This is a genomic window from Streptomyces sp. NPDC127114 (genome assembly GCF_042677525.1).
In the GTDB taxonomy this organism is placed as follows: Bacteria; Actinomycetota; Actinomycetes; order Streptomycetales; family Streptomycetaceae; genus Streptomyces.
Map to the genome: position 1 here is coordinate 1 of NZ_JBHXTJ010000018.1, position 57671 is coordinate 57671.

Below are 57671 nucleotides of genomic sequence, written 5' to 3' on the forward strand. Positions count from 1 at the left end.
TTCCGGGTGCTCACCGGCGTCGCCTCGTCCGGCGCCGTAAACGCCGGAGCGGGGGGGGGGCCCCGAGGGGCGGCCCCCCCCGGGGGGGGGGGGGGTGGGGCGGGGGGGGGGGGGCCCCCCCTACGCCCGGCGGCCCCCCCCACGCCCGCGACGTCGAACGACGTCCGACATATCGAACCTTCCCCTTGAGGAGCCACAACGACATGACCATCGACAGGCGCACGGTGATGGCGGCGGGTGCCGCCGGAGTGGCAGCGGCCGCGCTGGGCACGACCCCGGCGTCCGCCGCCCCGGGAGGCGCGGAACGGCCGGGCGGAAGACCGGCGAAGGAACTGTTCGGCACCCTGCCCGACGGCACGCGCGTCCACCGCTGGACGGTGGCCGCGGGAGGCACCCGGCTGCGCGTGCTCTCGTACGGCGGCATCGTCCAGAGCCTCGACCTCCCCGACAGGCGCGGGCGGTACGCGAACGTGTCGCTCGGCTTCGACAACCTCGACGACTACGTGGCGGGCAGCCCGTACTTCGGCGCCGTCATCGGCCGCTACGGCAACCGCATAGCGGGCGGCACCTTCACACTCGACGGCAGAACGTACCGGCTCCCCGTCAACGACGACCCCAACAGCCTGCACGGCGGGGACAAGGGCTTCGACAAGCGGGTGTGGGACGTCGAGCCGTACGCGCGGGGGCGGGACACCGGCCTCACCCTGCGCTACGTCAGCGCGGACGGAGAGATGGGCTACCCGGGCACGCTGCACGTCCGCGTCGACTACGTCCTCACCCCGCGCGGCGACTTCCGCATCCAGTACGAGGCCACGACGGACAGGGCCACCGTCGTGAACCTCACCAACCACACCTACTTCAACCTCGCCGGCGAAGGCAGCGGCAGCATCCTCGACCACACCCTGAGGATCGCCGCTTCCCGCTACACCCCCGTCGACGCCACCCTCATACCCACCGGCGAACTCGCCGCGGTCGCGCACACCCCCTTCGACTTCCGCACCGGCAAGCCCATCGGCCGCGACATCCGCGACGCGCACCCACAGGTCGTCTTCGGCCGCGGCTACGACCACAACTTCGTGCTCGACAAGGGACTCACCGACGCCCCGCAGCATGTCGCGACCGTGACGGAGCCGGTCTCGGGCCGCGTGATGGAGATCGCGACGACCGAACCGGGCGTCCAGTTCTACAGCGGCAACTTCCTCGACGCCACGCTGACCGGCACCTCGGGGAAGGTCTACCGCCAGGGCGACGGCTTCTGCCTGGAGACCCAGCACTTCCCCGACTCGCCCAACCAGCCGTCCTTCCCGCCGACGGTGCTCCGCCCGGGCCGGACCTACCGCTCGACGACGGTCCACTCCTTCTCCGCCCGATGATGAGCGGGCTTCTCCGCCGGCGCGGCCGGCGGAGAAGCCCGCTCGCGGCGGGCCGGGACCGGAGTCGATGCCCGAGCGCGGTGGGGTGTCACTCGGCGGTTCCCGCCAGCAGGGAGTGGCCGAGCGGGGTGAGGCTGTGCAGGACCGCCGTCCCCGTGCGCACGGTGCCGATCAGCCCGGCGGTCCGCAGGACCCCCGCGTGGTGGCTGGCCGCCGCGAGGGAGACGGAGGCGCGCTCGGCGAGCGCCGTCGTGGTGGCGGGGGTGCGCAGGAGGGCCAGCACACGGGCCCGGGTGCGGCCCAGCAGCGCCGCCAGCGCCTCCGGCCGCCCCTCGGCGGCGGCGCTCCCGCCGGGCGCCTCGTACAGGGGATAGACGAGCACGGTCGCCGCCTCCGGGCGGTACATCACCAACGGGCCGGTCGCGAACCATGACGGGACCAGCAGCAGCCCCCGCCCGCACAGCGGGATGTCGTACGCCGACGCCGAGGGCAGGTGGAGCGTCGGGTGCTGCCACCGCCAGGTCGTGCCGAGCGTCGTCAGCAGGGCGTCGACGCCGCCGCGGAGCAGCATCTCCGACCGCAGCGCGCGATCGGCGAGGACGTCCTGGCGGATCCGCGGCCAGAGCGGTTCCACATGCCTGGCGAAGAAGTCCCGGGTGTCGTGGAGCAGGGCCCGGGTCGCGGCCGGGGAGCCCTCGACCAGCTCGCGCGCCCACCGGCCCGGCCTGACCAGACCACCGTTCCACCCCGCCGCCTCGGGGATGCCCAGATCGAGCGCCAGCCGCTCCGCCGGTGTCGCCGCGACCGCCTCCAGACCGCCGGCGAGGTCGTGGATCCCCGGCTGCAGCAGGAAGTCCGGTACGAAGCCGTCCTCCGCGACCAGCTCCGCGAGCGCACCGGCCCGGACACCCGGACCTCCGGGCACGGAGCGGTGCCACTCCAGGGCGGCGGACCGCGCACGACGCCCCTGCCCGAATCCCCGGCCCCCGCCCCTCCGCCCGCTCCGACGCAGACTCAGCCCCACGCCGAGTGCCGTCTCCGCCAGCGCGTTGGGCGCCGGAGCGAGCGTGATCCGGCACAGGTCGTCGGCGGTGAAGTGAAGACGGATCATGACGAGCGATTATCCGCCCGCCGGACCCTTTCGACGAGGGGCGAAAGGCAGTGCGCCGAGCGCGCGGACACCGCACGCTCCTCTCGTCCCCTTCACCTTGCCCAGAGCATCCCCATCGCCACGGAGGTCGCGCCGATGCGCCGCATTCCCGTCCGAACCGCCTGCCTCGCAGCGACCTTGCTGCTCACGCCCCTCGCCGGCACACCCGTCCCCGCCGCCGCGCGCGACCTGCCCGACCGCTACGTCGTCTCCCGCGAGGAGGGCGTGCTGCCCGAAGGGATCACGGTCACCCCGGACGGCACCCTGTACGTCTCCTCCGACGGCCTCGGCACCCTGTACCGCGGCCGGATCGGCACCCCGGACCTCGCGCCGTTCCCGGCGCGCGGGCTGGAAGACCGCCCCAGCACCCTGGGCGTCCACACCGACCGGCGCGGCCGTGTCCTGTCCGTCGGGGGCGCGACCCTCACCGTCCACGACCGCCACGGTCGGCTGCTCGCCCGCCGCACCGCCGAGGACGGGCCGCTCGGCGCGCCGCACCTCAACGACCTGGCCGTGACCGACGACGCGGTATACGTCACCGACTGGGCCAACCCCGTCATCCACCGGGCGGAGATCCACGGCTCGACCGTGGGACCGCTCGAACCCTGGCTCGACATCCGTGCCGCGTTCCCCCAGTTCCCGTCCCGGTACTGGCTGTTGAACGGCATCGTGGCCGACGCGACGGGCTCCACCCTCCTCGTGGCGTCGAACGGCACGGAGGCCGTCTGGCGGATCGGCACCGCCGACCGCGAGGTCAGCCGGCTCGACCTCGGCGACCAGTCCTTCGGCGCCGACGGCATGGTGCTGCGCGGCCGCACGCTGTACGCCGTGCTCAACTACGGTGCCCCGCACGGTGTCTACATCGCCCGGCTCGACCGGGAACTGCGGACGGGCACGGTCGTCCACCGCCTCACCGAGGAACCCTTCGACCTGCCCACCACGCTGGCGAAGCACGGCTGCCGCCTCTACGTGGTCAACAGCCAGCTCGACGAGCCCCCGGGCCGGCCGCCGTACACCGTGAGCGCGATCCCCGACCCCACCTGCTCAGACTCCCGGTGACCCCACCCGCCGGTGCCGGCCCGCACACCCGCCGTCTCGCAGGGGGGACTCAGACGTGGCCGAGGATCTTGTTCCCGGGCGCCTGGGGGTCGGTGGACGTGAAGAACTCCATCGCGGCCGTCAGCCACTCGTCGAGGGTGAGTTCGCCGTCGTCGTCCCGGTCGAGCGTACGGAAGATCTCCTCCGCCTGCGACTCCGGTACGCCGAGAGCCTGGTAGAGCCTGGTGAACTCGGCGACGTCGACCACGCCGTCGTCGTTCGTGTCGGCGAGGGCGAGGTCGGCCTCCACGGAGGGGCGGACCATGGCGGAGATCCGCTTCGGGTCGGGTGACTGGGCCAGCCCGGTGACGAAGTCGTCCCGGGAGATCCGTCCGGTGCCGTCCGTGGGGACGAGCCGGCTGAGAGAGATCCAGTAGTGGGCCTTGGAGTCGCGGAGGGCGCGGACCTTGTGCGAGTCGGAGGGTTCGCCGGTTCCGGCGATGAGCTGGTCGACGAGGGCGGTGAAGTCCCTTTCGGAGATGTAGCCGTCCCGGTCGGTGTCGAGGAGGTCGAAGCGGTGCCCGAACTTGCGGCTCAGCAGGTCTGCGGTCATGGGTGTGCTCCTTCGGAAGTGGTGGGTGCGGTGACGCACCGTGGTCTATCGGACGGGGCCGCGCCGAGCAGGGAGCACCACGGCCGAGTCACCTGCGTGGCGGTGGCGATTCACCGCAGTGCCGGTCCACCGCGGGGCCGATTCCGGCGGAGGCGGTCTACCGGTACGCACCGTCGAGCTGTTCACTGACGGAGCCATGCAGTCCCCGAGGACAGGAGGCCGCCATGCACGACGGAGACCCGCGAGAGGAGACGGACGTCCTGGTGGTCGGCGGGGGTCCGGCCGGGGCGACGGCGGCCGCTCTGCTGGCCCGCCAGGGGTTCGGCGTCACCCTGCTGGAGAAGGCCCGCTTTCCCCGCTACCACATCGGCGAGTCCCTCCTGCCGTCCCTGCTGCCCCTGTTGGACCTGCTGGGCGCGCGGGAAGCCGTCGAGCGGCGTGGTTTCGTACGCAAGACGGGCGCCTTCTACGACTGGGGCGGCCAGGAATGGGCCCTGCGGTTCGACGGGCTGGGGCCGGGCGCCCCGTACAGCTTCCAGGTCGTCCGCGGGGAGTTCGACCGGACGCTGCTCGACCACGCCCGTGACCAGGGCGTCCGGGTCCACGAGGAAACCGCCGTGCGGGCGGTCGAGTTCGACGACGACGAGGGGCGGGCGACGGCGGGGGAGTGGATATCGGCGGCCGGCCACCAGGGGGTGACCTCGTTCCGGTACCTGGTGGACGCCTCCGGCCGGGCCGGGCTGCTCACCGCCCGGCAGTTACGGACCCGCCGGTTCCACGACGCGTTCCGCAACGTGGCCACGTGGGGGTACTGGCGGGGCGCGAAGCCCGCGCCGGACGCCCCCGAGGGCGCCATCCGCCTCTACTCCCTGCCCGACCACGGCTGGTTCTGGGCCATCCCCCTGCACGACGGAACCGTCAGCGTCGGCCTGGTCACCGACAAGCACTCCTTCACCGAGGGCCGTCGGCTGCTCGGTGGCACGGACGCGTTCTACGCCGACCGCCTGGCCCGCACCCCGGCCCTGGCGGGCCTCCTCGCGGACGCCGACCGGGTCACCGGCCTGCGGGTGGAGAGCGACTACTCGTACGTGGCGGACAAGTTCTGCGGACCCGGCTGGTTCGCGGCCGGAGACGCGGCCTGCTTCCTCGACCCGCTGCTGTCCACCGGCGTCCACCTCGCCATGCACAGCGGCATGCTCGCCGCCGCGTCCATCGCCGCGACGCTCCGCCGGGACGTCGGCGAGTCCGAAGCGGCGTCCTTCTACCAGGGCGCCTACCGGCACGCCTACGAACGCCTGCTCGTCCTCGTCGGCGCCTTCTACGACATCCACCAGGGCCGCGACGACCACTTCCGCCGCGCCCAGCGGCTCAGCCACCGCGACCAGCGGCCGCTGCGACTGCACGAGTCCTTCCTCCACATCGTCACCGGGATGGAAGACCTCCACGACACCCAGGGCGACACGGTGGCCCGTCTGTTCGGCGCGCTGAAGGAACCCCTCGCGGGCCACGAGCGGGTGGGGCTCGGAGGCCACGGGGCGAGCGCGATGACACCGTGGCCCACGGAACCGGAACACGCGGTCGCCGGCCTCCGGCTGACCCTGGAACCCCACCTGGGCCTGAGCCGGGCCGACGCCTGACGCACCCTGCCGCGCCCGCTCGGACCGCGGGCCCGCGCATGGTTGACGCCTCGTCGACATCGCTTTCGCGATCAACTCGATCCGGCCAATTCTCCTCGCTTTCAGGGCGCTCCTCGGGCGGAAACCTCGCGTTGACCCCGCATGCGACTTTGCCCGCCTAACATTCTTCTTGACCTCCTCTTGGGTAAGTGTTGGTTCGGACTATGCGTCCGAACCCACCGAAAGGGAAGCGGAAGCCGCATGTCACGAGCTGCGACGACCCGGTGCGCGCTGACGCTCATCGCCGTCGTGCTGCTCGCCTCGGCGGTTCTCGCCACCACCGGCCCCTTCGCACACGCGTACACCCCGCGAACATCCGGCCGGGCCGATCGCCCGACGGCCGCCCTGGACCGCGAACCGGCGGCCGGACGAGGCGAATCGGTGACCAGCACCCCGCACACGCCCGAGTCGAGAGGCCCCAGAGCCCCGTCCCGCGCCGCCCTTCAGGTGTTCCGCTGCTGACCGTGGCAGAGCAGTCCCCCACACCTCTCCGTCACGCACCCGACGCGCACCCATCGCGCGCCAGGAGGAATCACCACGCCATGCAACCCCTCATCGACAACGCGCGCACCTTCGGACAGCGCCCAGAGGAGTTCACCGGCCTCGCCGCAGGCCAGTCCCCGGCGGTCCTGTTCATCACCTGCTCCGACTCCCGGGTCGTCCCGGCCCTGATCACCGGCGCCCGTCCCGGCGAGCTCTTCGAGCTGCGCACGGCCGGCAACATCGTTCCCCCGTACGCCTCAGGTGCCCCCACCGGTGAGGCGGCCACCATCGAATACGCCGTGGAGGTCCTCGGCGTCAGCGACATCGTGGTCTGCGGGCACTCCCACTGCGGCGCCGTGGGCGCGCTGGTACGCGGCGAGGACCTGACCGCCGTACCGGCCGTACGGGACTGGCTCGCGCACGCGGCGGACGAGCCCCGGTGCTCCGATCCGACCGACCCGACGGTGGCCGAGGCCGTACAGAACCACGTCCTGACCCAGCTGCTGCGACTGCGCTCGTACCCGTGCGTCGAGAGGCGGCTGGCGGAGGGCCGGCTCCGGCTGCACGGCTGGTACTACGAGGTGGGGACCGGCGCCGTGCGCGAACACCGCCCGGACACCGACTCGTTCGAGGCGCTGTGAGGAGCGCGACGGCCGGCGTGCGCCGCCGCTTCCCCCACCTGCGCCAGGACTTCCTCGCCTCCGTCGTCGTCTTCCTCGTCGCCGTACCGCTGTGCGTCGGCGTGGCGGTCGCCTCCGGCGTCCCGGCCGAACTCGGACTCGTCACCGGCATCATCGGCGGCCTCGTCACCGGCTTCATGGCCGGCAGCAGCCTTCAGGTGTCCGGGCCCGCCGCAGGCCTGACCGTGCTCGTCTTCGAGGCGGTCAGCGAGTTCGGGGTGGGTACGCTCGGCGTGATCGTGCTGGCCGCCGGTCTGCTCCAGCTCGCCATGGGCCTCCTCGGGATCGGCCGCTGGTTCAGGGCGATATCCGTCTCCGTCGTCGAGGGCATGCTCTGCGGCATCGGCCTGGTGATCATCGCCGGCCAGCTCTACGCGGCCGCCGGCCTCAAGGCCCCCAAGACCGGCATCGACAAGATCGTGGAACTCCCCCGGGCTTTCGCCGACGTGCTCGGGAGTGCCGAGGCCCTGGCCTCGCTCGCGATCGGTGCCGGCACGATCGCCGTCATCGTGCTGTGGAAGAAGCTGCCGAGGCGGGTGCGCTCCGTGCCGGGCGCCCTCGCCGCGGTGGTGCTGGCGACGGCCGCCTCGCTCGGCCTCGGCCTGCCCGTCGCCACGGTCGAGGTCGAGGGCCTGCTGGGCGTCGTCCAGCCGCCCGGCTCCCAGGCCTTCGCCCAGCTCGCCGACGCGGCCGTCTGGGGCACGATCATCGCCTTCGCGCTCATCGCGTCCGCGGAGAGTCTGTTCAGCGCGGCGGCCGTGGACCGGCTGCACGACGGTCCGCGCACCGAGTACGACAAGGAGCTGATCGCCCAGGGCACGGGCAACACCGTGTGCGGTCTCCTCGGCGCGCTGCCGATGACCGCGGTGATCGTACGCAGCTCCGCCAACGTCGAGGCAGGCGCCAGGACCAAGGCGTCGCGGGTCCTGCACGGCGTATGGCTGCTGCTGTTCGCCGCCGTGCTGCCGTTCGCCCTCGCCCTGATCCCGCTGCCCGCCCTCGCCGGCATCCTGGTGCACGCGGGCTGGAAGCTGATCCCGTTCCGCCGGCTCGCGGGGCTGTGGCGGGATCACAAGGGAGAGGCGGTGGTCCTGGTGGTCACGGCCGTGGCCATCGTCGTCGTGAACATGTTCGAGGGCGTCCTGATCGGTCTCGCCCTGGCGGTCGCCAAGACCGCGTGGGAGGCCTCGCACGTGAAGCTGGAGGTCATGGACGAGGGCACCGGCCCCGTCCAGGCGCACCTGGCGGGCAACGCCACCTTCCTCCGCCTGCCGAAGATCCTCGACAGCCTGGAGTCCCTTCCGCAGGACCGCCCGGTCGAACTCGACCTGTCGGGCCTTCACCACCTGGACCACGCCTGCCGTACGGCGCTGGAGGGCTGGGCCGAGAGGCACAGTGCGACCGGCACCGAGCCGGTGAAACTCACCATCGCCGCCTGAACGGACGGCGCCCGCCGATCCGCCTGCCGCCCGTCCGGGGCCTGCCACGACCCGGGACGGGCGGCGTACGCCGGTCAGCCGTTCTGCCGGTCAGCCGTTCATCCGATGAGGGCGACCGGTGCGTCCCAGGCGTTCCTGTCGACGGTGATGGTGTAACCGCCCCTGGTCTCCTTGCTGTTGGCCTTGTACTGGTGGCCCCGGCTGTGGTCGGTGTACAGCTTCGGATCCCAGGGCCAGTCCTTGGTCGTGGTCTCCTGGCCGTTCCACTGGGCGTACCAGAGGTTGCCCGGCAGGTCCGTGCGGTCCTTCGCGGTGGCGATCGCCTTGGCACTGGAGGTGCTGAAGCCGTAGAGGCCGGCGCGGTAGGTCTTGGCGCGCAGGGTCCTGGTGAAGGACCGTACGTAGTTCAGGGTCGCCTCGTTGCACGCCTTGTCGGCCGTGTCGTACGGCTCCATGTTGAGGTAGACCGGGCTGCCGGCCTTCAAGCCGAGCGCCGAAGCCTTGGCGACCGCGTCGTTGGCGTTGCTCGCGCCGACCGAGGCCGCGGTGGCCGCGGTGAACCTCTCCTTGTTCCCGCTCTTCTGGCAGGGCGGCTGGGCGCCGACGTAGAGCGGGATGACCCGCCAGCCGAGCCCGTCGACCGACTTCACCCACGACCTGGTCAGGTTGGGCTGGCCGCAGCCGCGGTTCCTGCCGCCGACGTAGACCGCGACACCGCCGTAGTAGCCGTCCTTCTTCCACGCCTTCATCGCGGCGAGCGAGGGCGCTGCGCAGGTGTCGAACGCCCGCCCGGTGTACGTCCTCTGGGCCGGCCATGCCGAGGCCGCCATCGACGTCTGCGCCGCGACCCCGGCAGCGACCACGACGGCGATCCCCGTCGTCGCCAGGGCTACGTAGCGGCCCTTTCTGGACAGCCGGTGCTTCGGCATTCCCACCCCATACGAAATCCGGCCCCGCCTCTCGCGGAGCCCACTCACCCTATCCGGCACCGGCGGGAACGCTTCCTCAGCCCGAGCCCGTCGGGGGTGGTACGGGCGGGAAGCGGGGAAGGGACGGTACGAGCCCGCGGTCGACGCGCCCGCGGGACGACGAGGGAGGACACATCCATGGCACAGGCCCACCGGCCGACCCGCACCGACTCCGGCGCCCCTTCCCCGGGAACGGCCCCGGCCACCCGGCAGAACCGGCTCCTCCGGCTGGGCACGCTGCCCGTCGCGGCGACGGCACTGACGGCGACCGTCGCGCTCTCCATGACCCTGGTCGCCTTCGGCAACATCACGGACTTCGGGACCAACCAGCAGTTCGTCCAGCACGTCCTGAGCATGGACACCACCTTCAAGGACCCTGACCTGATGTGGCGTGCGATCGAATCGCCCGCCCTCCAGAACGCCGCCTACGTCGCCGTCATCGCCTGGGAGACGCTGGCCGCGATGGTCCTCCTCGCCGCCACCTGGTTCTGGATCACGGGACTGCGCCGCGACGCGTACGACCGCGCCCGCGCGGCGAGCACGGCGGGGCTGGTGATGGTGCTGCTGCTCTTCGGGATGGGCTTCCTCGCGATCGGCGGCGAGTGGTTCGCCATGTGGCAGTCGTCCGACTGGAACGGTCTGGACGCCGCGGCCCGCAACGTCGCGCTGGCCGCCTTCACGCTCCTCGTGGTGCACCTGCCCGGAGCCCGCCGAACAGACGCCGAACGGACGACCTGACGCGCCCCGCGCGTGTTCGGACACGGACATTCCCTCGCGTGAACGACTCCCGACGGTGACGGGTCGGAGGAGGGGACGAGCAGAGCCGCCTTGAGCCCCGTCGTCACGCCGTGGCGCGGGACGCGTAGGCGCGGACGTCGGCATCCGGGTCGAGAGTGGCCGCGGCCAGGGCGGTCCGGGCCTCAGGGGCGGCGCGGTGTTGCAGGAGCGAGAGGGTGGCGGCCTTGCGGACATCCGCGTTGGGGTCGGCCAGGGCTCGGGTGAGGGCCGTGACGGCCTCGGTGGCCGGGGCCGCCCGCAGAGCGCTCGCGGCGCCGGCCCTGACCTGCCAGGCCGGATCGGCCAGGGCGGCCGCCGCCCGCGCCGCGTACGGCGGTGGGCAGCCGGTCGCGGCCAGCGCGCCGAACGCGGCGCCCCTGACGAGCGGGTCCGGGTCGGCCACCAGCCGGTCGAGGGTCGCGGGAGCCGCGGCGTGTACGGCCGCGAGACCGCGAGCCACCGCGACCCGCACCTCGCGGGCCGGGTCCTCGGCGGCCACCACCAGTTCGTCGACCGCGTCCACGGACACCAGGGCCCGCACGGCGGTGATGCGCACCTCGATGTCTTCGTCGACGAGCGCGGCCGCGTAGGCCGCGGCATCACCCAGCCGCAAGGCGCGCAACACGTCCAGCGCCGCCGCTCGGACGGCCGGGTCGGCGAAGACCGAAGCGGTCTTGAGCGCGGTGCCCAACTCCGCTTCGGCGGGCAGCACTTCGACCAGCTCGCGCAGCACCGACGCGGCGGCGGCCCGGACAGCAGGCGCGGTGTCCAGCAGGTGAGCGGCGAGGACGGGGCCGGCGCCCGCCGGCGCCGTCTCGCCGAGGGCGGCCACGGCCGCCGCCCGCACGGCCGGATCGGTGTCCGCGAGGTACGGCAGGAACGTCTCCAGCTCGGCGGACTCCTCGGTGAGGGAGAGGAGGCGGAGCAGCAGGTCCGGGCTGGGCGCGGTGACCTCTGCCGGGGCCGTGACGGGAGCCGCGGCGTCCCGCGCTGCCGTCGGTGGCGCAGGGGAGGCCGGCACCGCGGCCATGGTGTCGGGGGCAGCGGCCGGGGCCGAGGCGGCCGCCGTCCCGGCGTCCTCACCGGCCCTGGTCGGCGACGGACCCGCTGCCGGTCCGGCGTCCGGCGTGGTCGGCCGGGCGGCAGGGGCGGCTTCCCTCGGCCCGGCAGTGGCGACCGGTACCAGGGGGACCTCGCCCAGAAAGCGCTCGGGTCCGGGCGCGGGCGCGAACTCCGGGACCGGCACCACGTACGGCTCCACCGGCCGCGCGGTGAACTCCATCGTCCCCGAGGCGGACTTGCGCAGGTCGAGGTGGTGCAACCAGCCCGCGTCGTCCCGGCCCGGGTGGTCCAGTCGCTCGTGGTAGAGGCCCCACCGCGACTCGGTCCTGGCCAGGGAGGCCCGGGCGGCCATTTCCGCGCAGTCCCTGATGAAGGAGACCTCGGCGCACCGCATCAGTTCGTGCGGCGTGCGAGCCCCCATGCCCTCGATCTCGCGCGACATCCGGGTGAACGCCTCGACCGCCAGAGAGAGCTTCGCCCCCGTTTTGGGCGGTGCCACGTAGTCGTTGACGAACCGGCGCAGCTTGTACTCGACCTGCGGCTGCGGTGGTCCGTCGGGGTTGCGCAGCGGTCGGTAGACGAGTTCGTGGGCGGCGGCCAGTTGCTCGGCGGGCAACGCGCCCTCGAACGCGCGGTACTGCGCCGCGTCCTCACCGGCCAGATCGCCGAAGACGAACGCGCCGATCATGTAGTTGTGCGGTACGCAGGCCAGGTCGCCGGCCGCGTACAGCCGGGGCACCGTCGTACGGGCGTGTGCGTCCACCCGAACCCCGGAGGCGGAATGTCCACCGCAGAGCCCGATCTCCGAGATGTGCATCTCGATGTCGTGCGTGCGGTAGTCATGGCCGCGGTTCGCGTGGAAGGTGCCGCGGGTGGGCCGTTCCGTCGTGTGCAGGATCGACTCGACGGCGCCGACGGTCTCCTCGGGCAGATGGCTGAGCTTGAGGTACACCGGCCCCCGGTCGGAGGCGAGTTCGGCCGCGAACTCGGACATCATCTGCCCCGACCAGTAGTCCGACTCGACGAAGCGCTCGCCGTGCCGGTTCACCTGGTACCCGCCGAACGGGTTCGCGACGTAGGCGCACGCCGGTCCGTTGTAGTCCTTGATCAGCGGATTGATCTGGAAGCACTCGATCCCGGTGAGCGCGGCCCCCGCGTGGTAGGCCATGGCGTAGCCGTCGCCGGCGTTGGTCGGGTTCTCGTAGGTGCCGTACAGATAGCCCGAGGCGGGCAGGCCGAGCCGGCCGCACGCACCGGTGGCCAGGATGACCGCGCCCGCCCGGACGATCACGAAGTCGCCCGTACGCGTGTGGAATCCCGCCGCGCCTATCGCCCGTCCGTCGTCCGGGTGCGTGAGCACCCGGACCGGCATCACCCGGTTCTCGATCCGGATCCGCTCGCGCATCTCCCGCCGCCGCAGCTGCCGGTAGAGCACCTTCTTGACGTCCTTGCCCTCCGGCATCGGCAGCACGTACGAGCCGGAGCGGTGCACCTGGCGAACCGCGTAGTCGCCGTGCTCGTCCTTCTCGAACTTCACGCCGTACGACTCCAGGCGCTGGACCATCCCGAAGCCGCGGGTCGCGGTCTGCCGGACGGTGGACTGGTCGACGACGCCGTCGTTGGCGCGGGTGATCTCGGCGACGTAGTCGTCGGGTTCCGCCCGGCCCGGGATGATGGCGTTGTTGACGCCGTCCATTCCCATGGCGAGGGCGCCGGAGTGACGGACGTGAGCCTTTTCGAGGAGCAGCACGGACGCGCCGCGTCCGGCGGCGGTCAGCGCGGCCATGGTGCCCGCGGTACCGCCGCCGATGACCAGGACGTCGCAGGACAGTTCGGTTGCGTCGGCGAGTGCGGGTATGGGCAGGGGGGTGTCCACGAGCGTGTCCACGGGGGTGCCTTTCGGATGCCGCTCCGATCCTCTCGGAGGCGAGGTGAGAGGGGTCGGGATCGGGAGAGGGCCGGATTCGGGAGAGGGTTCGGGATCGGAGGTGGGGCCGGGCGTTTGGCCGGGAGTGGGGGCCGGGGCCGGCTTCAGAGGGACGCGAGGATGCGGCGGCGCGCTTCCGCGGTGCCGGGGGCGGTCCGGGCGTCACGCTCCCGCGGGTGCGGGACGTCGAGGACCTGCCCGGAGGCGAGCTGGAGGACCCGGTCGCCGAGGTACAGGGCCTCGTCCACGTCGTGGGTGACGAAGACGACGGTGGCGCCGGTGCCTCGCAGGATGTCGACCAGCAAGTCCTGCATCCCGGCCCGAGTGTGCGCGTCGAGCGCACCGAAGGGCTCGTCCATCAGGACCACACGGGGGCCGCCGGCCAGGGCGCGGGCCAGCTGGACCCGTTGGCGCTGGCCGCCGGACAGCTGGTGCGGCAATTTGTGGGCGTGATCGGCGAGGCCGACCCGGTCCAGCCATGCGGCCGCCGAGCGCCGCCGTTCGGCACGAGGGACCCGCCGGATCGCCAGCGGCAACTCCACGTTGGCACGGACGGTCCGCCAGGGCAGCAGGGCATCGTGCTGGAACGCCAGGGCCCGGTCGGCGGCGGGCCGGGCGATCCGCTCCCCGTCCTGGCCGACCCGGCCCTCCAGCGGTGGCAGCAGCCCCGCGAGGGTGCGCAGCAGGGTCGACTTCCCGCAGCCGGACGGGCCGACCACGGCCAGCAGTTCGCCGGGTGCGATGCTCAGCGTCAGCCTGCCGGGGACGTCGGCGCCGTCCGGGTGGCCGAGCCGCACGGCGTCCAGGGTGAGCTCGGCACCGGTGTGCGCGGGCGCGACGGTCATGGAACCGGTTCCTTCCGGGGAGTGGCGGCGACGGCGGTGGGGTCCGCGAGGAGCGGTGGAGTCTCGGCGGACCGGGGTGTCGCAGGGGCCGCTGCGCGCACCCTGCGGAAGGCCGGCCTCGGGGCGTCGGCTCCGCCGCGCGCGGTCGGGCGGGGCAGCCACGCGGTCGTGCGGCGGCCGAGGTACTCCACCGCCGTCGAGGTGAGCCAGCCGAGGCCGCCGATGGTGGCCATGCCGACGAACACGCCCGGGTAGTCGACGACCGTGTAGTCCTGCCAGGTCCGGTAGCCGACCCCGTACTCGCCGGAGATCATCTCCGCGGAGATCACGCAGATCCAGGCGACGCCGATGCCCACGGACAGGCCTCCGAAGATGCCCGGGAGGGCACCCGGCAGCACGACCGAGCCCAGCACGCGCAGCCGGCCGCCGCCCATGGTGAGCACGGCCTCCTCCCAGGCGGGCGTGAGCGCCCGGACCGCGTGCCGGGTCGACACCAGGACAGGGAAGAAGGCCGCGGTGAAGGTGATGAAGACGATGCCCTGCTCGTTGGTGGGGAGCAGCAGGATGGCGACCGGGACGAGCGCGATGGCCGGGACGGGGCGTACCACCTCCACCAGCGGTCCCAGCAGGTCGGCGGCCCATCGGGAGCGGGCGACGGCCGTGCCGGCGGCCACCCCCAGGACGGCGGCGAGCAGGAAGCCCACCACGATCCGGCCCAGGCTGTGGCCCAGGTCCTGCCAGTACGTCGCGGTGCCGACCCGGTCGGCGAAGGCCGAGGCCACCTCGACGACAGTGGGGAACTGCTCGAACCTCAGCCACAGGTCGACGTCCTGCGAGGTCAGCAGCTGCCAGAGCGCGAGGGCCCCGGCGAGCGACCCGGCCCTGACCAGCCGGCGGCCCGCGCTCATGACGCCAGCCGTACGGCGTCGGTGTAGCCGACGACCCGGGCGCCGGGGTGCCCGGAGACGTACGTCTGCGCGTTGGCGGGGGTGACGAAGGCCCGCAGCCGCGCGCCGTCCGCGACCCACACCGCCTTGTCGGCGAACCACAGGGTGCCGGTCAGCGCGTCCGGCACGTAGGCGGCCCTCACATCGGCGCCCTTGACGGCCTTCAGCAGCTCCTCGGGACTGTCGAAGGAACGCGTGGTGGTCTGTCCCCTGAGCCACAGTTCCGGCTTGACCGTGGTCACCTTCGGGTACGCGGGCGTGGACGCGGCCCGCCGCAGCGGCGCCGGGTCGACGAACGCGTCCACGTCGACGTCACCGACCAGCTTGGCCGCCTGCAACAGCGGCAGGTCCGCCTTCAGCGCGGCGACCAGCTCCGGGCGCAGCTGCGGGTCGAAGGTGGCGATGCCGTTCGCACCGTTGTAGAGGTAGACCACCTCGGCGGGCAGCCCGGTGGCCTTCGCCACCGATTCGGCCGCCGCGACCGGTTCGGCGCGCAGCTGGTCGGTGGCCCGGCGCTGCGCCTTGAGGAAGTCGTCCAGGATGCCGGGCCGCTGTTCGGCGAACTTCTGCCGTACGGTCACCCCGTGGAAGGTCGGCAGGTCGAGCACCGCACCGTCGTACAGGGCCCTGGCCCGGCCCTCGAAGGCCAGCAGACCCGGCCACGCGACGAACTGTGACAGCGCGTCGACACTGCCTGCGGTCAGGGCGGACGCGCCCACGCTGGGCTGCTGGTTGAGCTTCTGGACGTCCTGCCTCGGGTCGAGACCGGCCTGCTCAAGGGCGCGCACGAGGGTGCCGTCGGCGGCCGAGCCGACACTGGTGGACACCTTCCTGCCCCGCAGGTCCGCCAGCGACTTCAGGGACGAACCGGGGGCGGTCACGACGGTGTTGAGGCCACCGCGCAGGTTGTAGCCGGTGACCGCGACCAGCCGGGTCGGCTGACCCAGCTGCTTCCCCCGGGCGGCGTTGATGAGCAGCGGGAAGTCGCCCATGGACCCGATGTCGATCTTTCCGGCCGTCATCTGGGCGGTGATCGGCGCACCGGTCGCGTAGTCCTGCCAGACGACCTTGTACGAGACGCCGTCCTTCTTCCCGCGCGCCTCGAGCTCTTCCTCGAAGTAGCCGAGGGAACGCAGCAGTGTGCCGGCGGTGACGGTGTTGATGGTCTTGGACTGGTACCCGACGGTCACCGTGACGGTCTTTCCGCCGTCGCCGTCGGCGGCTGCCGTGCTGCCGCAGGCGGTGGCGAGGGGCAGCAGCGCGGTGGCCAGGAGCAGCGGAAGCGGGATTCTCTTGCGGGGCATGGGAGGCCGGCCTTTCAGCGGAGCAGATAGGGCATGTTGACGGTGACCGCACCGGTGGGACAGCGCGCGGCGCAGGGGCCGCAGTACCAGCACTCGTCCACGTGCATGTAGGCCTTGCCGTCGTCCTCGCGGATGGCGAGCGAGTCGAGCGGACACATGTCGACGCAGAGGGTGCAGCCGGCGATGCACTTGGACTCGTCGATGGTCACGGGCACGTCCGAACGCTGCGGAACGAGAGGCATGGCGGTCTCCAAGACCGAAGAGGGCGGGAACAGGGAAGGAAGGACGAAGGGAAGAGGGCCAGGAGGCGAGCAGGGAAGGAAGAACGACCGGCGCCGGACCGGCGGCACCTCGTCAGACGGACCGGTGCAGCACACCACTCATGGTGATGCGGTCGCCGCGAAACCGGATGAACTCCAGATCCACCGGGCGTCCGTCTGGCAGGCGGGTCAGCCGCTCCAGCATCAGGACGGCCGCGCCCTTCGGGGCCTGGAGCACCGCGGCGGAGTGCGCGTCGGCGGTGACCGCCTCCAGGGTGATCTCGGCATGTCCCAGCGGGCCGCCGGTGAGCGATTCCAGGAGCCGGAAGACATCCGTGTTCTCCAGGTCGCAGCCGAGGAGTTCCCCGCCCACTTCCATGGGCAGGTAGGACAGGTCCAAGGACAGCGGAAGTCCGTTCAAGCGGCGCAGCCGCTCGATACAGAGCACATCGCTGTGATCGGGCAGTCCCAGCCGGTGCGCCACCGGCCCCGGGGCGGAGACCGGGCCGACGGTACGGACCTCGTTGGTGACCCGGCCGTGCTCGTGCAGGGTCTCGGCCAGGCCCTGGAGGCGGTCCAGGCCGTGCGGGTACTTCTCGCACACCACCACGGTGCCGACGCCGGGCTGCCGCTCGACGAGATGTTCGCCGCGCAGCAGGTCCAGGGCGTGTCGCACGGTGTTGCGGCTGGCCCGGTAGTCCCTGGCGATGACGTCCTCCAGGGGGAGGACCTGCCGGGGGAAGCCGCCCGCGAGGATCTGGTGGCGCAGGAGATCGGCGAGCTGTCGCGCCCGGTCCGCACGCAGTCGTCGGCGGCGCGCGGCGGCGACCGGGCGGGCTGCGGGGGTGGGTTCGGCTGGCATGTCAGGGAACGTACCGGTGGATTGCCGCCGATGGTGTTGCCGCAGTATTGCGCCACCTGACGCCTTGTGCGAACCGTCCTGACCTGTGGGTTTCCCCGCCGATGCGAGAAGATCCGCCACCTCGGCGTCCACCACGTGGACCATCGGCGTGAAGGCCGACCGGCACGATGTGGCGCCAGGGGCCGGCCCGCCCCGTCGCATCGGGCCGCCCACGTCTGATCACGACATCACAGACACCTAGGAGAGGGCCTGCGCGCACCAGATCGTCTTACCGTTGGTCGTGTGCCGGGTGCCCCACTCCTGGGTGAGCTGGGCGACGAGCAGCAGGCCCCGGCCGCCCTCGTCGAAGGCGCGGGCTCGGCGCAGGTGCGGAGCGGTGTTGCTTCCGTCGAAGACCTCGCAGATCAGGGAGGTATCGCGAATCAGCCGCAGCCTGATCGGCGGCTCGCCGTATCTGATCGCGTTGGTGACCAGCTCGCTGACGACCAGTTCGGTGACGAACGACGCCTCCTCCAGGCCCCAGGCGTCCACCTGGTCGACGGCGAACTTCCTGGCGCGCGGCACCTGCGCGGGATCGGGCTCCACGACCAGGTCGGCGACGTGGTGGGGATCCAGCGCGTGAGTGCGAGCGAGCAGCAGGGCGGCGTCGTCGGTGCGGCGTTCGGGGAGCATGGCGTCCATGACCGTGTCGCACAGGGCGTCCAGGGAGGTGGCCGAGTGGTTCAGGGTTCGCAGCAGTTCGGCGATCCGCTCGTCGACGTTGCGCTCGCGGCTTTCCACCAGTCCGTCGGTGTAGAGGACGAGCAGGCTGCCCTCGGGCAGCTCGAGCTCGGTGGCCTCGAAAGGCAGCCCACCGATGCCGAGCGGCGGACCCGGACGGGCGGGCACCGGTGTCCTGGTGCCGTCCGGGGAGATGACGAGCGGCAGCGGATGGCCGGCGCTGGCCAGCGTGAAGCGCCGGGAGACAGGGTCGTAGACGGTATACAGGCAGGTGGCGCCGGACTCGCCGGTCGGCTCGAAGTGGCCGGCGGGCCGGAGGTCGCCGGCCAGGTGGAGGACCAGGTCGTCCAGGTGGGTCAGCAGCTCGTCCGGCGGCAGGTCGACGTCGGCGAGAGTGCGGACCGCGGTGCGCAGCCGGCCCATGGCGGCCGAGGCGTGCAAGCCGTGGCCGACGACATCGCCGACGACCAGGGCGACCCGGGCACCGGACAGCGGAACGACGTCGAACCAGTCACCACCCACTTCCGCGCCGGTCCCGGCGGGCAGGTAGCGGGATGCCGCCTCGACCGCCTCCTGGTTCGGCAGCGCCTGCGGCAGCAGGCTGCGTTGCAGGGTCAGCGCGGTCGTGCGTTCGCGCGAGTACCGGCGGGCGTTGTCGATGGCGACGGCGGCTTTGGCGGTCATCTCTTCGGCGAGGATCAGGTCGTCGGCGGTGAAGGCCTCGGGCCGGTCGAGGCGGGAGAAGGCGACGACGCCGAGCAGCGCGCCGCGGGCCCGGAGCGGCACGGTGATCCGGCCGGTCAGCCCGTCCGCGGCGATGGACCCTTCGATCACCGGGTTGCCCGGCGGCCAGTGGGCCGGGTCGGCGGCGAGTCCGGGCCCGAAGGCCCATTCGCCGCCCTGGCCGGGCTGAGCGGCGAGCTCGACCGTGGACCTGCCGGTGGCCATGCAGCGGGCGGCGACGGAACCGGGAGTGTGGCTGACCGGCGTCGCGGGCCCGGGCGCCCGGTCGGTGTCCTCCTCCGCACTGTGCTGGGCGGCACGGCTGAGCGCGATGGGCTCGCCGGGGGTGAACGCGGACGCGGAGGGCGGTTCCTCCCCGCGCAGCACCTCGTCGAAGAGGTCTACGGTGACGAGGTCGGCGAATCCCGGCACCGGCGTCGTGGCCAGTTCCTGGGCGGTGCCGATCACGTCGAGTGTCAGGCCGATGCCGCCGCTGGCCTTGTTGAGGATGAGCAGGCGTTGCCGAGCCCAGTACTCGGCGCTCATGTCGAATCCCCAGTTGGCGACCGCGCGGACCTTGCCGTCGGCATCTCGGACGGGCCACATGCTGGTGGCCCAGGCGTTGGCGTAGTTGCTTCCGAGCGGGCGGAACACGGTGATGAGGCGTGCGGGCTCGCCCGTCCTCGCGACCTCGGAGAGCCGGTCGGTGTAGGCCATGTCGTCCAGTTCGGGGAACAGCTCGCGGTACTTCTCACCGAGCACCTGCTCCTCGGAGTGCGCCATCACTCGGCACGCGGAGGCGTTGACCCACAGAAACCGCAGCTCAGGGTCGTACACGCCCAGAGCGAAGGGGCACTGCTCGAAGGCCCGGTCGGCGATCACGGGGCGGCGTCCCCACGGCTGGACGGTCACCACCTGGCCCAGCGAACGGCCGTCCGCGCCGCGCAGCGGATGGGCCGTCAGCACGGCGTCCACCGTGGAACCGTCCCGGTGGCGCAGCGGGACGACTCCCGTGGGGTCGGAGCCGATGCCGAGACTCTCGGGAAAGTCGGACGGGCGGTCGACCAACAGGTCGGTCACGGGACGCCCCACGGTCTCCTCCGCCGTCCAGCCCAGCAGCAGCCGCCCGCCCTCGCTCCAACCACTCACCATGCCGTCCGGGTCGACCAGGGCAGTGGCAGTCGGGGCGTCCTGCTTGGCAGCCATCTCCACGCGCCACGCCTCCGTCCGGACAGCGGTGCTCGCCGGGACCGGTTTCCAGCGGCTGGTTCCAGCCTAGGTCCGCTCCGTCTGGCGCGCCGACTCGGTCACGGCGGATATCGAATGCTCAGCAATGCGTGACCGGTGCTGCGTCTGCGGCCGGCGCGTTGACAAAGCGTTCGCGCAAACTGATGATGTAATCAGTTATGCGGAGACGCTCAAATTCGCCACGCATCTCCGCGCCTCATGTAGCGAAGTGGCTGATTTGCGACGTACGTGAAAACCGCCCGCGCCGAGCGGCTGCGCGACACCGGCGTGAACGCGCCCAGGAACTGGGAGTTCCCCTTCGGTACGCCGCGCGTGCACGTCGCCGTCACGGTGTATGCCGCGACCGAGGACGACTGGCGTGCGGAAGTCGCCGCCTACGGGAAGGAGTTGGGCGAGGTTCCTGGCGTACGGCTGCTGTCCCACCAGGACTTCGCGGCCGACGGGTACAACGTCTTCGGCTACCGGGACGGCTTCAGTCAGCCGGTGGTCGAGGGCAGCGGGGCCGAACCGCTGCCCGGCGACGGACGCCCGATCAAGGCGGGCGAGTTCGTGCTCGGACACCCGAGCGAGACAGGCGTCCCGCTGTCCGTGCCGGCTCCGGACGTCCTCGGCCGCAACGGCACCTACGTGGTCTTCCGCAAGTACCACTCCCACGTCGCCGCCTTCAACCGCGCCGCAGCCAAGGCGCTCACCCGCATGGGGCGCCCGCTCCCACCGGCCGTTGAGACCCTGGCCGCCGCCAACCACCACATCCTCGGCGAGACCTTCCACTCCATGGCCGCGCTGCGCTACGGCGACCACGTCGCCAAGATCTCGGCCGCGCCGCGCTCCGCGAACGTGCGGGCCCTGACCGGCCGGCCTGTCGAGAAGAAGGCCGGCGAGTCAGCGCTGCGCGACCTCGTCGTCGACTTCTTCGCGCACAACAGCGCCGAGTACGACATCCGCGCCCAGCTGTGCACGGACATCGACCGTATGCCCGTGGAGGACGCGTCAGTCCTGTGGCCCGAGGAGCTGTCACCCCACGAAGTCGTGGGCGTGCTCCACCTGCCCGCCCAGGACGCCTACAGCGACGCCCGCCGCCGCTACGCGGACGACGTCCTCTCCTTCAGCCCCTGGCACGCCCTGGAGGCCCACCGTCCGCTGGGCTCCGTCATGCGCTCCCGCCGCGCCGCCTATCCCAGCTCCAGCGACTTCCGCCACCGGCTCAACGGGGTCGACCCCCAGGAGCCGGCGAGCGTCAAGGAGCTTCCCGCCTGATCAGGCAGGCCGGTCCGGGGATGCGGCCACGGATCGGGGCGGGACTCCCGTGTCAGAATGGACGTGCCCGTTCTTCGTCCGGTTTTCATCATCGAGGTTCTTCCGTGTCCCAGCCCGTTGGCCGTGTGCCGCAGCGACGCAATGCACGGTCCAACCGGGCGCGCATCCTGGCCACCGCGCGCCAGGAGCTCGGGCGGAACCCCGACACCACTCTGGAGGAGCTGGCGCGAGCTTCCGGTGTCGTCCGGCGCACTCTCTTCGGGCATTTCCCCGGACGGGCGGCGCTCCTGGAGGCGCTGGCCGAGGAGGCCGCCGAGGCTCTCCAGGCCGCCGCGGCGGCCGGGGTGACGGCGACGGACCCGGCCGAGCGGGCACTCGCGCGCTTCTCGTTGTCGATGTGGCCGGTGGGTGACCGATACCGGATGCTCCTGGCGCTGGCCCAGCGGGACCTGGGCATGGAACGGGTCGCCGGGATCCTCGAGCCCGCCCGGGTCAGGGTCACGACCATCCTGGAGCGGGGGCAGCGGGACGGCGTTTTCCACTCCCACCTGCCGCCCGCGGTCATGGGCGCCGGCCTGGAGGCGATGACGGTCGCCCTGCTGGAAGAGGTCAACACCGGCGCGCTGGAGGACGACGGGACGCGTACGGCCGTCGCCACGCTCATCGCGGCCGGCGTGCCGGAGAAGCAGGCGCGCGTCGTGGTCGATGAGGTGATCGCCGCGGTCGCGGCGGAGGCCGTCGCCGATAGCTGAGTGCCGTGCGCCGCTCAGGCACGGCCCGCTCTGGAGTGAAGGAGGCCGGATCGGGACTTCCGGCCTCCGGTCGGCGGTCATGGGTCGCGCCGGGCCTGTCGGGCTCAGACGGCGCCCACGGGTTCGCTCTTCGCCGCTGCTTCCGCCGCCACCGATTCCTCCTGACGGTGCTTCCTGGTGGCCTTGCGGCCGGGCAGCACGGCAATGACGATCAGGGTTCCGGCGCCCATGACGATCGCGCCGATGAGGCTGGTGTGCGCGATGGCGTGTGCGAAGGACTCGTGCACCGCCTCGATCAGGGTCTGGGCCTGCTGGGGGCCACCGCCCGGGGTTTTGGCGACGTGCTCGGCGACCGCGAGGCCGCCGCCCACCGACTCCTTGGCGGTGTCCATCGCCTCGGCCGGGAGGCGACCGCCGATCATGGCGGTCAGCTTGTCCTTGTAGGACGTGGCGAGGAGCGAGCCGAGCACGGCGATGCCCAGCGCGCAGCCGAGTTCCAGCGCGGTGTCGTTGGCGCCGCCGCCGACGCCCAGCTCGGACTCGGGGAAGGACCCCATGATGGTGTCGGTGGCCGGGGACAGACTCAGGCCGATCGCGAAGCCGAGCATCAGCAGGGGCGTCAGGAAGTCCGAGTACGTTGAGCCCGACTCGATCTGCGTGAGCAGGAAGACGCCCGCCGTGCCGATCACCATGCCGGTGCCCACGACCAGCTTCACGCCCAGCTTCGGGGCCAGCTTGCCGGTGACCGCGGCGCCGACGAAGACGGCTCCGGCCAGCGGCAGCAGGCGTATGCCGGTCTCCAGGGCGTTGTACTCGAGAACGAACTGCAGGAACTGGGTGGAGTAGTAGATCGAACCGAAGGTGCCGAAGAAGAAGAACAGCACCGCGAGCATCGAGCCGCTGAAGGGCCGCCCCTTGAACTTGCGCACGTCCAGCATCGGGTTCGGATGCTTCAACTCCCAGGCCGCGAAGGCCAGCAGGCCGACAGCGGCGACGACGGCCGCGGTGATCGGGCCGGCGCCCCAGCCGAAGTGCGGGCCCTCGATGGTCGCGTAGACCAGGCTGCCGATGAACACGATCGAGAGCAGACCGCCGACGTAGTCGATCCGGCCCATGCCCGTCGCCTTTGACGGCGGCACCAGGAGCAGCGCGCCGATGACGCCGAGGACCGCGAGGGGGACGTTCATGAGGAAGGTGGAGCCCCAGGCGTGGTCCTCCAGCAGCCAGCCGGCGGCCACCGGGCCGGCGGCGATGGCGAGACCTGACGTGGCGCTCCAGGCCGTGATGGCCTTGGCGCGCTCCGCCCTGGGGAAGATCGCGACCAGCAGCGACAGGGTGGCCGGCATGACAACGGCGGCACCGACGCCCATGATCGCGCGGGCGATGACGACCAGGTTGGTCTCGTCGACCAGGCCGCCCATCACCGAACCGCCCGCGAAGATCAGCAGGCCGAGGATGAGTGCGCCGCGGCGGCTGTATTTGTCGCCGATCGCGCCCAGGACGAGCATCAGCGCGGCGTACGGAACGGTGTAGCCGTCGATGACCCACTGCAGGTCACTGCTGGACAGCCCTAGATCCTTCGTGAGGTCCGGCGCGGCGACGACGAGCGACGTGTTCGCCATGACCACGATCAGCAGGCTCAGGCAGAGCACGAGCAGGGCCCACCAGCGCCGTGAATAGGGCCCGGTCGTCTTCTCGGCGGGTGTGTTCGCAAAGAGCGGCATCGAAACTCCTCGGCAGGAGGAAGCGGAGGCTTCGGGGGTTCGTGGACGGGGGTGAAGGGCGGGCACGGCCGTGGACCGGCGAGGCACCGGGGTGCGGTTAATTGCCCACTGATGTGCAGATTAGTTTATTGCCCATCGGTGTGCAACTATCGGGGCCCATGCTTCACCGACCGGCGGTTCCGACATGACCCGCGCGCTCGTCACAGACGCTTCGGGGCGCAACCGGACCCGTCTCGTGCGGGCCCGCATTCCAGAGGCGGGCCAGGCGGGAACTCGGGTGCGTCGCACGGTCTACGGCCACTTCAACGGCAGGGCCGCGCTCGTGGAGGGCCTGGGGGAGGACACTGCGCAGGCGCTGCGGCAGCCACTCGCGGCGCCGGGCGCTGGGGGGGCCACCTGCTGGGGCTCCTGGAGTGCGGGAGCGCGGGAACCTCGACCGGCGACCGCACACGCCCCGCGACCGCCGTCTGGTCGCGATGGGCGTGGACGGCGACCGCGCCGTCACTTACGTCTGAGGGATCGGGCCGGCCCCGCCCTTGAAAGCGCTGTTCGACAAGGCCCTGGAAGGGTCCGTCCCGATGCAGAACGTCCCCGAAGGGCTGCACCTGCGCTCGGTCGCCATCGCGGAGAACGGGATCGAGGCCCGCTTCACCGGCTGCTCGGTCAGGTTCCGTCCGAGCTCGTCGTCCACCGCGTAGGGGGAGCGGACGCCGGGGGCCGGTCAGGCGAGGTCGGGGAGGGGACGCCGGGCGACCTCGTGGGCGTCGTCCGGCGGGACGCCCAGCATGCGCAGGACCATCTCGGCGAGGTTCACCGCGGCGTCGTCGCCGTCCACGTCGGGCCGGGCGAATCGCAGCTCCACCAGGGACAGCAGGGTGCCACCCAGGGCGGACAGGGCGACCGCCGTGTCGACGGCGGTGAAGCGGCCGGAGGCCATACCGACCTCGAGGTCCCGCAGCGCCCGCCGGGCCAGGCCGTTGTCCGAGTGGATGTGGCCCAGGCCCCGGCGGCGCAGCACCTGCATCAGCTCCGGGTGCGACTCGGCCATGCGGGCGCTCAGCCGGAAGCCCGCCGCGACGAGCTCCGCCGGGTCGTCGATCCCGGCCAGGTGTTCGTCGAAGGTCTGGCCGTACTCCTCCAGTGCGTCCCGCACCGCGGCCTCGAACAGCTCCGTCTTCGAGTCGAAGTGGTTGTAGAACGAGCCGAAGCCGACGTCGGCGCGCTCGGCGATCACCTGGATGCTGACGCTGGTGTCCCCGGTCTCGGCGAGTATCTGGCGGGCCGCGCGGACGAGAGCTCCGCGGGTCTCCGCGCGACGCCGCTCGAATCGGTTGCTGGGCGGGGCTGACGTAGGCATACGCAGAGTCTAACCGCGGAGTCGATGACCATCGCAGTCCTGATGAATTCATCATTTCCTGCCGCGAACGCCTTGACGATGGAACTGTCACACTTGATGATTTCCTCATTAAGGCGATGTTGCTTGGAGGACACCATGTCCGAAACCCGCGTCGACACAGTCGGCGTCCCGGACGTCAGGACGGCCCATCAGGACCTCCACAGCGCGCAGGGCGCCCTGCGCGGCGAACATCCCGGGCGGTCCCGCGACCCCGTGATCAAGGTGGCCGACCTGGCCTGGCTGGAGTTCGAGAAGCCCGACCTGGACCGGGCCGAGGTCTTCGCCCGGGACTTCGGCTTCGGTATCGCCGCCCGGAGCGAGAGCGAGCTGTGGCTGCGGGGCACCTTCGCCGGCTCGCCGTGCATGGTGATCCGGCGCGGCCGGACCTCCCGATTCATCGGCCCGGCGTTCCGCGCCGCCGAGCGGGCCGACCTGGACCGGCTGGCCCGCGCCACGGGCACGTCCGTACGGGACGCGGACGTGCCCGGCAGCGGCAAGGCGGTCGACCTGCTCGACCCTTCCGGCTTCCCGGTCCGGGTCGTGCACTGCGGGGAGGAACTGCCGGCGCTGCCCGAGCAGCAGCCGCTGCCGCTCAACTTCGGCACCGATCACCGTCGCACGAACGTCACCCAGCGTCCGCCGCGTGAACCCTCCCGCATCCAGCGCCTGGGCCATGTGGTCCTGGAGACAAGGGTGTTCGGGCGCGCCCTCGACTGGTACCTGGACACCCTCGGGATGATCGTCTCCGACTTCCTCTTCCTGGACGGTCAGCGCGACCGCGGCCCGACGATGGCGTTCATCCGCTGCGACCAGGGCAGCCGGGCCGTCGACCACCACACGCTGGCCATGCACCTGGGCCCGGGCAACGGCTACGTCCACTCCGCCTACCAGGTGACCGACCTCGACTCGATCGCCGCGGGCGGCGAGTACCTGGCCGAGCGTGGCTACCGGCGCAGCTGGGGCATCGGCCGCCACATCCAGGGCAGCCAGCTCTTCGACTACTGGCGCGACCCCGACCGCTTCATGCTGGAGCACTTCGCCGACGGCGACCTGTTCTCCTGCGACCTGGAGCCCGGCTGGGCACCCATGTCGACCTCCGGCCTCGCCCAGTGGGGACCGCCGGCCACCCGTGACTTCCTCGGCGCGAGCCCCTCCCCGCAGCGGGTCCGTGACGTCATCGAAGCCCTGCGAGGCGACAACGAGATGGACCCGGCACGCCTGCTGGGCCTGCTCAAAGCAGCCAGGTCCTGAACCCCGACCCCCTCACAAAGGTACTGACATGAGCACCAACGTCCTGCGCACCGCCGACGGATGGTGGGTCCTCCTTCCTCCAGCTCTCGACTCCGCTCGAGCAGGGGAGACCCCATTCGACCGGGCCGTCCCCGTCGACACCAAGGCCGCCACCACCGCCGAGCTGATCGCCGACCGGGCGGCCGTGCGCGAGGCCGCCCGCTCCGGGGAGGCGGGCACGCCCGTCGCCGACCTGGTCGCCCTCTCGCCGGTGACCACCCCCTGCCGCGTGGTCGCACAGATGGTCAACTACCGCAGCCACGCCCGCGACTCGGGCTTCACCGGCGACATCCCGCCCGCCTTCTTCCGCAAGGCGTCCGGGTCGGTGAGTGGCCCGGGCGAGGCGATCGTCCGGCCGTCGCACGTGAAGTTCCTCGACTACGAGATCGAACTCGGGCTCGTCATGGGCGCACCCCTGCCCGTCGGCACCGTGGTCGAGGAGCGCGACCTGCCGTCGTACGTCGCCGGGCTGGTGATCACGAACGACGTCAGCGCCCGTGAGGTGCAGCTGACCAAGACGCAGTTCTACGAGAGCAAGTCGTACCCGACCTTCACACCGACCGGGCCCTACCTGGCGCTGCTGGAGCCCGAGGACTTCGCCCATCTCCTCGATCTGCGGCTGCGGCTGTCGGTCAACGGCGAACTGCGCCAGGACCGCACCCTCGCCGACATGATCGTCCGCCCGGCACAGGCGCTGACCCTGCTGGCCCGCTTCCAGACCCTCGACCGCGGCGACCTGCTGCTCACCGGAACCCCCGGCGGCACGGCCCTCAAGGCCCCGCCCAAGGCGGTCGAGAAGATCGGCGCGCTGCTGCCGCCCGCCGTGAAGTGGAAGGCGTTCTTCAAGAGCCAGGCCCGTAACCCGCACTACCTGCACACGGGTGACGTGATCACGGCGACGATCTCGACCGCGGACGGGCGGATCGACCTCGGCGAGCAGCGCACGCGCGTCACGGACGCTGGGGCTACCCCCTCATCGAAGAGCTTGGGGGAAGGACCCGAGGTGAGCCGCACATGACCGCCGACCACACCGGACCCCGGGACCCCGCACCCGGGCCGGCACAGACAGACCCCGCACCCGTCGTGATCATCGGCGCCGGCCCGGTGGGCGTGACCGCCGCCCTCCTCCTCGCCCGGCGCGGTATCCGCACCGTCGTCCTGGAACGCCACCAGGACGTCTATCCGCTCCCGCGCGCCGTCGCCACCGACGACGAGGTGCGCCGCATCCTCCAGGCCGCGGGCGTGGGCGAGGAGTTCGCCGCGATCGCCCGCCCCGCGAACGGACTCCGGCTGCTGGACGCCCGCCACCGGGTCATGGCCGAGTTCCGGCGCACCGAGCACGGCCGTCACGGCTACCCGCAGACCAGCATGTTCGACCAGCCCGAGCTGGAACGACTGCTGCGCGACGCCCTCGCCCAGCGCCCGGAGTGCGAGCTGCGGGGCGGTGTCGAGGTCACCGGCATCGTCCCGGACACCACCGGCCCCGTGCGCGTGACCTACCGCGACGAGGAAGGCGAGCACCACCTCCGGGCCGAGGCGGTCCTCGGCTGCGACGGCGCGGGCAGCCTCACCCGCGACGCCATCGGCGCCGCATGGGAAGACCTGCGCTTCGAGGAACGCTGGACCGTCATCGACGTCCGCACGAAGGCCGACGTCCGCTGCTGGGAAGGCGTCGACCAGGTCTGCGACCCCCACCGGCCGGCGACGTTCATGCGCGTCGGTGAGGACCGCTACCGCTGGGAGTTCCGGCTGCAAGAAGGGCAGCAACCGGTCCGCGAGCTGATCGCTCCGTGGCTGTCGCCCTCGTACGACGGGGACTTCGACGTCGTACGGGAGACGCAGTACACCTTCCGCGCGCGGGTGGCCGACCGGTGGCGCAGCGGACGCGTCTTCCTCCTCGGCGACGCCGCCCACCTCACCCCGCCGTTCATCGGGCAGGGGCTGTGCTCGGGCCTGCGTGATGCCTACAACCTCACCTGGAAGCTGGCCCGCGTCCTCGGCCAGGGCGGCGACGAGCGTCTCCTTGACACGTACGAGAGCGAGCGCAAGCCGCACGCACGGCATGTGATCCGGCTCGCGGTCGCCATGGGCTGGGCCATGACCGGCGGCCAGGACGGCGCCGCCACACTACGCCGCAGGATCCTGGCCGCGGCCTGTCGCGTACCCGGCCTCACCGCGGCGGCGGGCCGCGACCTCAGCCCGCCCCTGACCGCCGGGCCCCTCGTCCGCCGCCGGATGCGCAGGAGCCTCGTGGGCACCCACTGCCCGCAGCCATGGGTGGCACTCGACGGCCGGCGCAGCCGCCTCGACGACCTGCTCGGCGACGGCTTCACCGTCCTGACCGCCGCCGGACCCTGGCCCTCGCTGCGCGCCCTCGCCCACGGGCTCGGCGTCCCGGCGATCCCCGTGACCGACCTCCGTGACGACGGCACGCTCGCCGCCTGGCTGCGCGCCGGCCGGGCGGACGCCGTCCTGCTGCGTCCGGACCGCGTCGTCATGGACGTCGTCCCGGCCGGGAGGCACGACTTCACGGACACCGCCGCCTGGGCGTCTCTCCTGCACACCACGCGCAGCCCCGACCCTTCCCCACGGACCGTCGAGAAAAGCCTGCTGAGGAGCGCCACACGATGACCAGGCCGTACCCGCAACCCTTCACGACGCCCGATCCGCAGGCCGTCGCGGACAGCCGCATCATGGACTTCGCCCGCCACGCCGGGCTCGACGGCACCGACTACGCCGCCCTGCACCACTGGTCGGTCACCGACCTGGAAGGCTTCTGGGGCGCGGTGTGGGACTACTTCCACATCGACGCGTACTCCCCGTACGAGCAGGTGCTCGCGGAGGAGCGGATGCCGGGCGCCCGCTGGTTCCCCGGGGCCACCCTCAACTACACCCACCACGCCCTGCGCACCCTCACCGACGACACCGTGGCGATCATCGCCCTCGACGAGACCGGCTCCAGCCACGAGGTGACCGGCGGCCGGCTGTGCGCCCAGGTCGCCTCCGTCGCCGCCACCCTGCGCGACCTGGGCGTCGGCAAGGGGGATCGGGTCGTCGGCTACCTGCCCAACACCCCGCACGCGATCGTCGCCTTCCTCGCCGCCGCGAGCCTCGGCGCCGTCTGGTCGGTCTGCGGGCAGGACTACGCCCCCAAGGCCGCCGCCGACCGCTTCGCCCAGCTCGAACCCACCGTCCTGATCTCCGCCGACGGCTACCTCTTCAACGGCACCACCCACGACCGCCGAGACGCCACCCTCGAACTCGCCGGCGCGCTCCCGACATTGAAGGCCACCCTGCTGGTGGACCACATGGGCCTGCCGTGGCCGCCACAGGCGTACCCGTCGCCGGTGGTGCCGTGGGAGGAAGCCTCCACCCGCACCGAGGAACTCACCTGCACACCGGTGCCGTTCGACCACCCGCTGTGGGTCGTGTTCTCCTCGGGCACCACCGGCCTGCCCAAGGGCATCGTCCACGGCCACGGCGGCGTCCTGCTCGAACATCTCAAGACCCTCGGCCTGCACTCCGACCTCGGCCGCGGCGACCGCCTCCTGTGGTACACCACCACCCACTGGATGATGTGGAACCTGGTCGCCTCCACGCTGCTCACCGGCGCCACCACATGCACCTACGACGGCAGCCCGGCGCCCTTCGCCAAGCTCGACGTCCTGTGGGAGCTGGCCGCGCGCCACCGGGTGACCGTCTTCGGCACCAGCCCCCAGTACCTGCTGGGCATGGCCAAGTACGGCATCGACCCCTCGGCACACGACCTGTCGTCGATCCGCGTGGTCGGCTGCACCGGCTCCGCCCTGCCGGCCTCCGCCTACCCCTGGGTCCGCCACCACGTCGGCGACCACGTCCTGCTCGCTTCCATCAGCGGCGGCACGGACGTCGTCTCCGGCTTCGCCGGCAGCGCCCCCAACACACCGGTCTGGGCCGGAGAGCTCTCAGCACCCCACCTGGGCGTGGCCCTGGCCGCGTACGACGCCGAGGGCCTCCCGATCGTGGACCGGGTCGGCGAACTGGTCGTCACCCGCCCGATGCCGTCCATGCCGCTGTACTTCTGGAACGACCCCGACGGCGCCCGCTACCGCGACGCCTACTTCTCCTCCCACCCCGGCGTCTGGCGGCACGGCGACTGGATCACCCTCACCTCCCACGGCTCGGTGATCGTCCACGGCCGCTCCGACAGCACCCTGAACCGGAACGGCGTACGCCTGGGCAGCGCCGACATCCACGACGTCGTCGAATGCCTCCCCGAGATCACCGAAGCCCTCGTCATCGGCGCGGAGGAACCCGACGGCGGCTACTGGATGCCCCTGTTCGTGGTCCTCGCCGCCGACGCGACCCTGGACGACCCGCTCCGCGAGAAGATCAAGGAGGCGATCCGGACGGGTGCCTCACCCCGCCACGTCCCCGACGAGATCCTGGAAGCCCCCGGCATCCCTCACACCCGCACCGGCAAGAAACTCGAAGTGCCCGTCAAGCGCCTCCTTCAGGGCGCCCCGGTCGAGCAGGTCGTCAACCCGGCAGCCGTGGACGCCCCCGACCTCATCGATTACTTCGCCCGCCTGGGTGCCGAACGCCGGGGTCGGTGGACATGACAGCCGCGCAGATCACCCTCGCCGTCGTCCTGACCCTGGTCTTCCTGCCGCTGGGAGCGGCGAAGATCGCCGCGGTGCCGTTCATGCGCCAGGCGGCAGCGCACCTCGGCATGTCGCCGAGCCTCTACCGCGTCGTCGGCGCCCTGGAAGTGGCCGGAGCCGTCGGGCTGGTACTCGGACTGGCTTCCGCCCCCATCGGGGTGGCCGCCGGCATAGGGCTGGCGCTGCTGATGACGGCGGCCGCAGTGGTCCACCTGCGCCACGGCGACCCGCCCGCGCGGGCCCTGCCCGCCGCCGTCCTGGCCCTGACGGCGGTGGCGTACGCCGGCGTGGCGATCGGCACCGGCTGACGGCCCGCAGCATGGAACTCCCGTGCGCTTCCCACCGCGAGAGGCGTCTCGACCGCGGTACGAGTGAGCACTCATCCGCATCTGACCTCCGCCGACGGCAGGCCCATGCGGTCTGAACCCGAAGGCGGTTTCTGTTGCCGATCCATCTGTGGGAGGTGTGCGTCGCCTGCGGAGGAGAACCGCCGACTACCGGTGCGCGACCTGCGGGGACGCGGCCTGGGATGCGGCAGGATGGTCCGGTGAACGTACAACGGGTAAACATGGCAGAGGACTCCATCGGGGAGCTCGCCCGGCGGCTCGTCGCGGCAGACACGGGCGGCTGGACGCCGGAGGGCGTGCGGACTGTGGCGGCCGAACTGGGGTGGGCCTGGGGCGGCACGTCGGACGCTCCTGTGCTGATCACCGGTCGGTCCGCGGGCGATGCTCGCTTGCGCCCGGTCGGCGATGACGAGAAGCGTTACGTCGACGGCGAGTCGTACGTGGAGCTCGCGGTCCCGGTGGCTGTTCCCGCGCCGGACGCCGCGGCGCAGGCGGCGGCCTTCCGCGCCGCGAAGGAGGAGGTGACCGCCGCCTTGGGCACGCCGTCCGTCATGGGTTCGCACGGTGACATGGGCCCGGTCTACGACAGCGAGCCGCTCTGGGGTGCTCCCTTCCTGCGCTGGCGCGGCAGGCCGGATACGCTCGAACTGCGGGCCGGGAAGTCGGGTCCGGAGCTGGTCCTGCAGCCCACCGACCCCGCGGAGAACTGGTTCTGGCGTCAAGGCCACGGCGAGGAGCACGCGATCAGCGGCTTCTTCGGGAGCAACCGCGACCAGGCCAACGTCGGCCTCGGATTCCCGGGCGGTTGGACCGCCCGCAGCTGGGAGACCGTCATCCGGTCGCTGGGAGACTTCCTGGAAGCGCTGCCTGCCGAGACCACCGCCCTGGGTATCCGGATCGGGATGCCGCTCTACGGACGCGACGGTCGAAGCGCGCCGCTTCTCTTCGACGTGGTGTGCGGTGACCGGCTCTCGATCGCCTGCTTCGCCCCGGACGCCGTCGATCCGGCCGCACTCGGCTGGGGCACGGTCGCCGAATTCCCGCAGACGGCGTCGGCCTTCGGCGACGGCGACCCGGTGTGGCGTGTGGATGCGGGCGGCCCTGGCGAGCCGAAGGGCCGTGCGCTCGCCGAGATGCTCGTTGCCACGGCCAGGGCGGCGGGCGCGAGCGATCCCAGTGACCTGGTCATCGGCGGCGAGGCGGGGTACGTGGACGGCTACCACGTCACCTACTACGGGCTGGGCCTGCCGACCGGCTGACGACCTCCCAGGGGCGCACCGCCGCGGCGGTGCGCCCCTGTTCCTGGCGTTCGCCGACGAGCAGAACGGAGGATACGGACGGTGTCCTCGCGGGGTGGCGGTGCCGGGGTGAACACGTTCATCTGGCGCTGTTCACCCGGGCGTTGCCTGTGGACGACGGGGTGCCGGGCCACCTGGCGGGCCGGCTCCGGGCCGTGGTCCTCCTCGATGAAGGCCAGGGTCAGGTCCAGCGCGCTGGTGATGCCGGTCGACGTGTACACGTTGCCGTCGCGGATCCACAGGGGGCGCCGGGTCCATCCGTACATCCGGGTACCCGTTCGCCAGGTGCGGGGCGAACTGCCAGCGGGGTGGTGGCGCGAGGCGGGCCGCTTTCGGAAGGTGCGATCAGGAGACGCGCTTGAGGGTCCAGGCGTTGTTGTTGAAACCGGAGTTGGGCCACGCGACGCAGGAACTGGAGTAGTAGGAGCTGGTCTGGATCCAGCCGGCCGGATAGTAGGTGGACCCGCAGGCCTGGACGACGGTGCCTATGGGCAGGCCGGTGAGCTGCTTGATCTGCTTGATGTTCGGGTTGAAGTTCTGGGTGCCGCAGCTGGCGCTGTAACCCCAGCTGACGTCGACGTAGCCGTACGGCGTAGCGGTGCTCGCGCAGGTGGTCGTCACGTCACCGGGGGCCGCCTGGGCGGGCGCGGCGGCAAGGGCGACCATCGCGGCGGCGGCGAGAGCCATGGTGGTGGTGCGGAAACGGGTCATGCCGGGCTCCTTGGATCGGAAAACGATCAGTGGAAAACGTCAGCCCGTTTCTACGGTGTGTCCGCGAGTCGTAACAGTCTGTTTCCGGTCTAGGGGATCAGGCCACGACGACGGCCGGTCCAGTCGAGGTGCGCCGGCCCCCCTGCATCAGGCCCGTCGTGGGCGACGCGCCGATCGCGGTCGTCAACCGGCCCTTGGCCAGTCAGGCGGCGGGGCCCCTCTACGTCCCCCACCCGTGCAGGTGCGTGCCTTCCCGGGGTGGGGCCCGAGGGGACCCCACCCTGGCTGTCGGGTTCAGGCCGGGTACGGCAGGTCGGCCTCCGAGGTGCCGGCCGGCCGGGTGTGCAACGTTGCGTTCGGGCCGCCGATCCGCAGCTGCCACGGGTGCGGGCTGTCGGTGGTCACGTGCAGGCGGCCGCCACGGCGACGCAGGTGGAAACGGGCAGTCTCACCGGGACCGTCGGTGTCGGGGATCACGACGGTGCGCTCGGCGCCGTCAGCGAAGGCGTGCACCCGCAGTTCGACGCCGTCCGCCCAGGCCGAGACCGGGCGCTGGTCGTCCGCGGCGAGCGGGATGACGGAGTCGGGGCGGGCGAGCAGCGGCAGGGTGTGGAAGCCGTGCTGCTCGCGCACCCATCGGGGGCCGCTGACCTGGGCGCCGGTCAGGACGTTGGTCCACGTCCCCTCGGGCACGTAGTAGTCGACCGTGCCGTCGTCGGTGAAGACGGGGGCGACGAGCAGGTCGTCGCCGAGCAGGTACTGCCGGTCGATCGTGGCCGCGGCCGGGTCATCGGGGAACTCGAGCACCATCGCGCGCATCACGGGGACGCCGCTGGCGTGCGCCTGCTGCGCGGCGCGCTGGAGGTACGGGGCGAGGCGGTGCTTGAGCAGGGTGAACTCGCGGGTGACGTCCACGGCCTCCTCGCCGTAGTCCCACGGCACGCGGTAGGACTTGCTGCCGTGCAGGCGGCTGTGCGAGGAGAGCAGCCCGAACTGCACCCAGCGCTTGAAGACGGTGGGGGTCGGGGTGCCTTCGAAGCCGCCGATGTCGTGGCTCCAGAAGCCGAAGCCGGACAGGCCGAGGGAGAGCCCGCCGCGCAGCGACTCGGCCATGGCGTTGAAGTGGGACTCGCAGTCACCGCCCCAGTGCACCGGGTACTGCTGGCCGCCGGCGGTGGCGGAGCGGGCGAACAGCAGCGCCTCGCCCTCGCCGCGCACCTCGCGCAGCAGCTCGAAGACGGCTTCGTTGTAGAGGTGGGTGTAGTAGTTGTGCATCCGCTCGGGGTCGGATCCGTCGTGCCAGACGACGTCGGTGGGGATGCGCTCGCCGAAGTCGGTCTTGAAACAGTCCACGCCCATGTCGAGGAGGGCGCGGAGCTTGCCGGTGTACCAGGCGCGGGCGGCGGGGTTGGTGAAGTCCACCAGGGCCATGCCGGGCTGCCACAGGTCCCACTGCCAGACGCTGCCGTCAGGGCGTCGCACCAGGTGGCCCTCGCGCATGCCCTCTTCGAACAGCGCCGACTTCTGCGCGATGTACGGGTTGATCCAGGCGGAGATCCGCAGCCCCTGCTCCTTGAGGCGGGTGAGCATGCCGGCCGGGTCGGGGAAGGTGTCGGAGTCCCAGTCGAAGTCGCACCACTGGTAGCCGCGCATCCAGAAGCAGTCGAAGTGGAACACGCTGAGCGGGATGCCGCGTTCGGTCATGCCGCCCACGAAGCGGTTGACGGTGGCCTCGTCGTAGTCGGTGGTGAAGGAGGTGGTCAGCCACAGGCCGAGCGCCCAGGCCGGCGGCAGCGCGGGGCGGCCGGAGAGGGCCGTGTAACGCTCCAGGACCTGCTTCGGGGTCGGGCCGTGGACGACGAAGAACTCCAGCGACTGGTCCTCGACGCTGAACTGGACCTGGCCGACCGCCTCTGAGCCGACCTCGTAACTCACCCTGCCGGGATGGTTGACGAAGACCCCGTAGCCGCGATTGGTCAGGTGGAAGGGGACGTTCTTGTACGCCTGCTCGCTGCTCGTGCCGCCGTCCGCCTGCCAGATGTCCACCACCTGGCCGTTCTTGACGAACGGGGTGAAACGCTCACCGAGTCCGTACACCAGCTCGCCGACGCCCAGGGCGAGTTGGCCCAGCATGTGGTGCCGGCCGGCGGCGTCGGTGACGAAGCCGATGCCGCGCCCGCCCACGGAGGTCAGCTCCCGGCCGCCGGCGGAGAACTCCAGGCGCCACGGCTGGGAGGTGTCCACCCGCAGCGTCAGTTCACCCGAACCGAGTTCGACGACCGTGCCGTCCCGGTACACCTTGCCCACGTCCGGTTGAGCACCGGGCAGCGCGAACTCCGGCCCCCGGCGCACCGCGCCGGCGTGGTGGGTGGCACGTACGCCGATCACGCCCTCGGCCGGCGACCAGCACTCGACCGTCAGCAGCGCGCTGTTGAGCATGCCGCCGCGGCCGCGCACGTGCTTCACCGGAGCGTAGAGGGTTACCCGGTGCTCGTCGGCCCGGACGTCCGCGACCTCGGTGGCGTAGCGCGCGGTCACTCCGGGACGCATCAGCCAGTAGCCGTCGGTGAACTTCATCGGCTGGTTTCCTCCGTCCGCGCGCGGTGCGCGGTGATCAGGCCCCGGTACCAGTGGTAGCTGTCCTTGGGCGTTCGGGTAAGCGTCCACCCCGGCCGCGACGGCACGCGCGCCGGCGGCGAGGGTGTCGTCCTCGGCTGAGCCGGCTCCGTGGGCACGGCCGGAACGACGGGCCGGCCCGTAGTTCCGCCCTCGTCCTGACCCGCGTGCGGATCGCGGAACGGCCGCTGAGGGACGGCGGGCTGGGAAGCGGAACCCACGGGAGGGACACCTCACGAGCGGAGAGACATCGGTGGCGAAGCGCTTCGACGCTGTCACCATCTGAGACATGATGTCAATGCTCGGTAAGAAAGAAGGTTCCATTGCGGCAGCCCTTTTACTGAAGGCGAAGCGCTTCGATGATCTGTTGAGAGGTCTCCGACAACCGGCCCGCCTTCCCCGGGTAGTGGCACCGGGCCCCGTAGGCGTTGGTCGTGCGCCGGCCCCGCGATCGACTACCGGCACACGCTGCACTTGAGACAGGCCGCCAGGTCGGTGACGAGCCCGGCATCGGTCGCGGTCCCGTCGGTTCGCGACCGACCCGGTCGAACGCGGACCCGAGGAAGCCGCGCCCGGCACCGAAGCCCCCGGTGCCGGACTCCTCTGTGGCGATCCCCGTGCACAGGGGGCGGACGCAGAGCTCAGGCGGCGAAGGCGACGCGCGCGAGTCGCACCGGGCCGCGCAGTCCGAGGCGGACGTCGTGGACACCGGCGGCCACGACGACGGGGGCGCTCACCGTGGCGTAGTCGTAGGGTCCGGCCGCCGCGACCGGGGAGAGCGTGAGCACCGCCAGCACCGGTCCGTCACCCAGCGAGAGCTCGACCGTGCCCTCACCCGCGGCCTCCACCGTGATCCCGACGGCCCCCTCTCCGAAGTCGCAGTCACGGAACACCAGCTCGCCCCTCAGACCGGTCACAGGGGTGACGGAGTCGCCCGAGGTCTTCGCGCGGTCCACGATCTCCGTGTCGCTCTGGTCGTCGAAGTCCACCGCCTCCAGGCCGCCCACCATGACCGGTCGGGGGATGGACGGCTCGCCGTCGAGGTAGACGGTCCGGGCCAGGCGGATGTCCTCGCTGGACGCGCCGACGAGGATCTCGTAGCGGCCCGGTGCCACCCGCGGACGTCCCTGCGCGACGTCCCAGAACGCGAAGGCCGGCATCGGCACCCGGAAGGCGATCTCCTCGACCTCGCCGGGCGCGAGCGTCACCCGTCGGTGCGCGGCCAGTTCCCTGCGCGGCCGTGGCACCGACGGCTCCACGGCCCGGGTGTAGAGCTGGGCGACCTCGTCCGCGACGACGTCACCGGTGTTGGCGACCGTGAAGGACACGTGCAGTGTCCCGTCCTCGACGTGAGGTCCTCGTAGGAGAAGGACGCGTACGACAGGCCGTGGCCGAACGGGAAGAGCGGCGTGCCCTCGAAGTAGAGGTACGTCTGGCGGCCGCCGATCACGTCGTAGTCGAGGAGACCGGGCAGGTCCGAGTCGTCGGCGTACCAGGTCTGCGGGAGGCGGCCGGCGGGGGAGACGTCGCCGGCCAGGATCCGGGCCAGGGCGCTGCCGGCCGCCTGGCCGCCGTGGGCCGTCCACAGCAGCGCCGGCACGTCCGCGTGGTCGACCGCGTACGGGTACGCCGAGACCAGCGCGAGCACCGTGTTCGGGTTGGCCGCGCGGGCCGCGCGCAGGAGGCGCTCCTGGTGGGCGGGGAGGGCAAGGGTCGTCCGGTCCTCGGTCTCGCGGCCGTTGATGTGCGGATCGTTGCCCGCGACCACGACCACCACGTCCGCCTGCGAGGCGGCCCAGCTCACCGCGTCCTCGCCGCTCTCGACGACGACGACCTCGAAGACCTCCCCCTTCCCGGCGGCAACCTTCAGGCCGTCGGCGGCGACAGAGAGGGGGTGACCCGTACCGATGTGCCGAACGAGGTGGCCGTTCTCGTGCGGTTCGAGTCGGAACGTCTCCTGGACGATCCAGCCTCCGGGCTGGTCGGCGGAGGCTCGGACACGGCCGTCCTCGGCGACGGAGAGATAGCGGCCGTCGGGGGCGCGCAGCGTCAGCACGCCCTCGCCCCAGTCGACGAGGGAGAGTTCGGTGCCGGTCGCCGCGGTGGTGAGCGGGGGCAGATCCGTCCGGCCCGCGAGCAGGGCCGGGTCGAGGGCGCCCTCCGCGCCGCGTACCTCGTCGTCGGCGTCCGTCTCGGGGACGTGCAGGAAGGCTCCGGCCGAGGTCTTCAGGAGGATCCGGTCCACGCCCTCCGCGAAGTGCACGCGCTCCGGTCCGAACCGCTCGGACAGGCCCGCCAGCGGCGTGCTGCGGTGCAGGAGCGTGCCGCTGTACCAGTCGAGCTTGCACTCGTCGGCGAGCAGGCCGACCACCGCGAGCCGGGTGCCGGGCGCGAGCGGCAGCAGGTCACCGCTGTTCTTGAGCAGGACGACCGCCTGCTCGGCCGCCTCCTGCGCGAGGGCCCGGTGGTCCGGGGTGTCGAAGGCCGTGGTGAGCGCGTGCGGGTCGTGCTCCGGGTCGAACTCGCCGAGGCGGAAACGGACGGAGAGCTGGCGGCGGACCGCCGCGTCGACGTCCGACTCGGTCAGCAGGCCCTGTTCCAGGGCGCCGCGGACCCGTGCGGTGATCTTCGAGCCGTCGGTGCCGTGGTCGGTGAAACTGTCGACGCCGGCCAGCAGCGCGGCGGCCGTCGCCTCCTCGTGGGTGTCGAAGTAGTGCTCGGAGTCGACCAGGTTGGAGGGCGCGCCCGCGTCCGAGCAGACGAGGAGATCCTCGCCGGTCCAGGTGCGCAGATGCTCGCGCAGATAGGGCGAGACATGGTTGGGGCGGCCGTTGACCAGGTTGTACGCCGGCATCACACCGGCCACGGCGCCCGCCTCGACCGTCTCGCGGAAGGCGCGCAGGTCGTATTCGTGCAGGACGCGCGGGCGGACCGAGGAGGACGTGACGTCGCGGCCCGTCTCGTTGTTGTGGGCCAGCCAGTGCTTGAGAACGGGCGCGGTGCGCCAGTACGTCGGGTGCTCGCCGCGCAGGCCGCGGGTGTAGGCGGTGGCGATGGCCGAGGTGAGCCTCGGGTCCTCCGAGTAGCCCTCCTCGTTGCGGCCCCACAGAGGGTGGCGCAGCAGGTTCACGGTCGGGGACCAGACGTTCAGGCCCACGCGGTCGTCGCGGGCGCGCATCGCGCGGGCCTCCTTGGACACTGCCTCGCCGACCCGTCGTACGAGATCCGTGTTCCAGGTCGCGCCCAGGCCCACCGCCTGCGGGAAGACGGTGGCCGGACCCATCCAGGCCACGCCGTGCAGGGCCTCCTGGCCGGTGCGGAACGCGGCGAGGCCGAGCCGCTCCACGGCTGGCGTGAACTGGTGCAGGAATCCGATCTTCTCGTCGAGGGTGAGCCGCGACAGGAGGTCGTCGACGCGCTTCGCGAAAGGCAGCTGCTGATCGCGGAAAGGCAGTGGTGTGTGCGGCGTGTGTGCGGACACGTGGGATCCCCTTGAGGCGGAGCGGCGAGTGCTTTGAAGCGCTTCGATGCTCATCAGCCCCCAGGGCGAGTGTCAAGAGAGCGGTGCCATCACATCAAGCAGGTGTGCAAGGAATGGCGGGGAGGCGCCTCCCGGCCCTCGGAGGAATCTTGGAAGCAACTCTTGTGCGCCCATGGGTGTTCACTTAACCTCACTGCAACATTGAAGCGCTTCGACTACGCATTGCCTCGCAGTGGTCGGATCTCCGCTTTCAGCTCAGCCAGTTCCCGTCACGACACCGCAGCCGACGGCTTCCCACCGCCGGGTGTCCAGGTGCGCCACGAAGGGTTGACGCAATGACGCCGAATGCCGCCTCCTCCGGACTGAGCCGGAGAAGCTTCCTCGCCTCCACGGCGGTCGCCACTGCAGCGGTGGCCGGGGGAATCCCGCTCCTCACCGCCTGCAGCGATTCGGAGGGCGGCGGTTCGCGAGAGGGCGCCACGTCGGGCAAGGCCGCGGACAAGCTGCTCCCAACCTATGTCGCCAGCACGGTCGCCAAGCCGGACATTCCGTCGAAGAACGGCTCGTCAGCGGGCTACACCAGCAAGGTCGATCTCGCGGCCCTCGCCACCTCGGTCCCGACAAGGCTCGCCACCGGCGCTCCCCTGGAGATCATGGCCCCGCTCTGGGGCACCCCGCCGAAGCCCGGGTGCGCGTACTACACGGCTCTCGACGCCGCGGCGGGCACCAAGATCACCTGGCAGAACCAGGACGGCATCACCTACGGTGAGAAGCTCGGTGCCGTTCTCGCCTCCAGCTCCATACCCGACATGGTGGTCGTGCCGGGCTGGGAACTGGTCGGCAAGATCTCGAGCGCGGTCACGGCGAAGTTCATGGACCTCGGCCCCCACCTGGCGGGCGACAAGGTCAAGAAGTACCCCAACCTGGCCGCGATCCCGACCGACTCCTGGCGCATGAGCATCTTCGGCGGCGCGCTGCGCGGTATCCCGATGCCCGCTGCCGCCGTGCCCGGCATCGTCCCCTTCTACCGCAAGGACGTCTTCGACAAGAAGGGCTACACCGTTCCCAAGTCGGCCGACGAGTTCCTCAGCTGGGCCAAGGAGGCCACCAGCGCCAAGGCCAAGGTGTGGGCCTGTGGTGACATGAGGTGGTCGGCGGCAGGCTTCTTCGGTGTCCTCCCCGCCGGGTCGCTCGGCTGGAACATCGGGGACGACGGCAAGCTGACGTACCGCATCGAGCACCCCGAGTACCTCGAACATCTGGAGTGGGTCCGCAAGCTGTTCGCCGCGGGCGTCGTCCATCCCGACGACAAGGCGAACACGGGCGAGGCGAGCCAGCGGTTCACCTCCGGACAGATCCTGGTCTACAACGACGACATGTCCGCCTGGTACGGCAAGACCGCCGAACAGGCCCGGTCCAACCCGGACTTCGAGATCTCCGGCATGGACTACTTCGGCGCCGACGGCGGCAGCCCGACGCTGTACTCCGGCCAGCCTGCCAGCATCTGGTCGATGATCCGCAAGGGCGCCTCGAAGGAGACCGTCGAGAACGCGCTGGCCGCCGCCAACTTCGCGGCGGCACCTTACGGCACCAAGGAGCGGATGTTCGTCGACTACGGCGTCGAGGGCACCCACTACACGGTCGAGAACGGCGCCCCGGTCAAGAACGACCGGGGCATCCAGGAGGTGAACAACGCCTGGGTGCTGCTGGCGTCCCCGGCTCCCTTCACCGCCCACCCCGACCTCCCCGACATCACCCGCCTGCAGGTCGAGTGGCAGCAGCGGCAGGGCGCCTTCGTCAAGAAGACGTCCACCTACGGCATGAACATCGTCGAGCCGACCCGATACGCCACCCTCTCCAGCCAGTTCGAGCAGCTGGAGATCGACTTCGTGCGCGGCAACAAGAAGCTCTCCGACATCCAGCAGGCCATCTCCACCTGGAAGTCCTCCGGCGGCGACAAGCTGCGCGACTGGTACAAGGAGCTCCTCGACAAGAACGGCAGCGGCAACTGATGTCCGTAACGGCCGGGAGCAGGTCCGACGGGACGCGTCCCCCCGCGGCCGTCGAGGAGCCGAGGGCCGCGGTCGCCGCAGCCACCGTGAAGGAGAGCGTGCCGCGCAGGGCCGGCAAGGCGGGCAAGGTCCCCTTCCGGGTCCGGTGGCGCCGAGACCGCGCGCTCATCCTGATGACGTTGCCCGTCATCGCCCTGCTCCTGCTTTTCAACTACGTCCCGCTGCTCGGCAACGTCGTCGCCTTCCAGGACTACGACCCGTACGTCTCCAGCAACGGCATCACGGCGATCTTCCACAGCCCGTGGGTGGGCCTGGAGCAGTTCTCACGGATGCTCGACGACCCGCTGTTCTGGAGCGCCACGAAGAACACCATCGTCCTGTTCGTGCTCCAACTGGTGCTGTTCTTCCCCGTCCCCATCGCCCTCGCGCTGGTCATCAACAGCGTGATCCGGCCCCGGGTGCGGGCCGTGGCACAGGCGATCATGTATCTTCCGCACTTCTTCTCGTGGGTCCTCGTCGTCACCGTGTTCCAGCAGATCCTCGGCGGCGCGGGCATCATCGCGCAGACCCTGGAGAAGCACGGGTGGAGCGGCTTCGACCTGATGACCGATGCGGACCTCTTCAAGTATCTGGTCACCGCGCAGGCCGTGTGGAAGGACGCAGGCTGGGGGATCATCGTCTTCCTCGCGGCGCTGTCCGCCGTCAGCACCGATCTGTACGAGGCCGCCGCCATGGACGGCGCGGGGCGTTGGCGACGCATGTGGCACGTCACGCTGCCCGCGCTGCGCCCGGTGATCGCCCTGCTCCTCGTCCTCAGGGTGGGTGACGCGCTGAGCGTCGGATTCGAGCAGTTCCTGCTCCAGCGGCACGCGGTCGGCGCGGGGGCCAGCGAGGTCCTCGACACATACGTGTGGAACATGGGTATTCAGAACGGCGACTTCAGCTACGCGGCCGCGGTCGGCCTGGCCAAGGGACTCATCGGAGTCTGTCTCGTCCTGGGCGCGAACAAGTTTGCGCACCTGCTGGGCGAGCAGGGGGTGTACAAGAAGTGAGCCTCAACACGCAGCTCATCCGCAGCCTCAAGGCTCCCGCCCGCCCTGTTTGGGAGGAGCCGCCGAGCAAGGCGGGACTCACCGCCAAGGGCGGCTTCCTCGTGCTGTGCTGTCTGGGGGTGCTCGGTCCGCTGTGGATCGTGATCGTCACCAGCCTCTCCCCGAAGCCCGTGATCGACCAGGCCGGCGGCCTCGTCGTGATCCCCCAGGGCATCACCTTCGTCAACTACACGGAACTGCTCAGCGGTGGCCAGGTCAGCCGGGCGATCATGGTGTCGCTCGGTGTCACGCTCTTCGGCACGCTGTTCTCGGTGACGGTGTCGGTGCTCGCGGCCTACGGCCTGTCGCGGCCGGGAAGTCTGGGCCATCGGTTCTTCCTGATGGCCATCATGGCTACCATGTTCTTCGGGGCCGGCCTCATTCCGACGTACCTTCTGGTGCAGTCGCTGGGACTCACCGACACCTACCTGTCGCTGATCCTCCCGAGTGCCGTCAGCGTCTTCAACATCCTCGTGCTGCGCGCCTTCTTCATGGGGATCTCACCCGAACTCACCGAGTCCGCCCGCATCGACGGAGCCAGTGAGATGCGCATACTGCTGACCATCATCATGCCGCTGTCGCGCGCGGTGCTGGCCGTCATCTCGCTGTTCTACGCGGTCGGGTACTGGAGCGCCTGGTTCAACGCGTCCATCTACCTCAGCGACCAGCAGATGATGCCGCTGCAGAACGTGCTCATCCAGCTGGTCCAGAAGAACACCGAGGCTCCGACCGGCCTCCAGCAGGCGGTCCGCACCGGCCAACTCTCCCCTCTGGGGCTGCAGATGGCCGTTATGGTCCTCGCGCTGATCCCGGTCGCGGTGGCCTCCCCGTTCGTCCAGCGGCACTTCAAGAAGGGCATGCTCACGGGAGCCGTCAAGGGCTGACGCTCTGGTCGCGCCCACGCGACGGAGTCGCACATCGACACGGCCCCGCGCTGCCTGATCCCAGCTCGCTCTCCCCCTTTCGTCAGGACAGAGGTATGTCATGAGCAGGTTGCACCTCAGCAGGCGCTCCGTTCTTGCCGGTTCCGCTGCCGCCGCCGCGGTCGTCGCCCTGCCCGCGGTTTCGGGGCAGGCGCAGGCCGCCGCCCGCTCGTCCGTCGCCGAGAACGGCTACCGGTGGCGCACCGCCGCCATGGGCGGCACCGGGTTCATCAGCGGGGTGCTGTTCCACCCGTCGGTACCAGGGCTCGCCTACGCCAGGACCGACATCGGGGGCGCCTACCGCTGGGACGACCGCGCCGACCGCTGGATCCCGCTGACCGACCACCTCGGCTGGGACGACTGGAACCTCCTCGGCGTCGAGGCCATGGCCGTCGACCCGGCCCACCGGGACCGGCTGTACCTGGCCCTCGGCACGTACACGCAGCCCTGGGCCGGCAACGGGGCCGTGCTGCGGTCCGAGGACCGGGGTGCCACCTGGAAGCGCACGGACCTCACCGTGAAGCTCGGAGCCAACGAGGACGGGCGCGGATGCGGTGAACGGCTTCTGGTCGACCCGCGGAACTGCGACACCTTGTGGCTCGGCACCCGGCACGACGGGCTGCTCAAGTCGACGGACCGCGGCGCCACTTGGCAGCCCGCGGAATTCCCGGCCACCCCGCGCGCCACCGGTCAGGGCATCACCCTCCTGGTCGCCGCGGGCCGTACCGTCTACGCCGGCTGGGGCGACTCCGACGGCACCGCCGACCGCCCCAACCTGTACCGCACATCCGACGGAAGGACCTGGGAGCCCGTCCCAGGGCAGCCGACCGGCACCGCCGCGATGGTGCCGATCCGCGCCGCGTACGACCGCCTCACCCGCGAGCTGTACGTGACGTATGCCAACGCCCCCGGCCCCAACGGCCAGTCCGACGGCAGCGTGCACAAGCTGCTGACGACGAAGGGGAAGTGGACCGAGGTCACCCCCGTGAAGCCCGGCGGGGCGACGAGCGACGGCGGGACCGACGCCTTCGGCTACGGCGGCATCGCCGTAGACGCCCTTCGGCCGGGGACGCTCGTCGTGTCCACCAACAACCGCTGGGCCGAAGTCGACACCGTCTTCCGTTCCACCGACGGCGGCCGCACCTGGACGTCCCTGAAGGACGAGGCCGTCCTCGACGTCTCCGAGACCCCCTATCTCAAGTGGGGTGGCGACAAGCCCAAATTCGGCTGGTGGATCCAGGCCCTCGGCCTCGACCCGTTCGACTCCAGGCACGTCGTCTACGGCACCGGCGCGACCCTGTACGGCACGCGCGACCTCAGGAACTGGGCGCCGCAGATCCGCGGCCTGGAGGAGACCGCCATCCTCCACCTGATCTCGCCGCCGGTCGGAGAGGCGCATCTGATCAGCGGCAACGGCGACATCGGCGTGATGTACCACGAGTCGCTCACGGCATCCCCTTCACGCGGCATGGCGTCGAACCCCGTGTTCGGTTCGACGACGGGACTGGCCCAGGCCGCGGCCCGACCCTCGTACGTCGTGCGCACCGGCTGGAGCGGGAGCGCCAACGGCGCCTGGTCGAACGACGGCGGACAGACCTGGTCGCCCTTCGCGTCACAGCCGGCCGCCGCCAAGGACGCGCCCGGCCCGATCGTCACCAACGCCGACGGCAGTGTGCTGCTGTGGTCCCTCGGGTCCTCGAACGGCACCGTCAACCTGGCGTACCGCTCGACGGACAACGGCGCCACCTGGTCCGAGGCCACCTCCGTCCCGAAGGGTGCCGTCATGGTCGCGGACCCCGTGGACCCGACGCTCTTCTATGCCTACGACACGACCGCCGGCACGGTTCACGCCAGCACCGACAGCGGCCTGACCTTCACCGTCACGGCCACCGGCCTGCCCACGGGCGACGCGCAGTTCCAGCTGACCGCGGCACCGGGACGCTCCGGTGATCTGTGGCTCAGCGCCAAGGAGGCCGGGCTGTACCGCTCCACCGACGGCGGCGCCACCTTCACCAAGGTCGGCAGCTGCCAGTCCTCGCACACCCTGGGCTTCGGCAAGTCCGCCCCGGGCGCCACCTATCCGGCGATCTACCTGGTCGGCGCGACCGAGGGCTTCAACGCCGTCCACCGCTCCGACGACGAGGCGAAGAGCTGGGTGCGGATCAACGACGACCAGCACCAGTGGGGCTGGACCGGCCGGGTCATCACGGGCGATCCGCGCGTGTACGGCCGGGTCTACCTCGGCACCAACGGGCGCGGCGTGCAGTACGGGGAGCCCGTCTGATGCCCGATCTGAGCGACGCGACCCGCGGCCGCCTCCTCTTCGGCGGCGACTACAACCCGGAGCAGTGGCCCGAGGAGACCTGGCACGAGGACGTCCGGCTGATGAAAGCGGCCGGGGTCAACTCGGTCACCCTCGGTGTCTTCTCCTGGTCGACGCTGGAACCGGAGCCGGGGGCGAGGGAGTTCGGCTGGCTGGACACGCTGATGGACCTGATGCACGACAACGGCATCGGCGTCGTCCTCGCCACCCCGACCGCCTCGCCTCCGCCCTGGATGGGCCGACTGCACCCGGACACCCTGCCCGTCACCGAGGACGGCCGCACCGAGTGGTGGGGCGGCCGGCAGCACTTCTCTCACTCCAGCGCCACCTATCGGCGCTACGCCGCCGCCATCACCGAGGACCTCGCCGCCCGTTACGCCGGCCACCCGGCGCTGACGATGTGGCACGTCAACAACGAGTACTGCACCTTCGACTACGGCGACGAGGCCGCGGCCGCCTTCCGTCGCTGGCTGCGCGAGAGGTACGGCACGCTCGGCGCCCTCAACGAGGCCTGGGGCACCGCCTTCTGGAGCCAGGGTTACGACACCTGGGACGGCATCCTGCCGCCCCGCCTGCCTCACTACATGCGCAACCCCACCCAGGTGCTGGACTTCCGGCGCTTCACCTCCGACATGCTCCTGGAGTGCTACGTCGCCGAGCGGGACATCGTCCGCCGCCACACCCCGGACATCCCGGTCACCAGCAACTTCATGCCCCTGTGGATGGGCCAGGACGCCTGGCGCTGGGCCGAGGAGGAGGACGTGGTCTCCGTCGACATCTACCCGGATCCGCGCGACCCGCTGGGCGCCCAGAGCGGCGCCCTCGTCCAGGACATGACCCGCTCCCAGGCGCGCGGGCCGTGGATGCTCATGGAGCAGGCCGCCGGGCCCGTCAACTGGCGGGGCGTGAACCACCCCAAGCCCCGCGGTCTCAACCGGCTCTGGTCCCGGCAGGCCGTGGCCCGGGGTGCCGACGCCGTCTGCTACTTCCAGTGGCGGCAGTCCCGGCAGGGCGCGGAGAAGTTCCACTCCGGCATGCTCAGCCATGCCGGGGAGGAGGGCCGGACGTACCGGGAGGTCAAGCGGCTCGGTGCGGAGCTGGAGCGGATCGCCGTCGAGACGACCGGCCGGAACATCACCGCGGACATCGCGATCCTGCACGACTGGCACGCCTGGTGGGCCGGCGCCCAGGACGGCCGCCTGTCCGGCCAGGTGGAGTACCCGGACGTCCTGCGCGCCTGGCACCGAGCTCTCTGGCAGGCGCACCTCACCACCGACTTCGCCCACCCCGAGCACGACCTGACGGCGTACTCCGTGGTGATCGTGCCGCAGCTGTACGCCCTTACCGACGCGGCGATCGACAACCTCCTCGCCCATGTCCGCCGCGGCGGCACCCTCGTCTGCGGCTTCCACACCGGCGTCGCCGACGAGGACGACCGGGTGCGCCCCGGTGGCATGGATCCCCGGCTGCGCGAGCTGTTCGGCATCCGCACCCTGCACGAGTGGTGGCCGCTGGACGTGGGGGAGACCGTCGCCTGCGAGGGCTTCAGGGCGTCCCTGTGGTCGGAGGAGCTGGAGGCCGACGGTTCCGCCGACGAGAGCGTGCCGTACAAGGGCGGTGAACTCGACGGACTGCCCGCCGTCCTGCGCAAGGGCCGGGCCTGGTACGTCTCCACGCTCCCCGAGCCGGAGGCGCTGCGCGACCTGCTGGCCCGGATCGCCTCCGCCGCGGGCGTCCGGCCGGTGCTCGAGGGCCTCCCCGGGCAGGTCGAGGCCGTCCGCCGGGGCGAGGCGCTGTTCGTGCTCAACCACGGCCGCGAGCCGGTCACCGTCGAGGTGCCCGGCACCCACCACGATCTCCTCACGGGGACGTCCGTCACCGACGGGGTCACCCTCGGCCGCTACGGCGTGGCGGTGCTCCGGCCATGACCGCAGGCGACGGGCCCGTCCACGGAGCCGTCCGCACCAGTGGGCGCAACTGACATCGAAGTCAGGACTTCTTCCGGTGACGCGCAGCCGATCGGTCTCGTCGCCGGAGAGAGAACCACGTCCTCAGCCAGGGGGCGTGGTAGCACCCCCACAATTTCCCCACCCGTGGAAGGGACACCATGGTCAAAGGCACGATGCGCAAGATCACCATGGCGGTGCTGGCGCCGGCGATGGCTCTCGGTGCCACCGTCGGCCTGGCCTCCGCCCCCGCTTCGGCAGCGGTCTGGAACTCCTGCGACCGATGGGGCAGCACCAGCCTGGACGGCTACACGCTCTACAACAACATCTGGGGCTCCGGCGCCGGCAGCCAGTGTGTCTGGGCCAACTCCGGGACCGGCTGGGGCGTCTGGGCCGACCACCCCAACACCGGCGGCATCAAGTCCTACCCCAACGCAACCAAGAGGATCAACAAGACGATCGACTCGCTCGGCCGGCTCACCAGCAGCTACAACGTCAGCGTCCCGTCGTCCGGTGCGTACAACACGTCGTACGACATCTGGGACACCGACCACCAGTACGAGATCATGCTCTGGGTCAACGACAACGGAGCAGTAGGACCGATCGGTGGCTATCAGGGAAACGTCACCCTCGGCGGCCACAACTGGAACGTCTACAAGGGCACCAACGGGTCGAACCAGGTGTTCTCGTTCCTGCGGACGTCCGACTCCTACTCCGGCACCGTGGACGTCAAGCCGATCCTCCACTGGATCGCCCACACCAAGGGATGGATGCCCGGCAACGAGACCGTCGGCGATGTCCAGTTCGGCTATGAGATCACCTCGTCGTCCGGCGGACTCGACTTCCGTACCAACAACCTGACCATCAACGGCGGCTGATCCGACACCAGGGCCGAGGTCGGTCCCGCGTCCTCCTCAGGCGTGGTCGACCTTGGCCCGCAGTGTGTTGCAATACGCGAACGCGGACTCGACATCGGAGCGCCGCGTAGAGCTCGGGGGAACCGGTGGCGGGGTCGGACCCGGCCGCCGGTCCACGCGTCAGGGCGCCGATCCGCTACTCGCCCGCACCGTCAACTCGGGCGTGATCAGCAGGACTTCGTCGGTGCCGCGACCGTCGATCTTGGCGACCAGACGCTCCACCGCCTGCCTGCCCATCTCCTGCGCGGGGATGGAGACCGACGTCAGCCGCACCGACGCCTGGACGGCCACCTGTTCCGGGCAGATCGCGACCACCGACACGTCCTCGGGGACGGCGCGGCCCAGCCGGCGCAGCAGGGCGAGCAGCGGCTCGACCGCCTGCTCGTTCTGCACGACGAACCCGGAGGTGCCCGGGCGCTCATCGAGGATGCGGGTGAGGATGGCGGCCATCGCGTCGTAGCCGCCACCGCACGGCCGGTGCAACACCCTGATGCCCAACTCCCGCGCCCGGGACCGGATTCCGACGAGAGTCCGCTCGGCGAAGCCGGTGTGGCGTTCGTAGACAGCGGGGGCCTCGCCGATGACGGCGATGTCGCGATGGCCGAGCGTCGCCAGATGCTCGACGCACAACGCGCCGGTCGCCGTGAAGTCGAGGTCGACGCAGGTCAGTCCTGAGGTGTCGGCGGGCAGTCCGATCAGCACGGACGGCTGGTCGGTGCTGCGCAGCAACGGCAACCGCTCGTCCTCGAGTTCGACATCCATGAGGATCATCGCGTCGGCGAGCCCACTGCCGGTGATGCGGCGGACGGCTTCGGGCCCCTCCTCGCCGGTCAGCAGCAGCACGTCGTACCCGTGGGTCCGGGCCGTCGTGGCGACCGCGATGGCGATCTCCATCATCACCGGCACGTACATGTCGGTGCGCAGGGGAACCATCAGCGCGATGATGTTCGACCTGCTGCTGGCCAGGGCCCGCGCGCCCGCGTTCGGGTGGTATCCCAGCTCGCGGATGCTCTGCTCGACCTGCAGCCGGGTGGCCGCGGAGATGGGCCGCTTGCCGCTGAGGACATAGCTCACCGTGCTCGCCGACACTCCGGCGTGCCGGGCGACCTCGGCGAGGGTTACCATCCAGCTCTCCCAGCCTCATGAAGCGCTTCGATCGTCTGATCGAAATCATTCCTGCGTGAAATGTACGCCGACCCTAGCCCCAGCCTGGCGTGTTGTCCATACCTGAATTGAAGCGCTTCGACGGGCGGACTGCCCTCAGCCCCCGTCGGCAGGGGGAGGGGCCTCCGTTCAGCCGTCGAGGGGCTCGTAGTCGAACCAGTCGAAGTGGACGGTGCCTTCCGCGGCGTACATGCCGATGACCCGGCCCGTGAAGCCGCCGGCGACCTCGGTCGACAGGTAGCGGCCGTCGAGGGCCGCGAGCTCTGTGAACGTGCCGTCGGGCTGCTCGACGCCGAGAGAGACGACGTCGGGTCCCGTGCACGGTCCGGGCGGAGCCGGTGGTGCCGTGATCGTGACGGCGAGGACCACCGGCCCGGCGGGCACGGACCGCGCGGCCACGACCGTGCGCAGGGAGCCGACGCGCGCGACGGCCCGTACCTCCGTGCCGGACACCTCGATCGCGTAGTGGTGCCGCTCGTCGAGCCGGACGGCGAGGCCGCCGTCCCCCTCCGCGGCATCGACCAGAGTGCGCGCCCGGCACGCGAGGTGCTGCTGGCGCCGCCCGGTGAACACCACGTCGGGCTCGTCCAGGGAGCCTCCCCGCGCGCGGAGGGTCAGCCAGCCGGGGCGCTCCTTGGTGGTGCAGTGTGCGGCCGGCCGGTCGCGCACGGAGATCCAGGACGGTCGCAGTTCGGCGAGATCGAAGTCGTCTCGCTGCTGCTCGTCGGGGCCGGGGGAGAGCGGCCACGGGAGCTCGGTCAGGTCCAGGGCGACCTCGCCGACGACCGGCCATCCGTCCACCCAGGTCACGGGGGCGAGGAAGGTCTCCCGGCCGAGCACGTGCCAGCCCGGGGTGCCGCCGCCGGGCCGGACGCCGAGCAGCACCATCCACCAGGAGCTGTCGGGGCCTTGGATCAGATCGGCGTGGCCGGTGTTCTGGACGGGGTGGTCGGTGCCGCGGTGGCTGAGGATCGGGTTGGCCGGGCACGGCTCGAACGGGCCGGCAGGCGTAGGGCCGCGGGCGATCGAGACACCGTGGCCGCGCTCGGTGCCGCCCTCGGCGATGAGGAGGTACCAGTAGTCGCCGATCCGGTACAGGTGCGGCGCCTCCGGGGCCTTGGCGCCGGGCCCGCCGGACCAGAGCCGGTGTGGTGTTCCGTACGTCTGCCCGGTGGACGGGTCGAGACGGACCTGCGAGACCCCGGCGACCGTGCACCAGCAGGTGCCGTCCTCCTCCCACACCAGGTCGGGATCGATGCCGGGGACGCCCGGCGCCCGGATGGGGTCCGACCACGGTCCGGCGGGGTCGGTGGCCGTGACGATCAGGTTGCCGCCGCCCTCGCTGCAGTTGGTGACGATCAGCCAGAAGCGGCCGTCGTGGTGACGCAGAGTAGGGGCGTAGATACCGCCGGAGGACGGCATGTCGGCCGGCAGGCGCAACTGCTCGGGCCGGTCCAGGGCGTTGCCGATCTGCGTCCAGTGCACCAGGTCGCGGCTGTGGAAGAGGGGTACGCCGGGGAAGTACTCGAAGCTGGAGCAGGCCAGGTAGTAGTCGTCGCCGACGCGGCAGACGCTGGGGTCGGGGTGGAAGCCGGGGATCACGGGGTTGGCGAAGCGTGGCTCCGGCCGGTGCAGTGGTGGCACCCGAGAGGTCCTCTCGTCGATTCGTGAGGGAGTCGTGGCGTGGCGGGGCGGGGTGGTTCAGGGAGCGCCGGGGTCCGTGGGGGTGATGCGGAGCAGGACGGCGGACGGCGCGGTGGGCAGGGTCAGGCTCAGCTCGGCCGTGGCGGGCAGCCAGCCGGAGTCGGCCCGGCCGGCCGAGGGATAGAGCAGGTCGACACGGGCGGGGCTGTCCCGCAGGTGGGGCAGGTGAAGCGTCGCCGTGGCGTCGGTTCCCGGGCGGCGCCAGGCCGTGAGGTAGGTGGTCGCGGGGGTGTGCAGGGCCAGGGCGATCCAGGGGTCGTCCCAGGCGGGAAGGCCCAGTGGCCAGGACGGCACGGCGTGCGGCAGGTCGGCGCGGATGGCCTTGTACACGGCCACCGCCTCGTGGACCAGGGCGCGCGCCTCCGGCGCGAGCTCGGGAAGACGGCCGGAGAGATGGATCCGGCCGAGCAGCGCGTTGGCCATGGTGAAGGCCACCTCGTCGAGGGAGTCCTCCGGCCGCGGGTACGCCCAGACGGCACCCTGTTCGGGGGTGACGGCGGTGGGCGCGGAGGCCGCGATGGGCGCGTAGAGGTGGAGGTTCTGCTGGTCGCTGGTGGACTGCAGCTGCAGCCGGGAGAGCATGGCGTCGTCCCAGCGCATGCCGCCGGAGGCGCAGTTCTCCACCACCAGGTGCGGATGCCGGTCGAGGACGCCGTCGAGCCAGTCGAGGTGCGCCCGGTTGTGGCCGAGCAGGCCGGCGCCCGGGGTCTCGCCGGGGTGGGCGCTGGTGCCGGAACCGGGGTCGATGTTGTGGTCGAGCTTGAGGTAGCCGACGCCCCACTCGCCGACCAGGCGGTCCACGACCCGGTCCAGGTGGGCTCGGGCGGCGGGGTGGCGCAGGTCCAGATGGTGCCTGCCGGTCTCCGCCAGGCGGGCGCCGTCGCGGCGGAAGAACGCCTCGTCGGGCAGGGACTTGGCCATCGGGCTGTGGACGCCGATGACTTCCGGCTCCAGCCACAGGCCGGGAACCATGCCGCGTCGGCGAATGTGGTCCAGTACCTCGTGGATCCCCCTCTCGCCGGGGAAGCGCGAGGCGGCCGGCTCCCAGGCGCCGACGCTGGTCCACCAGCCGCCGCCACCGTCGTCGTACCAGCCCGCGTCGATGACGAAGTGCTCGGCGCCGGCTTCGGCCGCCGCGTCGATCAGCGGCAGCAGCTTGTCGGTGGTGGGGTCGCCCATCAGGCAGTTCATGTAGTCGTTGAAGATGACGGGCAGGCGCTGGTGGTCGGCATGAGGGCGGCGCCGGGCGCGGCGGTAGCGGGTCAGCGCGGCGAACGCGGAGTCGGGGCCGCCGTCGGCGCTGAAGGCCAGGGCGGCGGGTACGGTGCGAAAGACAGCGCCGGGTTCCAGGGGGTGCCGCCAGCCGTGGTGGGTGTCGGTGGGCCCGAACAGCGCGGCGTAGGCCGTCTCTTCGTGCTCCTGGCACTCCCAGCGCCAGCCCCCGCCGTTGTGCTCGATCTGCCACACCCAACTGCGGCCGGTGCGCCGGTCCGTCAGGCCGCCCATGGGCAGGTGTCCGCAACTGGACCAGGTTCCCTGTCCGTTCAGGGCGAAGCCGGCCTTGCCGTGTCCGTACGTCACGCGTCCGCTGACGCCGGGTGTGGTCCGGCGCATCGACTGTCGCTGCCAACGGCACTCGGCCAGCCAGTCGTTGTCCGCCCACAGCAGGTCGGCCGCGTCGACGGCCGCCGGGTCCCGTGGGGCGAGGCAGCCCACCACGAGCGAGCTGACCGACTCCAGGTGCACGGTGGTGTGCCCCTCGTTGCGCAGCGTCACTTCACTGCGGAGCACGGGGATGCCGTCCGGCGACCGGTAGGTCACCTCCGCGACCAGCCCGGTCTCCGGGTCGTGGAGCTGCACGGTCAGCGTGTGCCAGTCGCCGTCGCGGGCCGCGCGGTGGGCCCGGTGGCGCAGCCGCCCGCCGAGAGCGGTTCCGACCAGACGGCTGCCCGACCAGTCCCGGCCGTGCCCCGCGGCCGTCACCTCCACCAGGGGGAGGGACGCACCGGGGACTCTCCGAGCCTCGCCGGGCGGTCCGAGGTGCGTGAGGCGCGGGCTGCCGTCGTCGTCGAGGACGAAGTCGAGGCGAAGGGCCTCGTGCCCCCAGTGGAAGGTCCCTTGTTCCTTGGCCATGGCGGCCCTTTCGAGGTCGGTGCCGGACGGTTCCTCGGGACGGAGTGTCGAGTCGTGCTCTGACGGACCTGCACGGGGCCGGACGGCGGTGGTTGTCGAAGCGCTTCACCATTCCGGACGTCAAGCTAACGGACGAGTTTCGCGAGAGGCAAGGGCCCGTACCGCGAGACTGTCACCCCGGCCGGTTCATTGGTGGACTGTCAGGAAGAACGTACAGGCGAAGCGCTTCGACAGCACGCTTCAGAACCAGCTCCACAACGAGAGGTCATCCGGCGGTCAGGGTGACGGCTCCCCAGGACGGGGCTTCTGGTTGTGGAACCGTTCGGTTCCGTCGCAGGACAGCAGGCACGCCGCATGTTCTCGTCAAGCCGCCCGGCAAGGGCTGCCGGGCACGTCAGAGCCCGCGTCCGTGCCGGAATCGTGCCGGGGTGGTTCCGCACGCGTCGGTGAAGGCTCGGTAGAAGCGGCTGACCGAGCCGAAGCCGGCGGCCACGGCCACCTGGCTCACGGGAAGGCCGGTGGTCACCAGCAACCGGCGTGCCTCGGCGAGCCGATACAGCTTCACGTAGTCGCCGATCGTGGTACGCACGACCTTGCGGAACTGGGCCATGGCGTAGGTCGGGTGGACATTCGCCGCCGCGGCGACGTCCGCGACGGTGATCGGCTCGCGGAAGTGATGTGCGATGTACCGCGCCATGGACACCGCCTGACGCAGGGACGGGGCGTCACCGGCAGGTCGGCGTACCGGATCGCCGTCCGCGGCAAGCGCCAGGCGTCGGACGCGCGCTTGTACCTCCAGCATCGTGATGCGGTGCAGTTCGTCGTCGCCCGCGGCCAGATCAGCGGCCCACTGGGTGAACTTCGCCGGATCGCTCGCGTCGGCACGGGCTGCGGGAGCGATCACCGGCACACCCGAGAGCACACGCGTGAGGAGCGGTTGGGGCAGCCCCCAGGCGAGGAACTGGTCGAAGGGCACGTGCAGCCAGTGCGCGCGCGTCGCCTGGCTCGCCACCAACTGGTGCGGGATCGCGGCCCAGAACACGGCGAGGCCGCCCACCGCGACTTCGAGGAGTTCGCCTCCGTAGAGGTAGAGCATCGACCCACCGTCGGTCACGAAGTTGATTTCCAGGTCGTCGTGCCGGTGCGCTGCCTCCATCAGCGTCGGGCGTCCGGCCCAGCCGCGCAGGTACGAGGGTTCGTCGACCAGAGCACCCTGAGGATCCAAGAAGTTCTCGCTTCGAAACGGTGCAGACATCGCGTGGAGTCGGATCCTATCGTCGTGGAGCAGTGCCGAAGCCCGCACCGTCATGCGACCGGCACCAGCTCGCACCCCATCCCACGTTCCTGATGGAGATTCGCGTGTTCTCACTCGGCATCGTCGGCGCCGGCCAGTTCGCCGGTTCGTTCGCCAAACTCTGGCGCCTGCACCCGAACGTCGGTGACATCAAGGTCACCGACCTGCTCCCGGAGCGCGCCGAGCGGCTCGTCACCGAGCATGACCTCGCCGGCACCCTCCCCTCGTTCGCGGCCATGCTCGACTCCGACCTCGACGCCATCGCGCTGTTCACCCAGCGCTGGACCCACGGCCCCCTCGCCGTGCAGGCGCTGCGCGCGGGCAAGGACGTCTACAGCGCGGTCCCCATGGGCGTGACCGAGGCCGAGATCGCGGACATCATCGCAGCGGTCGAGGAGACCGGCCGGATCTACATGATGGGCGAGACGAGCTACTACCACCCGGCGACCGTCTACGCGCGCGCCCAGATCGCCGCGGGAGCGTTCGGCCGGATCTTCTACGCGGAAGGCGACTACGTCCACGACATGGACTGGGGCTTCTACGACGCCTACAAGTACAGCGGCGGCGAGAACTGGAAGTCCACCGCCAGCTACCCGCCGCTGCTCTACCCCACGCACTCGATCGGCGGAGTCCTCGGCGCCTGGCAGACGCACGCCGTGAGCGTCTCGGCGATCGGCGTTCCGGACGAGCGCGGCGACGGCGTGTTCGACCGCGAGATCAGCCAGTTCGACAACGACTTCTCCAACGCGACCGCACTGTTCGAAGTCGCAGGTGGCGGCAGCTTCCGCACGAACGAGTTCCGCAGGGTCGGATACATCGGCAAGGAGTCACGCTTCCGCTACTTCGGCACGGAAGCCGTCCTCGAACAACTCGGCTCGGTCAGCCTGTGGCAGGACAAGAAGGGCGAGCGCGACGTCACCGCGCACCTGCACCCCGTACCCACCCTCACACCGGACGACCCGGCGCTCGCCCACGTCGCCCCGGAACTGCGCGACGCCTTCACCTCCGGTACCGCACCCGTCCACGACCGCTCCCGACTCCCGCGCGAGTTCGCGCACGCACCCAACGGCCACGAGGGCAGTCACCACTTCCTCGCCGACGACTTCGCCACCGCGGTCACCACACGAACGCCTCCACCACTGCACGCGTGGACCGCCGCCCGCTACACCCTCCCCGGCATCGTCGCCCACCGATCCGCCCTCCAGGCCGGCGTACGCCTCCCCGTCCCGGACCACGGAGACGGCCCCCGAAGGGCGTAGCCCCACGATGAGGAGGGTGCCGCCGGCCCTACTGAGCCGCGCTGTCGCGCGGGGCGGGGCCGGCGGTACGGATGCCGCGAGGTGACGCCCCGAGTTCACGCCGGCAGGCCTTGTTGAACGCCTGGAGGTCGGGGATGCCGACCGAGGCGGCGACGGCGGGGATGGAGAGCGTGGTGGCCCGCAGGAAATGGCGTGCGCGTTCCATCCGGCGGGCCCGGATGTAGCCGACGACGGTTTCCCCGGTGGCGGCGCGGAAGAGCCGGGTCAGGTGGTTGTGGGAGACGCCGGCAGCCTTCGCGATCTCCGGCACCGTCAGGGACTCCGTCAGCCTCGCCTCGATCAGCGCCGCCGCGGTCGCCACCGCCGGATGGACTGCCCGGGCGCTCTGCTCCCGCCGCGGGGTGAGCATGGCGATCCGCCACAGGGCGGCCCACACCTCGGCGGTGGCCCGGGCCGGGGTGTTCGGCCAGGCGGCCAGTGCCTGCCGCAACTGCGTGGTGAGCAGGTCCAGTTCGGGTCCGGTGCGCTGGATCACCGGAATGCTGTGGGGTGTTCCCTCCGATCCCAGACGGAGGTGCGCGTAGAGGTGCTCGGAGCGGCCCCGGTAGCGGTAACGCACCTCGGTTCCGGGCGGCACGAGGCTGACCCGCCCGGGGCGGATCGCGTGCTCGGTGCCGTCGACCGTCAAGTCGGCGTCGTAGCCGTACAGATGGAGCTGCCACAAGTCCGGTAGTTGGAACACGTCCACCTGGCCGGCCGGACCGTGCACGCCGATGCCGACGGTGGCGAGGGTGGGAGGGGCGTCGAGATGGGCGAGGACCGTCTGCATGCTCACGTGTTCTACCACGGCGGACGCGGCCACTCCTGGGACGCGGTCGTCGACATACGTGGCGGACGCGACGGTGAAAATCGACCAGTGGAGGGTGAATGCGGCCCACGCGGTGCGCGCGGGCCGGACCTAGCGTGGCCGTCATGGAGAACAGGCGACAACTGCTGAACTCGGTTCAGATGGCGCGCTTCGTGGCGCGCGGGTCACTGCGGATGGACGCGGTGGTTCCGGCGGAGATGAACGCCGAGGGTCTGGCGGTACTGGCGGGCGGGGTGCCGCCGGTGCCGTACGGGACGCCGCTGTCCGACGCATACGCGAAGGGCACCTTCGTCCGCAGGCTGCTGGAACTGCCGCGGGTGGCAGGGGCACTGCGCAGCCTGGTCGGCCCGGAGCCGTGGGTGGACCACCACTTCGTGCACACCCGCGAGCCTCACGAAGGCGCCGCGCAGCCACTGCACGGGGACGC

General features: G+C 71.3%; 42 protein-coding genes and 1 pseudogene (1 of these 43 running past the window's edge). 23 read left to right on the plus strand and 20 right to left on the minus strand.

What is annotated here, in order from left to right; genetic code table 11:
• Positions 1 to 203: 203 nt before the first annotated feature.
• Positions 204 to 1373 carry an aldose epimerase family protein gene (locus tag ACFVGS_RS19540; protein WP_385693158.1) on the plus strand — a complete coding sequence of 390 codons (1170 nt, stop codon included), beginning with the start codon at positions 204 to 206 and terminating at the stop codon, positions 1371 to 1373.
• Positions 1374 to 1461: 88 nt separating this feature from the next.
• Here ACFVGS_RS19540 and ACFVGS_RS19545 read toward each other — a convergent pair whose 3' ends face one another.
• Entirely contained in the window at positions 1462 to 2484 is a 1023-nt protein-coding gene (locus tag ACFVGS_RS19545; RefSeq protein WP_385693159.1) for an ArsR/SmtB family transcription factor, read from the minus strand.
• 135 nt (positions 2485 to 2619) lie between these two features.
• Here ACFVGS_RS19545 and ACFVGS_RS19550 point away from each other — a divergent pair, with 135 nt between their 5' ends.
• Positions 2620 to 3582, plus strand: coding sequence for a hypothetical protein (locus ACFVGS_RS19550; protein WP_385693160.1), 963 nt, complete (start codon positions 2620 to 2622; stop codon positions 3580 to 3582).
• 49 nt (positions 3583 to 3631) lie between these two features.
• Here the strand turns inward: ACFVGS_RS19550 and ACFVGS_RS19555 are convergent, their stop codons facing one another.
• A complete protein-coding gene (locus tag ACFVGS_RS19555; protein ID WP_385693161.1) occupies positions 3632 to 4174 on the minus strand; it encodes an EF-hand domain-containing protein in 543 nt (180 codons plus the stop codon).
• A gap of 224 nt (positions 4175 to 4398) precedes the next feature.
• Here ACFVGS_RS19555 and ACFVGS_RS19560 point away from each other — a divergent pair, with 224 nt between their 5' ends.
• The 4 genes from ACFVGS_RS19560 to ACFVGS_RS19575 all read left to right on the plus strand — a co-directional run bounded on the left by ACFVGS_RS19560 (position 4399) and on the right by ACFVGS_RS19575 (position 8452).
• Positions 4399 to 5811: an NAD(P)/FAD-dependent oxidoreductase gene (locus tag ACFVGS_RS19560; RefSeq protein WP_385693162.1), complete on the plus strand. Its 1413-nt coding sequence runs from the start codon at positions 4399 to 4401 to the stop codon at positions 5809 to 5811.
• 240 nt (positions 5812 to 6051) lie between these two features.
• A complete protein-coding gene (locus tag ACFVGS_RS19565) occupies positions 6052 to 6312 on the plus strand; it encodes a hypothetical protein (protein ID WP_385693163.1) in 261 nt (86 codons plus the stop codon).
• 80 nt (positions 6313 to 6392) lie between these two features.
• Positions 6393 to 6974 carry a carbonic anhydrase gene (locus ACFVGS_RS19570; protein ID WP_385693164.1) on the plus strand — a complete coding sequence of 194 codons (582 nt, stop codon included), beginning with the start codon at positions 6393 to 6395 and terminating at the stop codon, positions 6972 to 6974.
• Entirely contained in the window at positions 6971 to 8452 is a 1482-nt protein-coding gene (locus ACFVGS_RS19575) for a SulP family inorganic anion transporter (RefSeq protein ID WP_385693165.1), read from the plus strand. Before ACFVGS_RS19570 ends, ACFVGS_RS19575 begins: the two co-directional genes overlap by 4 nt.
• Before the next feature lie 98 nt (positions 8453 to 8550).
• Here ACFVGS_RS19575 and ACFVGS_RS19580 read toward each other — a convergent pair whose 3' ends face one another.
• Positions 8551 to 9381 (minus strand): glycoside hydrolase domain-containing protein, encoded by an 831-nt coding sequence (locus tag ACFVGS_RS19580; protein ID WP_385693166.1) that lies wholly within the window; start codon positions 9379 to 9381, stop codon positions 8551 to 8553.
• 177 nt (positions 9382 to 9558) lie between these two features.
• Between ACFVGS_RS19580 and ACFVGS_RS19585 the strand changes: the two genes are divergently transcribed.
• Positions 9559 to 10158 (plus strand): DUF2165 domain-containing protein, encoded by a 600-nt coding sequence (locus tag ACFVGS_RS19585; RefSeq protein WP_385693167.1) that lies wholly within the window; start codon positions 9559 to 9561, stop codon positions 10156 to 10158.
• A gap of 103 nt (positions 10159 to 10261) precedes the next feature.
• Here ACFVGS_RS19585 and ACFVGS_RS19590 read toward each other — a convergent pair whose 3' ends face one another.
• From ACFVGS_RS19590 to ACFVGS_RS19620, 7 genes are all read right to left on the minus strand, one after another.
• Positions 10262 to 13147: a fumarate reductase/succinate dehydrogenase flavoprotein subunit gene (locus ACFVGS_RS19590; RefSeq protein WP_385693168.1), complete on the minus strand. Its 2886-nt coding sequence runs from the start codon at positions 13145 to 13147 to the stop codon at positions 10262 to 10264.
• Positions 13148 to 13290: 143 nt separating this feature from the next.
• The gene (locus ACFVGS_RS19595) at positions 13291 to 14031 is read right to left on the minus strand and encodes an ABC transporter ATP-binding protein (protein ID WP_385693169.1); all 741 of its coding nucleotides are present in this window, start codon (positions 14029 to 14031) and stop codon (positions 13291 to 13293) included.
• Positions 14028 to 14939: an ABC transporter permease gene (locus ACFVGS_RS19600; protein WP_385693170.1), complete on the minus strand. Its 912-nt coding sequence runs from the start codon at positions 14937 to 14939 to the stop codon at positions 14028 to 14030. Before ACFVGS_RS19600 ends, ACFVGS_RS19595 begins: the two co-directional genes overlap by 4 nt.
• Positions 14936 to 16282, minus strand: coding sequence for an ABC transporter substrate-binding protein (locus tag ACFVGS_RS19605; protein ID WP_385693171.1), 1347 nt, complete (start codon positions 16280 to 16282; stop codon positions 14936 to 14938). The genes ACFVGS_RS19600 and ACFVGS_RS19605 overlap by 4 nt, the downstream gene beginning before the upstream one ends.
• Before the next feature lie 14 nt (positions 16283 to 16296).
• The gene (locus ACFVGS_RS19610) at positions 16297 to 16524 is read right to left on the minus strand and encodes a ferredoxin family protein (protein WP_385693172.1); all 228 of its coding nucleotides are present in this window, start codon (positions 16522 to 16524) and stop codon (positions 16297 to 16299) included.
• A 112-nt stretch (positions 16525 to 16636) separates the two neighbouring features.
• Positions 16637 to 17404 (minus strand): GntR family transcriptional regulator, encoded by a 768-nt coding sequence (locus ACFVGS_RS19615; protein WP_385693173.1) that lies wholly within the window; start codon positions 17402 to 17404, stop codon positions 16637 to 16639.
• Positions 17405 to 17641: 237 nt separating this feature from the next.
• Positions 17642 to 20053 carry a SpoIIE family protein phosphatase gene (locus tag ACFVGS_RS19620; RefSeq protein ID WP_385693226.1) on the minus strand — a complete coding sequence of 804 codons (2412 nt, stop codon included), beginning with the start codon at positions 20051 to 20053 and terminating at the stop codon, positions 17642 to 17644.
• Between the two features lie 270 nt (positions 20054 to 20323).
• Between ACFVGS_RS19620 and ACFVGS_RS19625 the strand changes: the two genes are divergently transcribed.
• Both ACFVGS_RS19625 and ACFVGS_RS19630 read left to right on the plus strand, forming a co-directional pair.
• The gene (locus ACFVGS_RS19625) at positions 20324 to 21352 is read left to right on the plus strand and encodes a hypothetical protein (protein ID WP_385693174.1); all 1029 of its coding nucleotides are present in this window, start codon (positions 20324 to 20326) and stop codon (positions 21350 to 21352) included.
• 104 nt (positions 21353 to 21456) lie between these two features.
• Positions 21457 to 22104 carry a TetR/AcrR family transcriptional regulator gene (locus ACFVGS_RS19630; RefSeq protein WP_384406944.1) on the plus strand — a complete coding sequence of 216 codons (648 nt, stop codon included), beginning with the start codon at positions 21457 to 21459 and terminating at the stop codon, positions 22102 to 22104.
• A 104-nt stretch (positions 22105 to 22208) separates the two neighbouring features.
• Here the strand turns inward: ACFVGS_RS19630 and ACFVGS_RS19635 are convergent, their stop codons facing one another.
• Together ACFVGS_RS19635 and ACFVGS_RS19640 are read right to left on the minus strand one after the other, a co-directional pair.
• A complete protein-coding gene (locus ACFVGS_RS19635) occupies positions 22209 to 23828 on the minus strand; it encodes an MFS transporter (RefSeq protein ID WP_384406942.1) in 1620 nt (539 codons plus the stop codon).
• Positions 23829 to 24549: 721 nt separating this feature from the next.
• Positions 24550 to 25185, minus strand: a complete 636-nt coding sequence (locus ACFVGS_RS19640) for a TetR/AcrR family transcriptional regulator (RefSeq protein WP_384406940.1) — start codon at positions 25183 to 25185, stop codon at positions 24550 to 24552.
• A gap of 135 nt (positions 25186 to 25320) precedes the next feature.
• Here ACFVGS_RS19640 and ACFVGS_RS19645 point away from each other — a divergent pair, with 135 nt between their 5' ends.
• The 6 genes from ACFVGS_RS19645 (at position 25321) to ACFVGS_RS19670 (ending at position 32763) form a co-directional block, all read left to right on the plus strand.
• Positions 25321 to 26475, plus strand: coding sequence for a VOC family protein (locus ACFVGS_RS19645; RefSeq protein WP_385693175.1), 1155 nt, complete (start codon positions 25321 to 25323; stop codon positions 26473 to 26475).
• Between the two features lie 28 nt (positions 26476 to 26503).
• Positions 26504 to 27532, plus strand: coding sequence for a fumarylacetoacetate hydrolase family protein (locus tag ACFVGS_RS19650; RefSeq protein WP_385693176.1), 1029 nt, complete (start codon positions 26504 to 26506; stop codon positions 27530 to 27532).
• Positions 27529 to 29145, plus strand: coding sequence for a bifunctional 3-(3-hydroxy-phenyl)propionate/3-hydroxycinnamic acid hydroxylase (locus tag ACFVGS_RS19655; RefSeq protein ID WP_385693177.1), 1617 nt, complete (start codon positions 27529 to 27531; stop codon positions 29143 to 29145). The genes ACFVGS_RS19650 and ACFVGS_RS19655 overlap by 4 nt, the downstream gene beginning before the upstream one ends.
• Positions 29142 to 31115 carry an acetoacetate--CoA ligase gene (locus ACFVGS_RS19660; protein ID WP_385693178.1) on the plus strand — a complete coding sequence of 658 codons (1974 nt, stop codon included), beginning with the start codon at positions 29142 to 29144 and terminating at the stop codon, positions 31113 to 31115. The genes ACFVGS_RS19655 and ACFVGS_RS19660 overlap by 4 nt, the downstream gene beginning before the upstream one ends.
• Positions 31112 to 31465, plus strand: a complete 354-nt coding sequence (locus ACFVGS_RS19665) for a DoxX family protein (RefSeq protein WP_384406930.1) — start codon at positions 31112 to 31114, stop codon at positions 31463 to 31465. Before ACFVGS_RS19660 ends, ACFVGS_RS19665 begins: the two co-directional genes overlap by 4 nt.
• A 260-nt stretch (positions 31466 to 31725) precedes the next feature.
• On the plus strand, positions 31726 to 32763 hold the full coding sequence (locus tag ACFVGS_RS19670; RefSeq protein ID WP_385693179.1) for a hypothetical protein: 1038 nt from the start codon (positions 31726 to 31728) through the stop codon (positions 32761 to 32763).
• A 384-nt stretch (positions 32764 to 33147) separates the two neighbouring features.
• On the opposite strand, the gene ACFVGS_RS19675 is transcribed toward ACFVGS_RS19670, so the two are convergent.
• The 3 genes and pseudogenes from ACFVGS_RS19675 to ACFVGS_RS19685 form a co-directional block, all read right to left on the minus strand.
• Positions 33148 to 33513 carry a hypothetical protein gene (locus tag ACFVGS_RS19675; protein WP_384406926.1) on the minus strand — a complete coding sequence of 122 codons (366 nt, stop codon included), beginning with the start codon at positions 33511 to 33513 and terminating at the stop codon, positions 33148 to 33150.
• 294 nt (positions 33514 to 33807) lie between these two features.
• Complete coding sequence (yicI, locus tag ACFVGS_RS19680) at positions 33808 to 36090, minus strand: alpha-xylosidase (protein ID WP_385693180.1); 2283 nt, start codon at positions 36088 to 36090, stop codon at positions 33808 to 33810.
• Positions 36091 to 36770: 680 nt separating this feature from the next.
• A pseudogene (locus ACFVGS_RS19685) lies at positions 36771 to 39610 on the minus strand (glycoside hydrolase family 3 C-terminal domain-containing protein).
• 335 nt (positions 39611 to 39945) lie between these two features.
• Between ACFVGS_RS19685 and ACFVGS_RS19690 the strand changes: the two are divergent.
• From ACFVGS_RS19690 to ACFVGS_RS19715, 6 genes are all read left to right on the plus strand, one after another.
• Positions 39946 to 41622, plus strand: coding sequence for an extracellular solute-binding protein (locus ACFVGS_RS19690; RefSeq protein ID WP_385693181.1), 1677 nt, complete (start codon positions 39946 to 39948; stop codon positions 41620 to 41622).
• Positions 41622 to 42674 carry an ABC transporter permease gene (locus ACFVGS_RS19695; RefSeq protein WP_384406918.1) on the plus strand — a complete coding sequence of 351 codons (1053 nt, stop codon included), beginning with the start codon at positions 41622 to 41624 and terminating at the stop codon, positions 42672 to 42674. Before ACFVGS_RS19690 ends, ACFVGS_RS19695 begins: the two co-directional genes overlap by 1 nt.
• Positions 42671 to 43597, plus strand: coding sequence for a carbohydrate ABC transporter permease (locus ACFVGS_RS19700; RefSeq protein WP_384406916.1), 927 nt, complete (start codon positions 42671 to 42673; stop codon positions 43595 to 43597). Before ACFVGS_RS19695 ends, ACFVGS_RS19700 begins: the two co-directional genes overlap by 4 nt.
• A 100-nt stretch (positions 43598 to 43697) precedes the next feature.
• Complete coding sequence (locus ACFVGS_RS19705) at positions 43698 to 45920, plus strand: WD40/YVTN/BNR-like repeat-containing protein (protein ID WP_384406914.1); 2223 nt, start codon at positions 43698 to 43700, stop codon at positions 45918 to 45920.
• The gene (locus tag ACFVGS_RS19710; protein ID WP_385693182.1) at positions 45920 to 47887 is read left to right on the plus strand and encodes a beta-galactosidase; all 1968 of its coding nucleotides are present in this window, start codon (positions 45920 to 45922) and stop codon (positions 47885 to 47887) included. The genes ACFVGS_RS19705 and ACFVGS_RS19710 overlap by 1 nt, the downstream gene beginning before the upstream one ends.
• Positions 47888 to 48066: 179 nt before the next feature.
• Positions 48067 to 48783 carry a hypothetical protein gene (locus ACFVGS_RS19715; protein WP_384406910.1) on the plus strand — a complete coding sequence of 239 codons (717 nt, stop codon included), beginning with the start codon at positions 48067 to 48069 and terminating at the stop codon, positions 48781 to 48783.
• A 159-nt stretch (positions 48784 to 48942) separates the two neighbouring features.
• Here ACFVGS_RS19715 and ACFVGS_RS19720 read toward each other — a convergent pair whose 3' ends face one another.
• The 4 genes from ACFVGS_RS19720 to ACFVGS_RS19735 all read right to left on the minus strand — a co-directional run bounded on the left by ACFVGS_RS19720 (position 48943) and on the right by ACFVGS_RS19735 (position 55078).
• Positions 48943 to 49947 carry a LacI family DNA-binding transcriptional regulator gene (locus tag ACFVGS_RS19720; RefSeq protein WP_385693183.1) on the minus strand — a complete coding sequence of 335 codons (1005 nt, stop codon included), beginning with the start codon at positions 49945 to 49947 and terminating at the stop codon, positions 48943 to 48945.
• 168 nt (positions 49948 to 50115) lie between these two features.
• On the minus strand, positions 50116 to 51630 hold the full coding sequence (locus tag ACFVGS_RS19725; RefSeq protein WP_384406906.1) for a glycoside hydrolase family 43 protein: 1515 nt from the start codon (positions 51628 to 51630) through the stop codon (positions 50116 to 50118).
• A gap of 57 nt (positions 51631 to 51687) precedes the next feature.
• Entirely contained in the window at positions 51688 to 53823 is a 2136-nt protein-coding gene (locus ACFVGS_RS19730) for an alpha-galactosidase (RefSeq protein WP_385693184.1), read from the minus strand.
• A gap of 394 nt (positions 53824 to 54217) precedes the next feature.
• The gene (locus tag ACFVGS_RS19735) at positions 54218 to 55078 is read right to left on the minus strand and encodes a helix-turn-helix domain-containing protein (protein ID WP_385693185.1); all 861 of its coding nucleotides are present in this window, start codon (positions 55076 to 55078) and stop codon (positions 54218 to 54220) included.
• A gap of 92 nt (positions 55079 to 55170) precedes the next feature.
• Between ACFVGS_RS19735 and ACFVGS_RS19740 the strand changes: the two genes are divergently transcribed.
• The gene (locus tag ACFVGS_RS19740) at positions 55171 to 56376 is read left to right on the plus strand and encodes a Gfo/Idh/MocA family protein (RefSeq protein WP_385693186.1); all 1206 of its coding nucleotides are present in this window, start codon (positions 55171 to 55173) and stop codon (positions 56374 to 56376) included.
• Positions 56377 to 56404: 28 nt separating this feature from the next.
• On the opposite strand, the gene ACFVGS_RS19745 is transcribed toward ACFVGS_RS19740, so the two are convergent.
• Positions 56405 to 57205: a helix-turn-helix domain-containing protein gene (locus ACFVGS_RS19745; protein ID WP_385693227.1), complete on the minus strand. Its 801-nt coding sequence runs from the start codon at positions 57203 to 57205 to the stop codon at positions 56405 to 56407.
• A 143-nt stretch (positions 57206 to 57348) separates the two neighbouring features.
• Between ACFVGS_RS19745 and ACFVGS_RS19750 the strand changes: the two genes are divergently transcribed.
• On the plus strand, positions 57349 to 57671 hold the beginning of the coding sequence (locus ACFVGS_RS19750) for a phytanoyl-CoA dioxygenase family protein (RefSeq protein WP_385693187.1). Its footprint extends 493 nt past the window's final position; only the first 323 of its 816 coding nucleotides appear in the window; its start codon is at positions 57349 to 57351; the stop codon falls past the right edge of the window.

Bases quoted from the DNA above. Each gene is read 5' to 3' on its own strand.
- ACFVGS_RS19540 (WP_385693158.1), top strand. From the start codon at position 204: ATGACCATCGACAGGCGCACGGTGATGGCGGCGGGTGCCGCCGGAGTG.
- ACFVGS_RS19545 (WP_385693159.1), bottom strand. From the start codon at position 2,484: ATGATCCGTCTTCACTTCACCGCCGACGACCTGTGCCGGATCACGCTC.
- ACFVGS_RS19550 (WP_385693160.1), top strand. From the start codon at position 2,620: ATGCGCCGCATTCCCGTCCGAACCGCCTGCCTCGCAGCGACCTTGCTG.
- ACFVGS_RS19555 (WP_385693161.1), bottom strand. From the start codon at position 4,174: ATGACCGCAGACCTGCTGAGCCGCAAGTTCGGGCACCGCTTCGACCTC.
- ACFVGS_RS19560 (WP_385693162.1), top strand. From the start codon at position 4,399: ATGCACGACGGAGACCCGCGAGAGGAGACGGACGTCCTGGTGGTCGGC.
- ACFVGS_RS19565 (WP_385693163.1), top strand. From the start codon at position 6,052: ATGTCACGAGCTGCGACGACCCGGTGCGCGCTGACGCTCATCGCCGTC.
- ACFVGS_RS19570 (WP_385693164.1), top strand. From the start codon at position 6,393: ATGCAACCCCTCATCGACAACGCGCGCACCTTCGGACAGCGCCCAGAG.
- ACFVGS_RS19580 (WP_385693166.1), bottom strand. From the start codon at position 9,381: ATGCCGAAGCACCGGCTGTCCAGAAAGGGCCGCTACGTAGCCCTGGCG.
- ACFVGS_RS19585 (WP_385693167.1), top strand. From the start codon at position 9,559: ATGGCACAGGCCCACCGGCCGACCCGCACCGACTCCGGCGCCCCTTCC.
- ACFVGS_RS19595 (WP_385693169.1), bottom strand. From the start codon at position 14,031: ATGACCGTCGCGCCCGCGCACACCGGTGCCGAGCTCACCCTGGACGCC.
- ACFVGS_RS19600 (WP_385693170.1), bottom strand. From the start codon at position 14,939: ATGAGCGCGGGCCGCCGGCTGGTCAGGGCCGGGTCGCTCGCCGGGGCC.
- ACFVGS_RS19605 (WP_385693171.1), bottom strand. From the start codon at position 16,282: ATGCCCCGCAAGAGAATCCCGCTTCCGCTGCTCCTGGCCACCGCGCTG.
- ACFVGS_RS19610 (WP_385693172.1), bottom strand. From the start codon at position 16,524: ATGCCTCTCGTTCCGCAGCGTTCGGACGTGCCCGTGACCATCGACGAG.
- ACFVGS_RS19615 (WP_385693173.1), bottom strand. From the start codon at position 17,404: ATGCCAGCCGAACCCACCCCCGCAGCCCGCCCGGTCGCCGCCGCGCGC.
- ACFVGS_RS19620 (WP_385693226.1), bottom strand. From the start codon at position 20,053: ATGGCTGCCAAGCAGGACGCCCCGACTGCCACTGCCCTGGTCGACCCG.
- ACFVGS_RS19635 (WP_384406942.1), bottom strand. From the start codon at position 23,828: ATGCCGCTCTTTGCGAACACACCCGCCGAGAAGACGACCGGGCCCTAT.
- ACFVGS_RS19640 (WP_384406940.1), bottom strand. From the start codon at position 25,185: ATGCCTACGTCAGCCCCGCCCAGCAACCGATTCGAGCGGCGTCGCGCG.
- ACFVGS_RS19645 (WP_385693175.1), top strand. From the start codon at position 25,321: ATGTCCGAAACCCGCGTCGACACAGTCGGCGTCCCGGACGTCAGGACG.
- ACFVGS_RS19650 (WP_385693176.1), top strand. From the start codon at position 26,504: ATGAGCACCAACGTCCTGCGCACCGCCGACGGATGGTGGGTCCTCCTT.
- ACFVGS_RS19655 (WP_385693177.1), top strand. From the start codon at position 27,529: ATGACCGCCGACCACACCGGACCCCGGGACCCCGCACCCGGGCCGGCA.
- ACFVGS_RS19660 (WP_385693178.1), top strand. From the start codon at position 29,142: ATGACCAGGCCGTACCCGCAACCCTTCACGACGCCCGATCCGCAGGCC.
- ACFVGS_RS19665 (WP_384406930.1), top strand. From the start codon at position 31,112: ATGACAGCCGCGCAGATCACCCTCGCCGTCGTCCTGACCCTGGTCTTC.
- ACFVGS_RS19670 (WP_385693179.1), top strand. From the start codon at position 31,726: ATGGCAGAGGACTCCATCGGGGAGCTCGCCCGGCGGCTCGTCGCGGCA.
- ACFVGS_RS19675 (WP_384406926.1), bottom strand. From the start codon at position 33,513: ATGACCCGTTTCCGCACCACCACCATGGCTCTCGCCGCCGCCGCGATG.
- yicI (WP_385693180.1), bottom strand. From the start codon at position 36,090: ATGAAGTTCACCGACGGCTACTGGCTGATGCGTCCCGGAGTGACCGCG.
- ACFVGS_RS19690 (WP_385693181.1), top strand. From the start codon at position 39,946: ATGACGCCGAATGCCGCCTCCTCCGGACTGAGCCGGAGAAGCTTCCTC.
- ACFVGS_RS19695 (WP_384406918.1), top strand. From the start codon at position 41,622: ATGTCCGTAACGGCCGGGAGCAGGTCCGACGGGACGCGTCCCCCCGCG.
- ACFVGS_RS19705 (WP_384406914.1), top strand. From the start codon at position 43,698: ATGAGCAGGTTGCACCTCAGCAGGCGCTCCGTTCTTGCCGGTTCCGCT.
- ACFVGS_RS19710 (WP_385693182.1), top strand. From the start codon at position 45,920: ATGCCCGATCTGAGCGACGCGACCCGCGGCCGCCTCCTCTTCGGCGGC.
- ACFVGS_RS19715 (WP_384406910.1), top strand. From the start codon at position 48,067: ATGGTCAAAGGCACGATGCGCAAGATCACCATGGCGGTGCTGGCGCCG.
- ACFVGS_RS19720 (WP_385693183.1), bottom strand. From the start codon at position 49,947: ATGGTAACCCTCGCCGAGGTCGCCCGGCACGCCGGAGTGTCGGCGAGC.
- ACFVGS_RS19730 (WP_385693184.1), bottom strand. From the start codon at position 53,823: ATGGCCAAGGAACAAGGGACCTTCCACTGGGGGCACGAGGCCCTTCGC.
- ACFVGS_RS19735 (WP_385693185.1), bottom strand. From the start codon at position 55,078: ATGTCTGCACCGTTTCGAAGCGAGAACTTCTTGGATCCTCAGGGTGCT.
- ACFVGS_RS19740 (WP_385693186.1), top strand. From the start codon at position 55,171: ATGGAGATTCGCGTGTTCTCACTCGGCATCGTCGGCGCCGGCCAGTTC.
- ACFVGS_RS19745 (WP_385693227.1), bottom strand. From the start codon at position 57,205: ATGCAGACGGTCCTCGCCCATCTCGACGCCCCTCCCACCCTCGCCACC.